This window comes from Pseudomonas sp. GM102 (assembly GCF_000282555.1).
Classification (GTDB): domain Bacteria; phylum Pseudomonadota; class Gammaproteobacteria; order Pseudomonadales; family Pseudomonadaceae; genus Aquipseudomonas.
The window spans coordinates 1-56,956 of the sequence record NZ_AKJB01000002.1 but is presented as its reverse complement, the minus strand read 5'-3'; the positions used below and the strand labels follow the sequence as shown (position 1 = coordinate 56,956).

The 56,956-nt window shown below is 59.8% G+C and carries 54 protein-coding genes; 30 read left to right on the top strand and 24 right to left on the bottom strand.

Translation table 11 applies throughout. The features are described from left to right. Positions 1-22 precede the first annotated feature (22 nt). Positions 23-577 carry a tetratricopeptide repeat protein gene (locus PMI18_RS28460; protein WP_007894427.1) on the top strand — a complete coding sequence of 185 codons (555 nt, stop codon included), beginning with the start codon at positions 23-25 and terminating at the stop codon, positions 575-577. 112 nt (positions 578-689) lie between these two features. On the opposite strand, the gene PMI18_RS28465 is transcribed toward PMI18_RS28460, so the two are convergent. Further along, positions 690-1,019: a DUF1820 family protein gene (locus tag PMI18_RS28465; protein WP_007894425.1), complete on the bottom strand. Its 330-nt coding sequence runs from the start codon at positions 1,017-1,019 to the stop codon at positions 690-692. A 134-nt stretch (positions 1,020-1,153) separates the two neighbouring features. Here PMI18_RS28465 and miaB point away from each other — a divergent pair, with 134 nt between their 5' ends. The 5 genes from miaB (at position 1,154) to lnt (ending at position 6,546) form a co-directional block, all read left to right on the top strand. Further along, positions 1,154-2,479, top strand: coding sequence for a tRNA (N6-isopentenyl adenosine(37)-C2)-methylthiotransferase MiaB (miaB, locus tag PMI18_RS28470; RefSeq protein ID WP_033035603.1), 1,326 nt, complete (start codon positions 1,154-1,156; stop codon positions 2,477-2,479). A 186-nt stretch (positions 2,480-2,665) separates the two neighbouring features. Further along, positions 2,666-3,682, top strand: a complete 1,017-nt coding sequence (locus PMI18_RS28475; protein ID WP_007894421.1) for a PhoH family protein — start codon at positions 2,666-2,668, stop codon at positions 3,680-3,682. Then, positions 3,675-4,169: an rRNA maturation RNase YbeY gene (gene ybeY / locus PMI18_RS28480; RefSeq protein ID WP_007894420.1), complete on the top strand. Its 495-nt coding sequence runs from the start codon at positions 3,675-3,677 to the stop codon at positions 4,167-4,169. Before PMI18_RS28475 ends, ybeY begins: the two co-directional genes overlap by 8 nt. A 5-nt stretch (positions 4,170-4,174) precedes the next feature. Then, positions 4,175-5,014, top strand: coding sequence for an HlyC/CorC family transporter (locus PMI18_RS28485; protein ID WP_007894419.1), 840 nt, complete (start codon positions 4,175-4,177; stop codon positions 5,012-5,014). An 8-nt stretch (positions 5,015-5,022) separates the two neighbouring features. After that, positions 5,023-6,546, top strand: a complete 1,524-nt coding sequence (gene lnt, locus PMI18_RS28490; protein WP_007894416.1) for an apolipoprotein N-acyltransferase — start codon at positions 5,023-5,025, stop codon at positions 6,544-6,546. Between the two features lie 118 nt (positions 6,547-6,664). Here the strand turns inward: lnt and PMI18_RS28495 are convergent, their stop codons facing one another. Both PMI18_RS28495 and PMI18_RS28500 read right to left on the bottom strand, forming a co-directional pair. Continuing rightward, entirely contained in the window at positions 6,665-7,444 is a 780-nt protein-coding gene (locus PMI18_RS28495) for a YdcF family protein (RefSeq protein ID WP_007894414.1), read from the bottom strand. Between the two features lie 106 nt (positions 7,445-7,550). Next, complete coding sequence (locus PMI18_RS28500) at positions 7,551-7,871, bottom strand: hypothetical protein (RefSeq protein ID WP_007894412.1); 321 nt, start codon at positions 7,869-7,871, stop codon at positions 7,551-7,553. A gap of 280 nt (positions 7,872-8,151) precedes the next feature. Between PMI18_RS28500 and leuS the strand changes: the two genes are divergently transcribed. From leuS to arfA, 4 genes are all read left to right on the top strand, one after another. Continuing rightward, a complete protein-coding gene (gene leuS / locus PMI18_RS28505; protein WP_007894410.1) occupies positions 8,152-10,758 on the top strand; it encodes a leucine--tRNA ligase in 2,607 nt (868 codons plus the stop codon). An 89-nt stretch (positions 10,759-10,847) separates the two neighbouring features. After that, positions 10,848-11,453, top strand: a complete 606-nt coding sequence (locus PMI18_RS28510) for an LPS-assembly lipoprotein LptE (RefSeq protein WP_007894409.1) — start codon at positions 10,848-10,850, stop codon at positions 11,451-11,453. Between the two features lie 39 nt (positions 11,454-11,492). Further along, positions 11,493-12,530 (top strand): DNA polymerase III subunit delta, encoded by a 1,038-nt coding sequence (holA, locus tag PMI18_RS28515; RefSeq protein ID WP_007894408.1) that lies wholly within the window; start codon positions 11,493-11,495, stop codon positions 12,528-12,530. 189 nt (positions 12,531-12,719) lie between these two features. Then, positions 12,720-12,884: an alternative ribosome rescue factor ArfA gene (gene arfA, locus PMI18_RS28520; protein ID WP_003176285.1), complete on the top strand. Its 165-nt coding sequence runs from the start codon at positions 12,720-12,722 to the stop codon at positions 12,882-12,884. A gap of 8 nt (positions 12,885-12,892) precedes the next feature. Here arfA and PMI18_RS30990 read toward each other — a convergent pair whose 3' ends face one another. After that, a complete protein-coding gene (locus PMI18_RS30990) occupies positions 12,893-13,831 on the bottom strand; it encodes a hypothetical protein (protein ID WP_007894402.1) in 939 nt (312 codons plus the stop codon). A gap of 261 nt (positions 13,832-14,092) precedes the next feature. Between PMI18_RS30990 and PMI18_RS28530 the strand changes: the two genes are divergently transcribed. Beyond that, positions 14,093-15,415 (top strand): lytic murein transglycosylase, encoded by a 1,323-nt coding sequence (locus PMI18_RS28530; RefSeq protein WP_007894400.1) that lies wholly within the window; start codon positions 14,093-14,095, stop codon positions 15,413-15,415. Positions 15,416-15,517: 102 nt separating this feature from the next. Here the strand turns inward: PMI18_RS28530 and PMI18_RS28535 are convergent, their stop codons facing one another. The 13 genes from PMI18_RS28535 to PMI18_RS28595 form a co-directional block, all read right to left on the bottom strand. Beyond that, positions 15,518-16,468, bottom strand: coding sequence for a S66 peptidase family protein (locus tag PMI18_RS28535; RefSeq protein ID WP_007894399.1), 951 nt, complete (start codon positions 16,466-16,468; stop codon positions 15,518-15,520). 177 nt (positions 16,469-16,645) lie between these two features. Beyond that, positions 16,646-17,668 (bottom strand): lipoyl synthase, encoded by a 1,023-nt coding sequence (gene lipA / locus PMI18_RS28540; protein WP_007894397.1) that lies wholly within the window; start codon positions 17,666-17,668, stop codon positions 16,646-16,648. Position 17,669: 1 nt separating this feature from the next. Beyond that, on the bottom strand, positions 17,670-18,317 hold the full coding sequence (gene lipB / locus PMI18_RS28545; RefSeq protein WP_007894394.1) for a lipoyl(octanoyl) transferase LipB: 648 nt from the start codon (positions 18,315-18,317) through the stop codon (positions 17,670-17,672). After that, positions 18,317-18,592, bottom strand: coding sequence for a DUF493 domain-containing protein (locus PMI18_RS28550; RefSeq protein WP_007894389.1), 276 nt, complete (start codon positions 18,590-18,592; stop codon positions 18,317-18,319). The genes lipB and PMI18_RS28550 overlap by 1 nt, the downstream gene beginning before the upstream one ends. An 80-nt stretch (positions 18,593-18,672) precedes the next feature. Beyond that, a complete protein-coding gene (locus PMI18_RS28555; RefSeq protein WP_007894387.1) occupies positions 18,673-19,830 on the bottom strand; it encodes a D-alanyl-D-alanine carboxypeptidase family protein in 1,158 nt (385 codons plus the stop codon). 181 nt (positions 19,831-20,011) lie between these two features. After that, positions 20,012-21,022: a septal ring lytic transglycosylase RlpA family protein gene (locus PMI18_RS28560; RefSeq protein WP_007894385.1), complete on the bottom strand. Its 1,011-nt coding sequence runs from the start codon at positions 21,020-21,022 to the stop codon at positions 20,012-20,014. Then, positions 21,022-22,032 (bottom strand): lytic murein transglycosylase B, encoded by a 1,011-nt coding sequence (gene mltB, locus PMI18_RS28565; protein ID WP_007894384.1) that lies wholly within the window; start codon positions 22,030-22,032, stop codon positions 21,022-21,024. Before mltB ends, PMI18_RS28560 begins: the two co-directional genes overlap by 1 nt. Before the next feature lie 17 nt (positions 22,033-22,049). Continuing rightward, on the bottom strand, positions 22,050-23,153 hold the full coding sequence (rodA, locus tag PMI18_RS28570) for a rod shape-determining protein RodA (RefSeq protein WP_050548126.1): 1,104 nt from the start codon (positions 23,151-23,153) through the stop codon (positions 22,050-22,052). 31 nt (positions 23,154-23,184) lie between these two features. Then, entirely contained in the window at positions 23,185-25,080 is a 1,896-nt protein-coding gene (gene mrdA / locus PMI18_RS28575; protein ID WP_007894374.1) for a penicillin-binding protein 2, read from the bottom strand. A gap of 10 nt (positions 25,081-25,090) precedes the next feature. Then, on the bottom strand, positions 25,091-25,558 hold the full coding sequence (rlmH, locus tag PMI18_RS28580; RefSeq protein ID WP_003185785.1) for a 23S rRNA (pseudouridine(1915)-N(3))-methyltransferase RlmH: 468 nt from the start codon (positions 25,556-25,558) through the stop codon (positions 25,091-25,093). Between the two features lie 9 nt (positions 25,559-25,567). Beyond that, a complete protein-coding gene (gene rsfS / locus PMI18_RS28585; RefSeq protein WP_007894356.1) occupies positions 25,568-26,062 on the bottom strand; it encodes a ribosome silencing factor in 495 nt (164 codons plus the stop codon). Positions 26,063-26,134: 72 nt separating this feature from the next. Then, positions 26,135-26,824: a nicotinate-nucleotide adenylyltransferase gene (nadD, locus tag PMI18_RS28590; protein ID WP_007894355.1), complete on the bottom strand. Its 690-nt coding sequence runs from the start codon at positions 26,822-26,824 to the stop codon at positions 26,135-26,137. A gap of 1 nt (position 26,825) precedes the next feature. Further along, on the bottom strand, positions 26,826-28,097 hold the full coding sequence (locus tag PMI18_RS28595; RefSeq protein WP_007894354.1) for a glutamate-5-semialdehyde dehydrogenase: 1,272 nt from the start codon (positions 28,095-28,097) through the stop codon (positions 26,826-26,828). A gap of 189 nt (positions 28,098-28,286) precedes the next feature. On the opposite strand from PMI18_RS28595, the gene PMI18_RS28600 reads away from it, so the two are divergent. After that, the gene (locus tag PMI18_RS28600; protein WP_007894353.1) at positions 28,287-28,985 is read left to right on the top strand and encodes a DNA-3-methyladenine glycosylase; all 699 of its coding nucleotides are present in this window, start codon (positions 28,287-28,289) and stop codon (positions 28,983-28,985) included. 191 nt (positions 28,986-29,176) lie between these two features. After that, on the top strand, positions 29,177-30,493 hold the full coding sequence (locus PMI18_RS28605) for a bifunctional DedA family/phosphatase PAP2 family protein (protein ID WP_007894352.1): 1,317 nt from the start codon (positions 29,177-29,179) through the stop codon (positions 30,491-30,493). 102 nt (positions 30,494-30,595) lie between these two features. Here PMI18_RS28605 and PMI18_RS28610 read toward each other — a convergent pair whose 3' ends face one another. From PMI18_RS28610 to PMI18_RS28620, 3 genes are read right to left on the bottom strand one after another with little or no spacing between them, the layout of a single operon-like run. Next, on the bottom strand, positions 30,596-31,186 hold the full coding sequence (locus tag PMI18_RS28610; protein WP_007894351.1) for an LON peptidase substrate-binding domain-containing protein: 591 nt from the start codon (positions 31,184-31,186) through the stop codon (positions 30,596-30,598). Positions 31,187-31,196: 10 nt separating this feature from the next. Further along, positions 31,197-31,913, bottom strand: coding sequence for an LrgB family protein (locus PMI18_RS28615; protein ID WP_007894349.1), 717 nt, complete (start codon positions 31,911-31,913; stop codon positions 31,197-31,199). Next, positions 31,910-32,272: a CidA/LrgA family protein gene (locus PMI18_RS28620; protein WP_007894348.1), complete on the bottom strand. Its 363-nt coding sequence runs from the start codon at positions 32,270-32,272 to the stop codon at positions 31,910-31,912. Before PMI18_RS28620 ends, PMI18_RS28615 begins: the two co-directional genes overlap by 4 nt. 193 nt (positions 32,273-32,465) lie before the next feature. Here PMI18_RS28620 and PMI18_RS28625 point away from each other — a divergent pair, with 193 nt between their 5' ends. The 3 genes from PMI18_RS28625 (at position 32,466) to PMI18_RS28635 (ending at position 35,420) form a co-directional block, all read left to right on the top strand. After that, positions 32,466-32,921: a MaoC family dehydratase gene (locus tag PMI18_RS28625; protein ID WP_007894347.1), complete on the top strand. Its 456-nt coding sequence runs from the start codon at positions 32,466-32,468 to the stop codon at positions 32,919-32,921. Positions 32,922-33,035: 114 nt separating this feature from the next. Next, positions 33,036-34,751: a C13 family peptidase gene (locus PMI18_RS28630; RefSeq protein WP_007894346.1), complete on the top strand. Its 1,716-nt coding sequence runs from the start codon at positions 33,036-33,038 to the stop codon at positions 34,749-34,751. A gap of 27 nt (positions 34,752-34,778) precedes the next feature. After that, entirely contained in the window at positions 34,779-35,420 is a 642-nt protein-coding gene (locus tag PMI18_RS28635) for an oxidoreductase (protein ID WP_007894345.1), read from the top strand. Between the two features lie 138 nt (positions 35,421-35,558). Here PMI18_RS28635 and PMI18_RS28640 read toward each other — a convergent pair whose 3' ends face one another. The 4 genes from PMI18_RS28640 to PMI18_RS28655 form a co-directional block, all read right to left on the bottom strand. Next, complete coding sequence (locus tag PMI18_RS28640) at positions 35,559-35,843, bottom strand: YceK/YidQ family lipoprotein (protein WP_007894344.1); 285 nt, start codon at positions 35,841-35,843, stop codon at positions 35,559-35,561. Next, positions 35,836-36,468 carry a flavin prenyltransferase UbiX gene (gene ubiX, locus PMI18_RS28645; RefSeq protein WP_007894343.1) on the bottom strand — a complete coding sequence of 211 codons (633 nt, stop codon included), beginning with the start codon at positions 36,466-36,468 and terminating at the stop codon, positions 35,836-35,838. Before ubiX ends, PMI18_RS28640 begins: the two co-directional genes overlap by 8 nt. Then, the gene (mpl, locus tag PMI18_RS28650) at positions 36,465-37,814 is read right to left on the bottom strand and encodes a UDP-N-acetylmuramate:L-alanyl-gamma-D-glutamyl-meso-diaminopimelate ligase (RefSeq protein ID WP_007894342.1); all 1,350 of its coding nucleotides are present in this window, start codon (positions 37,812-37,814) and stop codon (positions 36,465-36,467) included. The genes ubiX and mpl overlap by 4 nt, the downstream gene beginning before the upstream one ends. A gap of 173 nt (positions 37,815-37,987) precedes the next feature. Then, entirely contained in the window at positions 37,988-39,901 is a 1,914-nt protein-coding gene (locus PMI18_RS28655; RefSeq protein WP_007894340.1) for a sigma-54-dependent Fis family transcriptional regulator, read from the bottom strand. A 391-nt stretch (positions 39,902-40,292) separates the two neighbouring features. Between PMI18_RS28655 and exaC the strand changes: the two genes are divergently transcribed. From exaC to PMI18_RS28725, 14 genes are all read left to right on the top strand, one after another. Further along, entirely contained in the window at positions 40,293-41,813 is a 1,521-nt protein-coding gene (exaC, locus tag PMI18_RS28660; protein ID WP_007894337.1) for an acetaldehyde dehydrogenase ExaC, read from the top strand. A gap of 194 nt (positions 41,814-42,007) precedes the next feature. Beyond that, positions 42,008-43,378 carry an ethanolamine permease gene (eat, locus tag PMI18_RS28665; RefSeq protein WP_007894336.1) on the top strand — a complete coding sequence of 457 codons (1,371 nt, stop codon included), beginning with the start codon at positions 42,008-42,010 and terminating at the stop codon, positions 43,376-43,378. 162 nt (positions 43,379-43,540) lie between these two features. Then, positions 43,541-44,935, top strand: a complete 1,395-nt coding sequence (locus tag PMI18_RS28670) for an ethanolamine ammonia-lyase subunit EutB (RefSeq protein WP_007894334.1) — start codon at positions 43,541-43,543, stop codon at positions 44,933-44,935. A gap of 8 nt (positions 44,936-44,943) precedes the next feature. Then, positions 44,944-45,768, top strand: a complete 825-nt coding sequence (eutC, locus tag PMI18_RS28675; protein WP_162131363.1) for an ethanolamine ammonia-lyase subunit EutC — start codon at positions 44,944-44,946, stop codon at positions 45,766-45,768. Positions 45,769-45,880: 112 nt separating this feature from the next. Further along, positions 45,881-46,342, top strand: a complete 462-nt coding sequence (locus tag PMI18_RS28680) for a GNAT family N-acetyltransferase (protein ID WP_007894326.1) — start codon at positions 45,881-45,883, stop codon at positions 46,340-46,342. Between the two features lie 337 nt (positions 46,343-46,679). Beyond that, positions 46,680-47,336, top strand: coding sequence for a DedA family protein (locus PMI18_RS28685; RefSeq protein ID WP_007894325.1), 657 nt, complete (start codon positions 46,680-46,682; stop codon positions 47,334-47,336). 6 nt (positions 47,337-47,342) lie between these two features. Further along, positions 47,343-48,155, top strand: a complete 813-nt coding sequence (locus PMI18_RS28690; protein WP_007894324.1) for a zinc-dependent peptidase — start codon at positions 47,343-47,345, stop codon at positions 48,153-48,155. Between the two features lie 113 nt (positions 48,156-48,268). Continuing rightward, positions 48,269-48,796 (top strand): inorganic diphosphatase, encoded by a 528-nt coding sequence (gene ppa / locus PMI18_RS28695; protein WP_007894323.1) that lies wholly within the window; start codon positions 48,269-48,271, stop codon positions 48,794-48,796. A gap of 237 nt (positions 48,797-49,033) precedes the next feature. After that, positions 49,034-49,780: a S24 family peptidase gene (locus PMI18_RS28700; RefSeq protein ID WP_007894319.1), complete on the top strand. Its 747-nt coding sequence runs from the start codon at positions 49,034-49,036 to the stop codon at positions 49,778-49,780. Between the two features lie 590 nt (positions 49,781-50,370). Next, complete coding sequence (locus tag PMI18_RS28705; protein ID WP_007894318.1) at positions 50,371-51,516, top strand: Fic family protein; 1,146 nt, start codon at positions 50,371-50,373, stop codon at positions 51,514-51,516. 274 nt (positions 51,517-51,790) lie between these two features. Continuing rightward, a complete protein-coding gene (locus PMI18_RS28710) occupies positions 51,791-52,033 on the top strand; it encodes an exodeoxyribonuclease VII small subunit (RefSeq protein ID WP_007894317.1) in 243 nt (80 codons plus the stop codon). Then, on the top strand, positions 52,030-52,917 hold the full coding sequence (ispA, locus tag PMI18_RS28715) for a (2E,6E)-farnesyl diphosphate synthase (protein WP_007894306.1): 888 nt from the start codon (positions 52,030-52,032) through the stop codon (positions 52,915-52,917). The genes PMI18_RS28710 and ispA overlap by 4 nt, the downstream gene beginning before the upstream one ends. A gap of 91 nt (positions 52,918-53,008) precedes the next feature. Then, positions 53,009-54,907, top strand: a complete 1,899-nt coding sequence (dxs, locus tag PMI18_RS28720) for a 1-deoxy-D-xylulose-5-phosphate synthase (RefSeq protein ID WP_007894305.1) — start codon at positions 53,009-53,011, stop codon at positions 54,905-54,907. A 127-nt stretch (positions 54,908-55,034) separates the two neighbouring features. Next, a complete protein-coding gene (locus PMI18_RS28725; protein ID WP_007894303.1) occupies positions 55,035-56,918 on the top strand; it encodes a TonB-dependent receptor domain-containing protein in 1,884 nt (627 codons plus the stop codon). The last annotated feature ends 38 nt before the right edge of the window (positions 56,919-56,956 follow it).

Genomic DNA, 56,956 nt, shown 5'->3' with positions numbered 1-56,956 from the left:
CCTCAGAGGTAAGTCGATTCCCATGAACCGCACCGGCCGCACCCTTGCATTGGGCTGCCTGTTGCTCCTTCAGCCCCTGCTCGCGCTCGCACAAGCAGGCGGCAACTCGTTGTTGATCCCGGCGATGGGTCGCTGCACCCTCAATACTCAGCCGCAAGACCTGACGCAAGCGCTCGCCGCCTGTCAGAAAGCGTCGGATGAAGGGGATGCGCAAGCGCAATACGAGTTGGGTGAGTTCTACTACGACGGCAAAAACGCGCCACGCGACCTCAATAAAGCCCTGAGCTACTTCGAAAAGGCCTCGCTGCAAGGCCACGCCCAGGCGCAATTCAAACTTGGCACCATGTTCTTCCATGGCGAAGGCGTACCGGCCAATAATGTTCAGGCATATATCGTGCTGAAAATGGCCGCGGTCAACGGTGCCGAAGAGGCGCTGGACACCGCCGACGAAGTCGCCGAAAAAATGCCCCGCGAAGATCTGGAAGTCGCTACCCAGGTGCTGGGGCAAATTTTCCGTAAATACCTGATGGAATTGCAGAGCGCCGATGGGCGTACGCCGTTTTCGCCACTGCCTTGAATTCTGCGTTGGTCTTTCTGGCCTCTTCGCGGGCAAGCCTCGCTCCTACAAGGGCAGCGCTGGCCTGTAGGAGCGAGGCTTGCCCGCGAAGGGGGCGACCCGGTCTCGAAAACTACTTCTCAGGCATCGGCATCGGAAACGGCATGACATTGCCGACCGCGCCACGGGCTTCGCTGATTTTCGGGGTGCCCAGGCGCTCGACCTCGTCGATGCGCACGATCGAATGCATCGGCACAAAACTGCGCACAACGCCTTCGAACTGAGCCTTGAGCTTCTCTTCGCTCGGATCGACGACCACTTGCGTGCGCTCGCCAAAGACGAACTCTTCCACTTCCAGGAAGCCCCACAGATCACTTTGATAGATCTGCTTGGCATACATTTCGTACACCTGGCCCTGATTGAGGAAAATCACCTTGTAGATTGGAGCTTCACGTTTGGTCATGGCGGGCGGGTAACACATCGGGGATAAAAATGAGGGCGCGAACTATAGCATAGCCGCCGGACGCGCAACGGTAGGAACCTTGGTGCATGTTCCCTATAATGCGCGGTTCTTTGAATCACGTGATGACTCTATCCATGGCCAAGAAGCTTTACATCGAAACCCACGGTTGCCAGATGAACGAGTACGACAGCTCGCGCATGGTCGATCTGCTGGGTGAACATCAGGCCCTGGAAGTTACCGCTCGCGCTGAAGACGCCGACGTGATCCTGCTCAACACCTGCTCGATCCGCGAACGTGCCCAGGACCGGGTGTATTCCCAACTGGGTCGCTGGCGCGAATTGAAACTGGCTAACCCGGAAATGGTCATCGCCGTCGGCGGCTGCGTGGCCAGCCAGGAAGGCGCGGCCATTCGTGACCGCGCTCCGTACGTGGACGTGGTATTCGGCCCACAGACCCTGCACCGCCTGCCGGAAATGATCGACGCCGCGCGCGCTACCAAGCTGCCGCAAGTCGACGTCTCGTTCCCGGAAATCGAAAAGTTCGACCATTTGCCCGAGCCCCGCATCGACGGGCCGAGCGCTTACGTGTCGGTGATGGAAGGCTGCAGCAAGTACTGCACGTTCTGTGTAGTGCCTTATACCCGCGGTGAAGAAGTCAGCCGACCGTTCGACGACGTGATTGCCGAGATCATTCACCTGGCCGAAAACGGCGTGCGCGAAGTGACCTTGCTGGGACAGAACGTCAACGGTTATCGCGGTACCACTCACGATGGTCGCCTGGCCGATCTGGCGGAATTGATCCGCGTAGTGGCCGCTGTCGATGGCATTGACCGGATCCGCTACACCACCTCGCACCCACTGGAGTTCTCCGACAGCCTGATCCAGGCCCACGCCGACGTGCCGGAACTGGTGAAACACCTGCATTTGCCGGTGCAATCGGGTTCCGACCGGATTCTCGCGGCGATGAAGCGCAACCACACCGCGCTGGAGTACAAATCCAAACTGCGCAAGTTGCGGGCCGCCGTGCCGGGAATCTGCATCAGTTCTGACTTTATCGTCGGCTTCCCGGGCGAGACCGAGAAAGACTTCGAACAAACCATGAAGCTGATCGAAGACGTCGGTTTCGACTTTTCCTACTCGTTCGTCTATAGCCAGCGCCCGGGCACGCCAGCCGCCGATCTGGCCGACGAAACGCCGGAAGAACTGAAAAAAGAACGTTTGAACGCCCTGCAACATCGTCTCAACCAGCAAGGTTTCGAGATCAGCCGACAAATGGTGGGCTCCATTCAGCGGATTCTGGTAACCGATTATTCGAAAAAAGACCCCGGTGAACTGCAAGGCCGGACCGAGAATAATCGTATCGTCAACTTCCGCTGCGACAATCCGACCCTGATCGGCCAGTTCGCCGACGTGCACATCGATGCCGCGCAACCGCACTCGCTGCGGGGCTCACTGTTGTAGGAGCGAGGCTTGCCCGCGAAGGCCGCACCGCGGTCTGTCTGACGGACCGCGTTATCGTTCTTCGCGGGCAAGCCTCGCTCCTACAAGGACGGTGTTCAACATTGGTCCGTATAAGAGCTTTCGTACCCAGGCGACTGGCGCTATCCTTTATTCATCATAATTGCCCCAGGGCGGCTAAATACGACCTTGAACGCACCCATAGAACCACATCGTTTCATCCTCGAGCCTTTTGAAGCTCGCCGCTTCGCCAATCTGTGCGGGCAATTCGACGAGCATCTGCGCTTGATTGAACAGCGCCTCGCGATCGAGATCCGCAACCGCGGAAACCAGTTCGAACTGATCGGCGAGCCCAAGCACACCACCTCCGCGGAAAACCTGCTGCGCCGCTTGTACCGGGAAACCAAAGGTACCGAGCTGTCGCCGGACATGGTTCACCTGTTCCTGCAGGAATCGGCCGTCGAGGAACTGGACAACCACTCCCCCGCCGAACCGTCCGTCGCCTTGCGCACCAAGAAAGGCATGATTCGCCCTCGCGGCTTGAATCAGGTGCGCTATGTGAAGGAAATCCTCGGTAATGACATCAACTTCGGCATCGGCCCGGCCGGTACCGGCAAGACCTATCTGGCCGTTGCCTGCGCGGTAGACGCGCTGGAACGCGAGCAGATTCGCCGTATTCTGCTGGTCCGTCCGGCGGTTGAAGCGGGCGAAAAGCTCGGCTTCCTGCCGGGTGACCTGTCGCAAAAGATCGATCCGTACCTGCGCCCGCTCTACGACGCGCTCTACGAAATGCTCGGCTTCGAATACGTGGCCAAGCTGATCGAGCGTCAAGTGATCGAAGTCGCGCCGCTGGCTTACATGCGCGGTCGTACGCTGAACAACAGTTTCATCATCCTCGACGAAAGCCAGAACACCACCGTCGAGCAGATGAAGATGTTCCTGACCCGGATCGGTTTCGGCTCCACTGCCGTCATCACCGGTGACATCACCCAGGTCGACCTGCCGAAAGGCACCAAGTCCGGGCTGCACCATGTGATCGAAGTATTGAAAGACGTACCGGGTATCAGTTTTACCCATTTCATGCCCAAGGACGTGGTGCGCCATCCGCTGGTGCAGCGCATCGTCGAAGCCTACGAGCGCTTCGAAAATCGCGCGGCCGACGAACCGGCGAAGCTCCCTTCCAAGGACACTCGCCCCGATGCTTGAGCTTGATCTGCAACTGGCTACCGAAGCGTCTGCCCCGAGTGAAGCCCAATTCCGTCAATGGTGCGAACTGGCCCTGCGCCAGCGTACTGCCGACTCCGAAATGACCATCCGTTTGGTCGACGAAGAGGAAGCCCGCGAATTGAACTTCACCTGGCGGCAGAAAGACTACGCCACCAACGTTTTGTCATTCCCGGCCGATGTCCCCGATGAGTTTCTCGACATTCCCTTGCTCGGCGATCTGGTGATCTGCGTAGCAGTGGTGGAGCGCGAAGCGGCGGAACAAGGCAAGGAATTAAAGGCCCACTGGGCGCATCTGGTCATTCACGGCTGCTTGCATCTGCTTGGTTACGACCATATAGATGATGACGAAGCCGAAGAAATGGAAGCACTGGAACGAACGTTGCTTGCAGAGTTGGGTCATCCAGACCCTTATGCGGACGACGAAACAGACACATCCCCAATCGTAACAACAAAGGATTCAGAGTAATCGCTATGAGCGAAGATCGATCGAGCAACGGGCAGAAGTCATGGCTGGGTAAGCTCACCCAGGCTTTTGCCCACGAGCCGAAAAACCGCCAGGAGCTGCTGGAGCTGCTGCGCGATGCCCATCAAAACAAGTTGCTGGACAGCGAAGCGCTGGCCATCGTCGAAGGCGCCATCCAGGTTGCAGACCTGCAAGTACGGGACATCATGGTCCCGCGCTCGCAGATGATCAGCATCAAGGCGACCCAGACACCCCGCGAGTTCCTGCCCGCCGTGGTCGACTCGGCCCACTCCCGCTACCCGGTGATCGGCGAAAGCCACGATGACGTGATGGGCGTGTTGCTGGCCAAGGACTTGCTGCCGTTGATCCTCAAGGAAAACGGCGACAGCTTCAACATCAAGGACCTGCTGCGCCCGGCCACGTTCGTGCCCGAGTCCAAGCGCCTGAATGTGCTGCTGCGTGAGTTCCGCGCCAACCATAACCACATGGCCATCGTCATTGACGAATACGGCGGCGTGGCCGGTCTGGTGACCATCGAAGACGTGCTGGAACAGATTGTCGGCGACATCGAAGACGAGCACGACGTCGAAGAAGACAGCTACATCAAGCCGCTGCCCAGCGGTGACTTCCTGATCAAGGCCCTGACGCCGATCGATAACTTCAACGAGTTCTTCGACAGCGAATTCTCCGACGATGAATTCGACACCGTCGGTGGCTTGGTGATGAGCGCGTTCGGGCACTTGCCAAAACGCAACGAAATCACTGAAATCGGCGCCTATCGCTTCCGCATCCTGAACGCCGACAGCCGTCGGATTCACTTGCTGCGTCTGACACCTATTGCCCGTTAAGGATTGACATGCTCCGCGTAACCCGCCCCGGCTGGCCCGGTAACCTGCTGGCCGTGGCGGCCGGTGCACTCACCACTCTGGCCCTGGCGCCGTTCGATATCTGGCCGCTGGCCTTGCTGGCGGTCGGTTTCTTTTACGCCGGTTTGCGCGAACTGAGCCCCCGTCAGGCCCTGGGCCGTGGCTGGTGTTTCGGTTTCGGCCTGTTTGCCGCAGGCACCAGTTGGATCTACTACAGCATTCACAACTTCGGCGGCGCTTCGGTGCTGTTGGCCGGGTTGTTGATGCTTGCCTTTACTGCGGCGATCGCCTGGTTCTTCGCTTTGCCCGCCTGGATTTGGGCGCGCTGGCTGCGCCGTAACGAAGCGCCACTGGCCGATGCCTTGGCATTTGCGGCGTTGTGGGTGGGTCAGGAAGCCTTTCGCGGCTGGTTCCTTACCGGCTTCCCATGGCTCTATTCCGGCTATAGCCAGCTCGATGGCCCACTGGCCGGGCTCGCGCCGGTCGGCGGAATGTGGCTGATTTCCTTCACCCTGGCCCTGACGGCTGCGCTGATCTACAACGCTATGCGACTGGTGCGCACTGGCCGTAAAGGCTTCATCGCTGTCGGCGTGTTGCTGCTGGCTGGCCCATGGGTGGCCGGCATGGCGCTCAAGGAACATGCCTGGACCAGCCCGGCGGGCGCACCACTGAGCGTTGCTGCGCTTCAGGGCAACATCGAACAAAGCATGAAGTGGGATCCGTCGCAGCTCAATGCGCAGCTGGCGCTGTACCGCGATATGAGTTTCAGTTCCAAACGCGTCGACCTGCTGATCTGGCCGGAAACCGCAGTCCCGGTGCTCAAGGAGTCCGCCGAGGGCTACCTGAGCATGATGGGAAGCTTCGCCGCCGAGCGTAAATCCGCGCTGATCACCGGCGTGCCGATTCGCCAGGAACTCCATCACGAGAAGCGCTATTTCAACGGCATTACCGTCGTCGGTGAAGGCGATGGCACTTACCTGAAGCAAAAACTGGTGCCGTTCGGCGAATACGTTCCATTGCAGGAAGTCTTGCGCGGCCTGATCGCTTTCTTCGACCTGCCGATGTCCGACTTTGCCCGAGGGCCGGCCGATCAAGCGCTGCTGCAAGCCAAGGGCTATCAGATTGCGCCGTTCATCTGCTACGAAGTGGTCTACCCGGAATTCGCCGCCGGCCTCGCCGCCCGCAGCGATTTGCTGCTGACCATCAGCAACGACACCTGGTTCGGCACCTCGATCGGCCCGCTGCAACATTTGCAGATGGCACAGATGCGCGCACTTGAAGCTGGCCGCTGGATGATCCGCGCCACCAACAACGGCGTGACCGGACTGATCAACCCGTTTGGCCAGATCACTGCGCAGATCCCGCAGTTCGAACAAGGCATTCTGTATGGCGAAGTGGTGCCGATGCACAACCTGACGCCCTACCTGGAATGGCGTTCGTGGCCGTTGATCATCAGTTGCGTGTTGTTGTTTGGATGGGCATTAGTGGCCAACCGGATGGCGAAAACCGTTTAAAGCTTCGCGGGCAAGCCCGCTTGACACATTTGATCTCAAGTGCTCACACATGCTGTGTTCACCGCAGATTTACTGTGGGAGCGCGCTTGCTCGCGAAGACGGCTTCACAGGCACAATATCAATCAGGGTCGACATCGCCTCGATAAAACAACGAATACCCAATCTGCCCCACCGCCTCATTCATCAACTGCCCGCTCTGCCAGATCGATTTGAATTCCGGCATCCAGCCGCCCAGCGGCCGGGCATTGTCCACGCCTAAAAACCCCACTGGCGCGGGCACTACCTCAAATCCCGCCTGCTGGAAACTCCAGACCGCTCGCGGCATGTGCCAGGCCTGAGTCACGACCACCACCCGCTTGATCCCCTCCGGCAACAATACCTGGGCGCTGAATTGCGCATTTTCCCAGGTCGTGCGGCTGCGCCCTTCCTGCCAGCGCACCGTCACACCAAAATCATCGAGCAATGAGTCCGCCATCAGCTTCGCTTCGGTCGGTGGCGAGCCGTAATGCAGGCCACCACTGGTCAGAATCGGCAAGCCCGATGCCTTGGCCAGGCGCGCGGCATAGCGCTCGCGCTCCAAGCCTACACCGGTCGGTTGGTCACCCCCCCACGCCGGGTCGCCACGCTCACGCCCTGAACCCAGCACCACGATCGCGTCCGCCCGTCGGCCCAAGGTTGCCCATTCCTCGCGCGCCAGCGGCGGATCGCGTTCCAGGGCCTTGGCACTCCACTCCACCATCACTGGCAGGCTCATCAACCAGAAGCTGCCTACGCCGAGGACGAAACACAACCCCGCCAGTTTCGGCCTTGAGCGGCGCCACCACCAGGCAAGCACCAGCAGCAGCAATAAAATGCCGGGCGGCAGTAGAAGTTGTTTAATGAAATAACGAAAAGGCATCGGGCATCTCCATAGATGCCCGAAGCCTAGGTGGATTGACGCAATGTGACAACAAATGCGGAAGGACTTGGCTTCAAAAAAGCATATCCAACGGCTTCAATTGCTCTTACTTGAATTGCAAAGACCGGACCTTTACCGCGCCTTTGCCGGGTGCCTTATCCTTGAGCCAGATGATATTGGCCGAACGTGGTGCCTCGAGTTGCTTCATTGCTGCTGACAAGCATCCATGCGTCTCACGTTCACTACGGTCCAGATAGGCCTTGACCAGTTCAAACTCTGCGGGGCTCAAACCACGCAGTTCCAGCTCCAGGGGACGCTCATCGCGAAGCCGACCGGCGGTTTTGGCCACATCCAGGGCCATTGCGAGACGGTCTATCAGTCTTTCGTACAGCTCCGGTTTTGTAGCTTTTTGCCGTGACTCAACCATCCATCACCTCATTGAAGATAAGACTCACTCCCCTTTTAGAGCTTAGCCTCGCTGAAAAAACCGGCTGAATGCCGCGACCAACGGCCCTCGGGGCGGGTATTGGCCGCGTCCTTGCGTGTAATCAGGGTTTCCCTCGGTAGAGTGCGGTCATGTATGCTACGGCGCTTCCTGTAACTCCACTTCCAGCTCGCCTGGGCACCGAAACGTCGATTTGACGCTCTCACCGTCCAGCGTTGCATTGAAGAGGATTAGGCCACCCCTATTCAGTTCAAAAGTAGCCATGCACGAACAATATCAGCCCCGTGAAATCGAAGCCGCCGCCCAGTCGTTCTGGGACGAGCAAAAGTCCTTTGAAGTCAGTGAACAGCCAGGCAAGGAGACGTTCTACTGCCTGTCGATGTTCCCTTACCCCAGCGGCAAGCTACACATGGGGCACGTGCGCAACTACACCATCGGCGACGTGATCTCCCGCTACCAGCGCATGCAAGGCAAGAACGTCCTGCAACCCATGGGTTGGGACGCCTTCGGCATGCCGGCGGAAAACGCCGCGATGAAGAACAACGTAGCGCCCGCCAAGTGGACCTACGAAAACATCGCCTACATGAAAAGCCAGCTGCGCAGCCTGGGCCTGGCAGTGGACTGGTCGCGCGAAGTGACCACCTGCAAGCCGGATTACTACCGCTGGGAACAATGGCTGTTCACTCGCCTGTTCGAAAAAGGCGTGATTTACAAAAAAAGCGGCACCGTGAACTGGGACCCGGTCGACCAGACCGTTCTGGCCAACGAACAGGTGATCGACGGTCGCGGCTGGCGTTCCGGCGCGCTGATCGAAAAGCGCGAAATCCCGATGTACTACTTCAAGATCACCGCTTACGCGGATGAGCTGCTGGAGAGCCTCGACGAACTGACGGGTTGGCCTGAACAGGTCAAGACCATGCAGCGCAACTGGATCGGCAAGTCCCGCGGCATGGAAGTGCAGTTCCCGTACAACGTCGCTTCCATCGGTGAAACCGGCGCGTTGAAAGTCTTCACCACCCGTCCGGATACCCTGATGGGCGCAACCTACGTTGCCGTGGCCGCCGAACACCATCTGGCGACCCTGGCCGCGCAGAACAACCCAGAGCTGCAAGCGTTCATCGCTGAATGCAAGGGCGGCAGCGTCGCCGAAGCCGACGTCGCCACTCAAGAGAAAAAAGGCCTGCCGACCTCGCTGTTCGTCGAGCATCCGCTGACCGGTGAGAAACTCCCGGTGTGGGTCGCCAACTATGTACTGATGCACTACGGCGACGGCGCGGTAATGGCCGTTCCGGCGCACGATGAGCGTGATTTCGAGTTCGCCACCAAGTACAACCTGCCAATCAAATCCGTGGTGCGCACAAGTGTAGGTGACACCAACCCGGCCCCTTGGCAGGATGCGTACGGCGAGCACGGCACACTGATCAACTCTGGCGAATTCGACGGCCTCGACTTTGCAGGCGCCTTCGACGCCATTGAAGTCGCACTGATCAAGAAAAACCTCGGCGCCTCGCGTACCCAGTTCCGCCTGCGCGACTGGGGCATCAGCCGTCAGCGCTACTGGGGCTGCCCGATCCCGATCATCCACTGCGACACCTGCGGTGATGTGCCGGTCCCGGAAGATCAGTTGCCAGTCGTGCTGCCGGAAGACGTCGTACCGGACGGTGCTGGTTCGCCATTGGCGCGCATGCCTGAGTTCTACGAGTGCAGTTGCCCGAAATGCGGCGCACCGGCCAAGCGTGAAACCGACACCATGGACACCTTCGTCGAGTCCTCGTGGTACTACGCCCGTTACGCCTCGCCGCACTATGAAGGCGGCCTGGTGGAAAAATCGGCAGCCGACCATTGGTTGCCGGTTGATCAGTACATCGGCGGTATCGAACACGCGATTCTTCACCTGCTCTACGCGCGCTTCTTCCACAAGTTGATGCGCGACGAAGGCCTGGTGAGTTCCAACGAGCCGTTCAAGAACCTGCTGACCCAGGGCATGGTGATTGCCGAGACTTACTATCGTCGCGAAGCCAACGGTGCTTACACCTGGTTCAATCCGGCGGACGTCGAACTCGAACGCGACAGCAAAGCCAAAGTAATTAGCGCCAAGCTGATCGCAGACGGCCTGCCGGTGGAAATCGGTGGCACCGAGAAGATGGCCAAGTCGAAGAACAACGGCGTCGACCCACAGTCGATGATTGACCAGTTCGGCGCAGATACCTGCCGCCTGTTCATGATGTTCGCCTCACCACCCGACATGAGCGCGGAATGGTCCGACTCTGGCGTAGAAGGTTCGCACCGCTTCCTCAAGCGCGTCTGGCGCCTGGCTCAAGCGCACGTCACTCAAGGCCTGCCGGGCAAACTGGACGTCGCCAGTCTGAACGACGAGCAGAAAGCCATTCGCCGTTCGATCCACCAGGCCATCAAGCAGGCCAGCCACGACGTCGGCCAGAACCACAAATTCAACACCGCCATCGCCCAAGTGATGACGCTGATGAACGTGCTGGAAAAAGCCGCGCTAGACACCGAGCAGGATCGCGCACTGATTCACGAAGGTCTGGAAACCGTAGTCCTGCTGCTGGCACCAATCACCCCGCACATCAGCCACGAACTGTGGCATCGACTGGGCCATGCTGACCCGGTAATCGATGCCGGTTGGCCAGTGCTGGACGAAAGCGCCCTGGTACAGGACAGCTTGCAGCTTGTCATTCAAGTCAACGGCAAGCTGCGCGGCCACATCGAAATGCCGGCCAGCGCCAGCCGCGAAGAAGTCGAAGCGGCTGCACGGGCCAACGAAAACGTCCTGCGCTTCGTCGATGGCCTGACTATTCGCAAAGTGATCGTAGTGCCCGGGAAACTGGTCAATATCGTCGCCAGCTAAATTGGATCAGGCGCCAGGTCATGCCTGGCGCCGAGTAAAACCTTTCGGGCCGCTTGACCGGCCCACATGGTTTCAAGGGGAGCAACAAGATGATCAAACGCAATTTGCTGGTGATGGGCCTTGCGGTCCTGCTGAGCGCCTGTGGTTTCCAACTGCGCGGCACCGGCACCACTGAACTGGCGATCAAGGAACTCGACCTGAGCGCCCGCAACGCCTACGGCGAAACCGTGACGCAACTGCGTCAGGTGCTGGAAAGCAGCGGCGTCAAGGTCTACAGCGGCGCGCCTTACAAGCTGTTTCTGGCCGATGAGCAGGAAAGCCAGCGCATCCTCAGTTACGCAGGCGCCGGTCGTACTGGCGAGTACCAGATGACCACGGTGCTGAGCTACGACATCCGGGGTCAGGGCAACCTGCAACTGCTGAGCGACAAGCTCGAAGTACAGAAAGTCTTCATCCATGACGGCAACAATCTGGTGGGTTCTGACCAGGAAGCCAACGATGCCCGCAAGGAAATGCGTCGTGAACTGGTTCAACGCATGATGCTGCGCCTGCAACAGCTGACCCCAACGCAGCTGGAACAACTGCAACAGACCGCTGACGCCAGGGCCAAGGCTGACGCCGACGCATTGGAAGCAGCGCAAAAGGCTGAAGCGCAGACGCCGCGTCAGTCGCCTGTCGAACTGCCGCAGCAATAAGCCTTACGGGGCGCTCAGGCGCCCCGTTCGCCTCTTCTTATGAAACTCGCCCCCGCCCAACTCGGTAAACACCTGCAAGGCGCCCTCGCGCCGGTCTACGTCATCAGTGGCGATGACCCACTGCTGTGTCAGGAAGCCGCCGACGCCATTCGCGCGGCTGCCCGCCAACAAGGTTTCGATGAACGCCAGGTCTTCGCCGCCGACGCCAGTTTCGACTGGGGTACGCTGCTGCAGGCCGGCGCCAGCATGTCGCTGTTCGCCGAAAAACGTCTTCTGGAACTGCGTCTGCCCTCCGGTAAACCCGGAGACAAAGGCGCCGCGGCATTCATTGAGTATTGCTCGCGCCCGGCCGAAGACACGGTGCTGCTGATCAGCCTGCCCAAGCTTGACGGCAGCGCGCAGAAAACCAAGTGGGGCAAGGCGCTGATTGAAGGTCCGCAAACCCAGTTCGTGCAGATCTGGCCCGTGGACACCAATCAGTTGCCGAGCTGGATCCGCCAACGACTGTCCCAGGCCGGGCTTTCAGCCAGTCAGGACGCTGTCGAACTGATCGCCGCTCGGGTCGAAGGCAACTTGCTGGCTGCCGCTCAGGAAATCGAAAAGCTCAAGCTGATGGCCGAGGGTGGCCAGATCACCGTCGAAACCGTTCAAGCGGCAGTGGCCGACAGTGCGCGTTTTGACGTCTTCGGCCTGACCGATGCGATTCTTAATGGCGAGGCTGCTCACGCGCTGCGCATGCTCGAAGGGTTGCGCGGCGAAGGTGTCGAACCGCCGGTGATTCTCTGGGCGCTGGCCCGGGAACTGCGTCTGCTGGCCAACCTGTCGCTGCAATACAGCCAGGGCGTGCCGCTGGACAAAGCCTTCAGCCAGGCCCGACCGCCAATCTGGGACAAACGCAAACCGTTGATGAGCAAAGCGCTGCAACGCTATTCGGCACAACGCTGGGCCCAGTTGCTGCTCGAAGCCCAGCGCATCGATGCGCAAATCAAAGGCCAGGCGGCGGGTTCGCCGTGGATGAGTTTGAGTCGGTTGACGTTGTTGATGGCCGGGCAGAGATTGTCGTTGCCCGCTGAGTAATGTTTTCGACCCATAACGGCCCTTCGCGGGCAAGCCTCGCTCCTACAGAGATCGTGTGTGATTCCTGTAGGAGCGAGGCTTGCCCGCGAAGGCGTCCGAAAGGTCCTACACAATGTAGGGACTAGACAGAATCCCTACTTCGGCAGATCATTCCCCCCCGCAAAACCCACTTACTTGCGAGAGATCATCATGAGCAAAAAGCCATCCAAACATGGCCCCAACAAGGCCAAATCCATCATCGCCCAGCCACTGTTCCGCAGCCGTCAGGAACGAGCCGGCAAGGGCAAAGGCAGCTACCGCCGCGAAGCCTTCCAGTCTAATAGCTGGGAGGCTTCTTACTTTCTGGCGGCCTGAAATGAACGTCAGTTGACCGCTTGATCAGCCTCCTGGTAAGCGAATGTGGTGTTTTCTTCAAGCGTTCCAGGCATGGTGACTTTGATGATCGGGATCGCAACCCCAGTCAACACCTTGAATCGACGCTGATCGACCTGAACGTCCTTCAATCCGGTTTTGCCATCCCGTACGTAATAAAAAAACGCTTCAATCGGTAATGTCTTCGCCAGCCCCGCCTGCCACGTCTTAAGCTTTACGTCGTTTGGGATATTAAAGGTTGTAGGCGAAATCGCACGCCCCCCAATCATCCCTTGATAAAAGTTCGGCCCGGAGAGATTGTTAGCCGCATCTCTTACGTCAAAACTGCATACCGCGCGATAGTGGTGCCCCGTAGACGCATATTTACGATAGTTCGCAGCCCATTGCTCACCGGTGCGAATATTTTGCGAATTGCAGGCAACGCTACTTGGATAGCCTGGAACTTCACCACAACCATTATTGGTGCGCGCATCTGACGTACCATCCACCGGAAAGAAACACAGCACTTCAATATTTGCCTTGCCCGCGGGTGTGCTCAGTATCGGAAAAAAGATAAGACCCTTGTTATAAGTAAAGGCCAGGCGCTTCATTTTGTAGTCGGATCTGACATAAGAAAAAGATGTGCCTCCAGTCCTGATCGCAGTCGGACTTGGATCCCACACATCAAATCCCGCAGCGAGTGCTGTGCCTCGTAATAAAATGCCTGAACATAAAAAAGCCGGCATCGAATCCTTTCCACAATTAATTCGGGTGTCTCGATAGCGCCGAGTCAACTCCGCAGCCACTTGCGGCCCCGTCGAACTGGCATCGATAGATTCTTTAGCACTTGCAACAACGCCTCCATCCTGTGGCGAGGCCGTACTCGCAGGAGGATGGGACGAACAGCCAGCCAACAACCCGAGAACCAATATCAGCAGCACGCTTTTCATTTCAACGCCCTCATTAGCACGTGGTCAATATGAGCGGAGCCAACAAGCTTCAAGCCCACCCAGTCAGTCGATCACACCCATTGGATACGCTCGGCCATCGTCCGGATAGCTGTCATATATGACAGTTGATTCCAATAGAACAATGGAGCTACTTTGGCAAGCCGGCTGGTCAGCGTCCTTCAAATTCCATCCCGGTATAGCCCGATTCATCCGACAGGCATGTTAAGGTCTGCACCTGATTCGTATCCTCTGGACCTGTGCATGCCCCTTTGTCTTTCCCGTCGTTGGCCCCTTCGCCAACTGATAGCTGCCTCCAGCCTCGTTCTGCTTGTCGCCTGCGCGGAAAAACCCACCGCCGCCGACGCCCAACCGCTTCAGACCCGCACCGTTGCGACGGCCCCTGCGATCATTCCGCCGGTGGTTCCAACCGGTGAAAATCTCGACATCCAGCCTACCCAGACCTTTGCCGAATGGCAGGCGGGTTTCCGTAAAGACGCCCTCGCCGCCGGCATTCGCGCCGACCTGTTCGATCGTGCTTTTGCCAATGTCAGCGTGGACGACAGCGTGATCCGTGCCGATCGCAGCCAACCGGAATTTACTCGCCCGGTGTGGGAGTACCTCGATGGCGCGCTGTCGCCGCTACGGGTGCGCAAAGGTCAGGCGCTTGTCGGCGAACACGCCGACATCCTGCAAAACATCGAACAGCGCTACGGCGTCGACCGTCAGGCTCTGGTCGCGGTGTGGGGCATGGAAAGTAACTTTGGTCAGTTCCAGGGCAGCAAGTCGGTGATCAACTCCCTGGCGACCCTGGCTTATGAAGGTCGACGTCCGGGCTTTGCTCACGCGCAACTGATCGCGGCCTTGCAAATCCTGCAACAAGGCGATATCGCCCCCGAGAAAATGCTCGGCTCCTGGGCAGGCGCCATGGGCCAGACCCAGTTCATTCCGACCACCTACAACACCCACGCCGTAGACTTCGACGGTGATGGCCGCCGCGACATCTGGAACAGCTCTGCTGATGCATTGGCCTCGACCGCGCACTACCTGCAAAGCTCCGGCTGGCAGAAAGGTCAGCCCTGGGGCTTCGAAGTACAACTGGCGAACGGCTTCAATTACGTCCTGGCCGATGGCGCGATTCGCAAGAGCGTGGCCGAGTGGCGACAACTGGGGGTAACCCTGCCCAATGGCGGCCAGGTTCCGGCAGGCTCCGAACACCTGTCGGCCGCCCTGTTGTTGCCGGCAGGCTATCGCGGCCCGGCGTTCCTGGTCCTCGATAACTTCCGCGCGATTCTCAAGTACAACAACTCTTCGTCCTACGCCTTGGCCGTGAGTCTGCTGTCCGAGCGCTTCAATGGTGGCGGTTTGATCAGCGGTCTATGGCCAAAAGATGACTTGCCGCTGAGCCGTACCGAGCGAATCGAGCTGCAAAACCTGCTGAGCGCCCAGAACTACGACGCAGGGACCGCCGACGGGATTATCGGCGCCAATACCCGCAAAGCGATCCGCAATGCGCAGCAATCGTTTGGCTGGCCGGCGGATGGTTATCCGACGCACAAGTTGCTGGAAGGGTTGCGCAGCCGCTAGAAGCTTCGCGGGCAAGCCTCGCTCCTACAGGGTTTATGACGACCCAACAATTCCGTAGGAGCGAGGCTTGCCCGCGAAGACTGACTATCAGGCGCTAACGAACTACCGCTTGATCACCACATCCTGCTCCAACACCAACGCCTTGTCCCCCGCATCCAGCCTGACTAGCGCCCCCATCGGCAGCGTCAGATTCGGATCACAATGCCCGCTACGCCATCCGGCCAGCACGGGGATGCGCAACGGCGCAAAGGTCTGCTTGAGCAACTTTTCCAGCGCAATCGCATCAACCCCTGCCACATCCCCCACCAGAACCCCACGCAGCTTGTGCAGCGTGCCGGCCAGACGCAAATGCGTCAGCAGCCGGTCGATACGATACAGCGGCTCGTTGATGTCTTCGATGAACAAGATGACGCCCTCGGCATCAATCTCGTAAGGCGTGCCCATAGTCGCGGCGATCATCGACAGATTGCCCCCCAGCAAACGCCCGTGAGCGATGCCGGGCTCGATTGTGGTCAACGGCCAGGCCACCGGGTGAGAAAGCACACTGCCCGCCTTCACCTGCCCGCGCAGCATGTTGAAAAACGAGAACTCGGTGGGTTGCTGCTTGTCACCCAGCAGGTCAGCGTTGAGCATCGGGCCATGGAAGGTCACGAACCCGGCATAACGACTGATGGCCGAGTGCAGTGCAGTGACGTCGCTGTAGCCGATAAACGGCTTGGCGTTGTTGCGCAGTAATTCGAAATCGATGCGATCGAGCAAACGCGGCGTACCGTAACCGCCGCGCAGACAGATGATGGCATCGACCTCGCTGTCGGCGAATGCGCCATGCAAGTCATTGAGCCGCACATCATCACTGCCGGCCAGATAACCCTCTTGCTCATAAACGCCGGGAAACACGCGCAGCGAATAGCCGCGAGCGCGCATCCAGCCGATGGCTTTATCGGTGTCCAGCGCTGCGGGCCCGGCGGGCGCGATCACGCCGATCAGCCCTGTAGGCGGCAAGGCCGGAACGGGAGCATGTGGACAAAGGGTGTGGGTCGGTCGAGCAGTCATCCATGATTCTCCCTGTGTGAACGTTTGAGCACACAGTAGTCAGGAACGGGAATAAACAGAAGAGGGTCAGTCGCCCCACGGTTTGCAGGAAAAGACTGAAATGGGTGTGGGCACCGCAAAAAAACGCCCGCAAGGCCTGGAAAGCCTTGCGGGCCCGTTCTTTTTCCTAAAGCAGGATCAGGACGACATCAGCTCGGCCTTGACCAGTTTCGCCTGCTCGTCGGCGTGGTACGACGAACGTACCAGCGGACCGGAAGCAACGTTCTTGAAGCCCATCTTGTAACCTTCCTCGGCGAACCAGGCGAAGGTGTCCGGGTGCACGAAGCGCTGGACCGGCAAGTGGCTGCGGGACGGCTGCAGGTACTGGCCCAGGGTCAGCATGTCGATGTCGTGTTCGCGCATGCGCTTCATGACTTCGATGACTTCTTCATCGGTTTCGCCCAGGCCCAGCATCAAACCGGACTTGGTCGGAATGTGCGGCATCATCTGCTTGAAGCGTTGCAGCAGGGTCAGCGACCACTGGTAATCCGAACCCGGACGCGCGGCCTTGTACAGGCGAGGCACGGTTTCCAGGTTGTGGTTGAACACATCAGGCGGCTCGGCGGCGGTGATTTCCAGCGCGACGTCCATGCGGCCACGGTAGTCCGGGACCAGGGTCTCGAGCTGCACGTTCGGCGACAGTTTGCGGATTTCGCGGATGCAATCGGCAAAATGCTGGGCACCGCCGTCACGCAGGTCGTCGCGGTCTACCGAGGTGATTACGACGTACTTGAGTTTCAGGTCGGCGATGGCGATGGCCAGGCTTTGCGGCTCGTTGACGTCCAGTGGCTTCGGACGACCATGACCAACGTCGCAGAACGGGCAGCGACGGGTGCAGATGTCACCCATGATCATGAAGGTCGCGGTGCCACCGGAGAAGCACTCGCCCAGGTTCGGGCAGGACGCCTCTTCGCACACGCTGTGCAGCTTGTGTTTACGCAGCAGAGCCTTGATGCGGTCGACCTCCGGGGAAACCGGGATGCGCACGCGAATCCAGTCGGGTTTCTTCGGCAGTTCAGTGGTCGGGATGATCTTCACCGGGATGCGTGCAACCTTCTCGGCGCCGCGCAGCTTGACGCCGGCTTCAACCTTGGCACGCGGGGCCGGACGCTCGGTGACATCGAGCGTCGGGATCATGGTTTGCACTGCATCAGTAGTCATATCAGTCGATTCCGCCCGTTAGGGTCGTCTGCTCAGCATAGTCGAGGTGTTTGACGAGCTGCGCGCGCAGCCGGGCACTTACCTCGGCAAATTCAATCGATCCTGCGTGATCGCGCAGCTGGGTCATTGCCAGCCCGGCGTAGCCGCAGGGATTAATCCGTCGAAACGGTTCCAGGTTCATATCCACGTTCAAGGCCAGGCCATGAAAGGAGCAACCGTGGCGGATCCGCAGACCCAGAGAAGCGATTTTCGCGCCATCGACATAGACACCCGGTGCATCCGGCTTGGCCACCGCGGTCACGCCGTAGCTGGCCAGCAGCTCGATCAGGCATTGTTCCATACGGCTGACCAGATCACGCACGCCGAACCCCAGCTTGCGCACGTCCAGCAACAGGTAGGCCACCAATTGGCCGGGACCGTGGTAAGTCACCTGACCACCGCGATCGACCTTCACCACCGGAATGTCCCCTGGCAGCAGCAAGTGTTCAGCCTTGCCGGCCTGGCCCTGGGTGAACACCGGCGGATGTTCCACCAGCCAGACTTCGTCGGCGGCATCACTGCCGCGTTCGTTGGTGAAGCGCTGCATGGCATGCCAGACCGGCTCGTAAGCCATCTGACCGAGTTCGCGAAAGCCCAGCGTGCCAGGCATCACAACACCATGTGCACGAAACCGGTAGCCCGCAACTCGCTGTTGATGTCGTACAGCTGTTCCTGGCCGGTGGCGATGATGTGCAACTGGATGGTCGTGTACTTGCCGTTGGTACTCTGCCGTTCGGCAAAGGTGTTGTGGTCAACGGTCGCGTGTTTCTCAAGGATCGCAATGATCTTGTCCTTGAAACCCACGCCGGTGTCGCCGATTACCTTGATCGGGTAATCCGCGCAGGGGAATTCGATTTTTGGCGCCTTTACTTCAGTTTCTGTCATGGCGTAACGGCCTCGTAAGCCGTGGCAACGGACATGGCCCCGCTCCGGATTGGAACGGGGCCATGCAGGTCCACACTAATTCAGTTGAACAAGCCGTAGAAGAATAGACGGATGCTATCCCACATGCGGCGGAAGATACCACCCTCGTCAACCGCGTCCAGAGCGATCAGGTCGGCGCTATGCACCACTTTGTCGTCCAGTTTCACTTCGACTTTACCGATCACATCGCCCTTGGCGATTGGCGCGACCAGTTGCGGGGTCATGGTCATGCTGGCGGCGAGCTTTTTCAGCTGGCCTTTTGGCAGGGTCATGGTCAGGTCTTGAGCCAGGCCGGCCTTGACTTGATTGGTGGTGCCTTTCCAGACAGGTGCCTGGGCCAGCTCGGCGCCTTTCTGATAGAAGGTCTGGGTTTCGAAGAAGCGGAAACCGTAAGTCAGCAGCTTCTGGGTTTCAGACGCGCGAGCCACTTCGCTGTTGGTGCCGAACACCACTGCGATCAGGCGCATGCCATCACGTACAGCCGAAGACACCATGCAGTAGCCGGCTTCGTCGGTGTGACCGGTTTTCAGACCGTCGACGGTCTTGTCACGCCACAGCAGCAGGTTGCGGTTAGGCTGCTTGATGCCGTTCCAGAAGAACTCTTTCTGCGAGTAGATCGCATAGTGAGCCGGGTCTTCGTGGATGATCGCGCGTGCGAGCACGGCCATATCGTGAGCCGACGAGTAGTGCTCAGGGTTTGGCAGACCGGTCGGGTTCATGAAATGGCTGTTGGTCATGCCCAGGTCGGCCACGGTTTTGTTCATCATGTCGGCGAACGCGTCTTCGCTGCCGGCGATGTGCTCGGAGAGCGCAACACTGGCGTCGTTACCCGACTGAATTATGATGCCGTGCAGCAAGTCGCTGACAGTAACCTGCGAGCCAACCTTGATGAACATCCGCGAACCGCCGGTACGCCAGGCATTTTCGCTGACGGTCACCGGATCATTTTCACCGATCTGGCCACGACGGATTTCCAGGGTCGCGATGTACGCGGTCATCAGCTTGGTCAGGCTGGCCGGCGGCAGACGCTGGTCACCGTTGTTCTCTACCAGCACGTTGCCGCTGCTGGCGTCCATGAGTACGTAGGCTTTGGCGGCCAGTTGCGGTGGCGACGGCATCATCTCGACCGCGAATGCGGCAGGCGAGAGGAGCAGCGGGACTAGCAGGCACAGGCGTTTGGCAAAGGTGGTGATGTTCATCCGTCTCTCGAAATCGCTAATGGAAACTGCCCTAGGGCAAAACTAATCAGACAGCTCTCTAAAAAGCTGTCGCGTGTTCAGTTGCTCACTCTGTAACCCTTGCCGGGCTTTTGTTCTTCACGAGCCAACAACCCGGTTCGCCCCCCAAACTGCAAGCGAACCGTCAATCAAGTACTACGTATTACTCGGCGCTGACCAGGCTCGGCGAACCGAGATTGGCCAGCCGCACGCTGTTCTGCACCTGCTGGATTTCACCCGGCGAGCCGATCGGCCCCAGGCGCACCCGATGCAGTGTCTGTTGGTTACGCACGATCGAGCTGATGAACACCGGAGCGCTCACCATCCCGCTGAGCTTCGATCTCAGGAGTTCTGCAGCGTCCGGGTTGGCGAACGCGCCCACCTGCAGATACTGGCCAGAGGCTGGTACAGAAGCGTTTTTTTTTGCATCGATCTGCACGGGCACTACGGCCGCGGCGTGTTGCTGCGGCGGCGGCGTCCATTGCTCGACGGTGCCGGCCGATGCCGTCATCACCGGGGCGCTATTTTGTGCGACTTTCGGCTCGTTAAGCATCAAGGGCGCCGGGCGACCTTTGGCGGCCCACCATTGCTGCGGGTCGATGCCTTCGACCTTGACCCGCGCCGTACCGGTTTCGGCATAGCCGAGCTTCTTGGCCGCGGCATAGGACAAGTCGATGATCCGGTCCGAGTAGAACGGCCCACGGTCGTTGACCCGCAGGATGACCGTCTTGTTGTTGTCCAGGTTAGTCACCCGAACGTAACTGGGCAGTGGCAGGGTCTTGTGCGCTGCGCTCATGCCGTACAGGTCATACACTTCGCCGTTGGCGGTGTTCTGGCCATGGAATTTGGTGCCGTACCAGGACGCAGTGCCCGAGGCCACGTAGGTCCTGGATTCTTGCATCGGGAAATATGTCTTGCCCAGCACCGTGTACGGGTTGGCTTTATAAGGACCGCTGTGCAGGGTCGGCGTGGCATCTGGAATGCGCGTTACGTCGACGTCCCACCAGGGTGCGCCATCCTTGTGAGCCCGGTTGATATCCAGGCCTGGTGCCGAACGAACGGCGGTCGGAGACTTCTGAGCCGGCGCGCGGCTGGTCGAACAACTGGCGACCAGGACCGTCAACGCGGCGAACGCCATGAGCTTCAGGGGTTTATTCATAGGCAATGCCCGCATTACTTGACGCCCCGTGCTTGGACCAGCTGTTCAGACAGTTGATGTACGGCCATGGCGTACATCACGCTGCGGTTATAACGCGTGATTGCGTAAAAATTCGTCAGGCCCATCCAGTATTCGGGGCCATTGTCACCTTCCAGGCGGAAAGCCGTGACCGGCATATCATCGCGCAGCGCATCATGACTCGACCAGCCCAGCGCCCGCAACTCCCCGACGGTTTTCGTCGGTTCAATGCCAGCGGTCAAACCCTCGTCTACCTGATCGCCACGCACATCGGCGCGGCTGACCACAGGTTCGCCGGCGACCCAGCCGTGACGCTTGAAATAACTGGCGACGCTGCCGATGGCATCAACCGGGTTGGTCCAGATATTAATGTGGCCGTCACCGTCGAAATCCACCGCATAGGCACGAAAACTGCTCGGCATGAATTGCGGCAAGCCCATGGCCCCGGCATAGGAGCCTTTGAGGGTCAACGGGTCGACCTGCTCCTCGCGGGCCAGCAGCAGGAATTCACGCAATTCCTTGCGGAAGAATTCGGCACGGGGAGGATAGTCGAAACCCAGGGTCGACAAGGCATCGATTACCCGGAAATTGCCGGTATTGCGACCGAAAAAGGTCTCGACGCCGATGATCGAGACGATCACCTGCGCCGGCACGCCGTATTCCTGCTCGGCACGGGCCAGGGCCGCTTCGTGCTGACGCCAGAAGTCCACACCACGGGCGATGCGCGCATCGGTGATGAACATCGGACGATATTCTTTCCACTGTTTAACCCGTTCGGCGGGTTTGGAGATCGCGTCCAGAATCGACTGTTTGCGCTCGGCTTCGCGGAACACGCCCATCAGCTGTTCACCGGCAAAGCCATAGTCGCGGGTCATTTCACCGACGAACTCGGCCACCTGGGGTGAGCCTTCGTAATCGCCGGCCCACGCTTGCTGCGCGGTACCAAGGATGCTTACCAAGCCGACCCATGGTGCGTATCGAGTCGCCCAGCCACGCATTACTTGCATTGAAATCTTCACCTTATTCAAACCTGTGCGATCCACTTACGATGGGTATGGATCGACATCAAAACCCCAAACGCTGACAGAAGCGTCACCAGCGAAGTTCCTCCGTAGCTAATGAACGGCAACGGCACCCCTACAACCGGCAACAGGCCACTGACCATACCGATGTTGACGAAAACGTAAACAAAAAACGTCATGGTCAGGCTGCCCGCGAGCAATTTGCCGAACAATGTCTGAGCCTGGGCGGTAATCACCAACCCGCGACCGATCAACAGCAGGTAAATCAGCAACAGTGCGCAGATGCCCACCAGGCCGAACTCTTCGCCCATCACCGCAATAATGAAGTCGGTGTGGCTTTCCGGCAGGAAGTCCAGGTGCGACTGAGTGCCAAGCAACCAGCCTTTGCCAAACACGCCGCCGGAACCGATGGCCGCTTTCGACTGAATGATGTTCCAGCCCGTGCCCAGCGGATCACTCTCGGGGTCGAGGAAGGTCAGGATTCGCTGCTTCTGGTAGTCGTGCATGATGAAGTACCACATGCCGACCGCCACCGGTACCGCCGCGGCAATCACGCTGAGAATCCAGCGCCAGCGCAGGCCGCCCATGAACAGAACGAACGCACCACCGGCAAGGATAAGCAGCGAAGTGCCAAGGTCGGGCTGACGCACAATCAGAATGAACGGCAACCCGATCAGAAACAGACTGACGCCCACATGCTTGAGTTGTGGCGGCAAGGAGCGCTTGGCCAGGTACCAGGCGATGGTTGCCGGCATCAGGATCTTCATGAATTCCGAGGGCTGGAAGCGGATCACCCCGGGAATGTTGATCCAGCGCGTAGCACCCATGGCGTTGTGGCCCATGACATCCACCACCACCAGCAACAGCACGCCGATCACATAACCGACCGGCACCCAACGGGCCATGAAGCGCGGCTCGAACTGGGCGATGACGATCATCGACACCAGGCCGATGCCGAAGGAAGTGGCTTGCTTGGCCAGCAGATCCCAGCTTTTGCCGCTGGCCGAATACAGCACGAACAGGCTGCCGGCCGCGAGGGTCAGAAGCAGGATCAGCAATGGGCCGTCGATGTGCATGCGTTGCAACAGCGTCGCACGGCGACGCATCACATCCTCGCTGGAGAGGATGCGATCGAAATTACTCTTCACGGGCCGTAGCCTCCGCACTGATAGGGCTGGCGTATTCGGCTTTCAGTCGACCGTCCTGGTCCAGGAGCCAGGCGTCCATGACTTGACGCACCACTGGCGCGGCGACGCCGGAACCGGACTCGCCGTTCTCGACCATCACCGACACCACGATTTGCGGGTTGTCGGCCGGCGCGAAGCCGACGAACAAGGCGTGGTCGCGGTGACGCTCCTGAACCTTGGAGCGGTCGTACTTTTCGCCCTGCTTGATCGCGACCACCTGGGCCGTACCACTTTTGCCGGCAATCCGGTATTGAGCACCGATGGAGGCCTTGCGCGCCGTACCGCGGGCACCGTGCATCACCTGCTGCATGCCGTGGTTGACCTTGGTCCAGTCCGACGGGTCGCGCAGAATGATGTCCGGCATCGGATTTTCGTCCACCGGCTTCGCACCTTCGAGGGTCTTGGCCAAATGCGGACGATTCCACACACCCTTGTTGGCCACCAGCGCCGTGGCCTGCGCCAACTGCAACGGAGTGGACTGCATGTAGCCCTGACCGATCCCGAGAATCAGCGTTTCGCCCGGGTACCAGGCCTGACGACGGGTCGCGCGCTTCCATTCCCGGGTAGGCATCAACCCCGGCGACTCTTCGAACATGTCGAGGGAGACCTTCTGACCAATGCCGAATTTGCTCATGTAAGCCGACAACCGATCAATCCCCAGCTTGTGGGCCAGGTCATAGAAGTAGGTGTCATTGGAGCGCATGATCGCCGTGTCCAGATCCACGTAGCCGTCGCCGGTACGGTTCCAGTTACGGTATTTGTGATCGTAGTTGGGCAACTGGTAATAACCGGGATCGTAGACCCGGGTCGACGCCGTAACCACGCCCGCATCCAGACCGGCAATCGCCACCGCCGGTTTAATCGTCGAGCCCGGCGGATACAGACCGCGCAACACACGGTTGAACAGTGGCCGGTCGATGGAATCGCGCAACTCGGAATAGGCTTTGAAGCTGATGCCGGTGACGAACAGGTTCGGGTCGAAACTCGGCTGACTGACCATCGCCAGCACTTCACCGGTTTTCGGGTCCAGCGCCACCACCGCGCCACGGCGACCGCCCAGTGCGGCTTCGGCGGCTTCCTGCAATTTGATGTCCAGGCTCAGGACAATGTCTTTGCCGGGAATCGGATCGGTACGCTTGAGCACACGCAATACGCGGCCTCGTGCGTTGGTTTCGACTTCCTCGTAACCCACCTGGCCATGCAGCTCGGGCTCATAGAACCGCTCGATGCCGGTCTTGCCGATGTGGTGGGTGCCGCTGTAATTGACCGGATCGAGCGACTTCAGCTCTTTCTCGTTGATCCGCCCCATGTAACCCACCGAGTGCGCAAAGTGCGCGCCCTGCGGGTAATGCCGTACCAGCTGCGCGACCACTTCCACACCAGGCAGGCGGAACTGGTTCACCGCGATGCGGGCGATCTGCTCTTCGGTCAGCTCGAACAGGATTGGCACCGGCTCAAACGGTCGGCGCCCCTGACGCATGCGCTTCTCGAAGATCACCCGGTCCTCGGGCGCCAGCTCCAGCACTTCAACGATCACGTCGAGCACTTGCTGCCAGTTACCAGAGCGTTCGCGGGTCATGCTCAGGCTGAAGCTCGGCCGGTTGTCGGCCACCACCACGCCATTGCGGTCGAAGATCAACCCGCGAGTCGGCGGAATCGGCTGTACATGGACGCGGTTGTTTTCCGAGAGGGTCGAGTGGTACTCGTACTGGATCACCTGAAGGAAATACAGCCGCGCGATCAGCACGCCAATCAGCGCCACCACTGCAATTGCCCCGAACACGACGCGGCCACGCACCAGACGGGCGTCTTTTTCGTGGTCCTTGATACGGATCGGCTGGGGCATGAGGGCAGAACTACTTGTGGTAAGGGTGGCCGGACAACACTGTCCAGGCACGATACAGCTGTTCGCCGATCAGAATCCGCACCAGCGGGTGCGGCAACGTCAACGGTGACAACGACCAGCGTTGATCCGCCCGGGCACAGACTTCCGGCGCCAGCCCTTCGGGGCCGCCGACCATGAAATTCACCGTGCGCGAGTCCAGCCGCCAGCGATCGAGTTCGACCGCCAGTTGCTCGGTGCTCCAGGGCTTGCCGTGGACTTCGAGGGTGACAATGCGCTCATTCGGCCCGACCTTGGCCAGCATGGCTTCGCCTTCCTGACGGATAAAGCGCGCCACGTCGGCGTTCTTGCCGCGAGTGTTGAGCGGAATTTCCACCAGTTCCAGCGCCAGCTCGGACGGAAGACGCTTGGCATATTCATGCCAGCCTTCTTCCACCCATTTGGGCATGCGTGAACCGACGGCGATCAGTCGCAGTCGCACAGCGTTCCCTTATTGCTGGTCTTTGTTGAGCTTGATGAAATGCTCGTGGGTGTTTTCCGGGCTGTGGTGAGCCGCGTTCAGAGCACGGCTCTGTTCTGCACCAGACCACAGACGCTCCAGGTCGTAAAACTGACGAGCCGAAGCAGTCATCATGTGCACGATGACGTCATCCATGTCCAGCAACACCCAGTCGCTGTCACCCTTGCCTTCTTCACCCAGCGGCTTGACGCCCTGAGCCTTGACGGCCTCGCGGACCTTGTCCAGCATCGCGCCGATCTGGCGGTTGGAAGTACCGGTCGCGATGATCATGAAGTCCGTGATGCTCTGCTTTTCACGAACGTCGATCACCTGAATGTCCTGGGCCTTGACGTCTTCCAGGGCCGCTACGGCAACCTTGACCAGCTCTTCACCGCGCAGCTCCGGTCCGGTGGGGGCCTCTACTGGCAGCGGGGCGCTCTTGAACGTGCCTTTGCGCTTTACTTTGCTTACGTCTTTGTCAGTCATATAAAACTCGTTTTGCTCGTATGTTCGGGCGCTTCGATACACGCATTCACGTGCCTTGAAGCGCACCCTTCTTCAGTTCGACGCACGGTAAAGTCCGTGCGCATCGATGTAGGCCAGGACCGCGTCGGGCACCAGGAAACGTACCGACTTACCGCTGGCCAGCAGTTGACGGATCTGGGTGGCGGATACCGCGAGCGGCGTCTGCCAGACGAATGCAATCTGTCCGCTCGGCCCTTTGAGGGCCAGCGGGTCGCTCACCGAGCGTGCCGCCAACAGATTGCGCAAGGCATCCGGCGGTTCGCTGTCGGCATCCGGGCGTTGCAGCACCAGGATGTGGCAATGCTGGAGCAACTCTTCCCAGCGGTGCCAAGTGGGCAGGCCGCAAAATGCGTCCCAGCCCAAAAGTAGAAAAACCTGGTCTGGGGCGGCCAATTCGGCGCGCATCAGTTCCAGGGTATCGATAGTGTAGGACGGTTTGTCCCGCTGCAATTCGCGGGCGTCCACCACCAACGGTGGCACACCGGCCACCGCGCACTTGACCATCGCCAGACGGTCCTTCGCCGACACCTGCGGCGTGCCGCGATGAGGCGGCCTGGCACTGGGTGTCAGACGCAACTCGTCGAGCGCCAGCGATTCGGCGACTTCCAATGCACCGCGCAAATGGCCGATGTGCACCGGGTCGAAGGTCCCGCCCAGCACGCCAATGCGTCGAGGCTGGGGCTCGCTGGCGGTCACTTGGACTGACGGGTCGAAGTCGCCCAAGTCAGACCGACTCCTGGCCGCGCAACTGACCGTCACCGACCACGATGTACTTCTCGCAGGTCAGCCCTTCAAGGCCCACCGGGCCGCGGGCGTGCAGCTTATCAGTAGAAATGCCAATCTCGGCACCCAATCCGTATTCGAAGCCATCGGCGAAGCACGTCGGCGTGTTGATCATTACCGAAGACGAATCGACTTCAGCCACGAAACGCCGGGTGTCGGCCAGGTTTTCGCTGACGATCGAATCGGTGTGATGGGAGCCGTACTTGTTAATGTGCTCGATGGCCTGATCCAGACCGTCGACCACGCGAATCGAAAGGATCGGCGCCAGGTATTCGGTGTGCCAGTCTTCATCAGTGGCCGCAACAGCCTCGATGATTGCCCGGGTGCGTTCGCAACCACGCAGTTCGACGCCTTTTTCGCGGAACTGGGCAGCCATCGACGGCAGAAACTCATTGGCGACTGCCTGATCCACCAGCAGGGTTTCCATGGCGCCACAGATACCGTAACGGTAAGTCTTGGCATTGAACGCAATGCGCTGGGCTTTCGGCAGATCGGCGTGGGCGCTGACGTAGACGTGACAAATGCCGTCCAGGTGCTTGATCACGGGCACGCGGGCATCGCGACTGACCCGTTCGATGAGGCCACGGCCGCCGCGGGGCACGATAACGTCGACGTATTCCGGCATGGTGATCAATGCGCCGACAGCAGCACGGTCGGTGGTTTCGACCACTTGCACTACGGCGGCCGGCAGACCGGCCTCGGCCAGGCCGCGCTGGATGCAGGCGGCAATGGCACGGTTGGAATGAATCGCCTCGGAGCCGCCACGCAGGATGGTCGCGTTGCCTGACTTAAGGCACAGGCTGGCGGCATCGATGGTCACGTTCGGCCGTGATTCGTAGATGATCCCGATCACGCCCAATGGCACGCGCATCTTGCCGACCTGGATACCAGACGGGCGATAACTCATGTCGCGGATCGCACCCACCGGGTCCGGCAGTGCCGCGACCTGACGCAAACCGACGATCATGCCGTCGATGCGCTCCGGGGTCAGTGCCAGGCGTTCCAGCAGAGCAGGCTCCAGACCGTTGGCGCGGCCGGCGGCCAAATCCAGTTCATTGGCAGCCGTCAGTTCGGCGCGTGCAGCGTCCAGTGCATTGGCCGCCGCCTGCAAGGCGCGGTTTTTCTGCGCGGTGCTGGCACGGCCGATCACGCGGGAAGCTTCGCGGGCGGCGCGACCCAAACGGGTCATGTAGTCAAGAACGGACTCAGTCATGGTCTGCAATGGTCTTTGCTAAGGTCTTGGTAAAGAGTAAAGCGGCAGATTATAGCTGTCGCGTCCCGGGACTAACAGCGGTGACGGGCGGATGGTCGAAATGGAGGGCAATTTGCCGACGTTCAGCCGTGATTAAGTTGCATATTGTTATCATCACGACTCAATCAGCCCTGATAAACGCTGTTCATCATGACCAACCTGCCTGTTTCTGCATCCACTACGCGCCAGCCCACGGGGCTGCCGGATGCATTTTTTGACCGCGACGCCCAAACGCTGGCCCGGGATTTACTGGGCAAAATCATCCGCCATAAGGTCGGCGACCTGTGGCTCAGTGCCCGGATCATCGAAACCGAAGCCTATTACTGCGAAGAAAAAGGCAGCCACGCCTCCCTTGGCTACACAGAAAAGCGTAAGGCTTTGTTTCTGGATGGCGGCCACATCTATATGTATTACGCCCGCGGCGGCGATTCGTTGAACTTCAGCGCTCAGGGCCCCGGCAACGCAGTGTTGATCAAATCCGCCTATCCATGGGTCGACGAACTGAGCGGGCCGGCGAGCCTGGCGCAAATGCTATTGAACAATCCCGATGCCCGGGGCCGCCCTCGCCCCTCGCAAAAGCTGTGTGCCGGGCAGACGCTGCTTTGCAAGGCACTGGGGCTGAAGGTGCCAGTCTGGGACGCCAAACGCTTCGACCATGAAGTGCTGCTGGTGGAAGATGTCGGGCCAGCGCCCGGCCACATCATCCAGACCACACGCCTGGGCATTCCCCACGGGCGCGACGAACATTTGATGTACCGTTTCGTCGATGCGGCTTATGCGCCTTATTGCACGCGCAACCCATTGCGCCGGGGACAAGTCGAAGGGCGCGATTATTTTTTGTTGTCCTGACAGCTGCTGAATCTTGATGCAAAGGAGATCCTTGTGGGAGCGGGCTTGCCCGCGATAGGGCCATACCGGTCGACATCAATGCTGACTGTCCCGGCGCCATCGCGGGCAAGCCCGCTCCCACAGGGTTTTATGGTGTTGTTTAAATTGTGTTCGCCCACCAAGGGCCAATTGAATCAGATGGAGTTGTTTTTATGGGCCCATGGCTCGATAGCGTGACCGGTTGGCTGACGGTCAATCCGCAGTGGTTGGCCGCGGCAGTGTTCATAGTGGCTTGCATTGAATGCCTGGCGATTGCCGGACTGATCGTGCCCGGCACAGTTTTGCTGTTTGCCGTGGCGGTGCTGGCCGGCAGTGGCGCATTGTCATTGGGTGAAACGCTGCTACTGGGTTTCCTCGGCGGCGTGCTGGGCGATATCGTTTCGTACTTTTTAGGACGACATTTCCACCAGAACATCCGTCGCCTGCCGGGATTGCGCCATCATCCGGAATGGATGGCCGGGGCCGAGGCGTATTTCCAGCGTTATGGCATCGCCAGCCTGTTGGTCGGCCGCTTTATCGGCCCCTTGCGGCCGATGCTACCGATGGTTGCCGGGATGTGCGACATGCCCTTCCCGCGCTTCGCCGTCGTCAGCCTGTTGGCTGCCGCGGGCTGGAGCCTCGCCTATCTCCTGCCGGGCTGGGCCACCGGGGCGGCAATCCGCCTGCCATTGCCGGAAGGTTTCTGGCTTGAAGCCGGGATTGTCGCCGGCAGCATTGCGGTGATGGTCGGTCTGAGCGCAAACAGCAGCCTGCGCCGCCATCGCCGGGCGACCATCTGGATCAGCAGCATGAGCCTGTCGATCCTGATCGGTCTGTTCATTGGCTATCCGCACCTGACCGCCCTCGACCAAGGATTGATGACCCTGATACAGGAACACCGCAGCCCGGCGCTCGATGAAGTGGCGGTGGTGTTCACGTTGATTGGCGAATTCCGCAACATGTTTATGCTCAGCGCGCTGCTGACCGTCTTGCTGTTGCTGACACGACAATGGCGACACGCGCTCTTCGCCGGCTGCACCCTGCTGTTCACCGCTCTGGGCAACACCGCGACCAAGCACTTTTTTGCCCGCGTGCGCCCGGAAGTGCTGAGTGATCCACTGACCAGCTACAGCATGCCCAGCGGCCATGCCTCGGGCTCTTTCGCATTGTTCTTGACGCTCGCGGTGCTGGCCGGGCGCGGACAACCGCCGCGCATGCGCCTGACCTGGTTATTGGTGGGCTGCTTGCCGGCGCTGATGATTGCCTTGTCACGGGTGTACCTGGGTGCGCACTGGCCGACCGATGTACTGGCCGGCGCGATGTTGGCGGCGTGCGTGTGTGCGGCGAGCCTGTGGCTGAGTCAGCGTCAGTCAACGCTCAACGCCATGCCACCGAAAATCTGGTGGCTGGTACTGCCGTCGTTGGTGGCGTTGTTCGGTTTCTTTGTATTGAGGCATATGCCGCATGCGATGTTGAGATACGCGTACTGAAAAGATCAAAAGATCAAAAGATCGCAGCCTTCGGCAGCTCCTACAGGGTGTACGCCAATTTAATGTAGGAGCTGCCGAAGGCTGCGATCTTTTTAGCGCACGTCAGGTAAACAACTCACCCTGCAACTCATCCAGTAACGCCTGAATCGCATCCAGGCGCTGCTGCGGATCATCAAGTTGCAGCAGGTCTATCTTGTCCACCTCGGCAAACGGCAACAGATACGCCAACTGGTTGGCCAGCGACTGTTGCCCCGTCGCTTCGGTGCCCATGCTCAGCGCTTCGACCATCGGGTGTTCCGCCAAAGCCTTGAGCAGCGCGACCAGGTCGGCGTCCTCATCCTGTAGCGGTTGCTCGGGCTCGTCTTCCAGCCACTCGACGTCGGCAACGATCAACTGGTCGCGCTGCACCTCGGTGCGCACCACATGAAAACGCCGCCCGCCCTTCACCCGAATGCCCAGCAGGCCATTGTCCTGCTGGTGGAAGTCGGTGATCAGCGCCTCGCACCCCACCCGTGCGTAGCCTTCGGGGGCGATGCCGACTTCTTCGCCGTCGAGGATGCACACCACGCCGAAGCCGCCGCCCTGTTTCATGCAGCGACCGATCATGTCCAGGTAGCGCGCCTCGAAGATCTGCAAGTCGAGGATGCAATCCGGAAACAACACCGTGTTCAGCGGAAAAAGCGGCAGACTCATAGACATTTCCTTACACCACCATCGACACCGCCAACGGCAGGAACACCGCCGTGGCCACGCCCATCAGACTCATCGCCAGTGCCGCAAAGGCACCGCACTCTTCACTTTCCTGCAAGGCCACCGAAGTGCCGACGGCGTGGGCGGTCATGCCCAGGGCCATGCCGCGGGCCTCCGGGCTGTGGACACCGAGGCGGGTCAAAAGACTCGGCCCGAAGATCGCCCCAATCACTCCGGTAATCAACACGAACACCGCCGCCAACGCCGCGACGCCACCAATCTGCTCCGCCACCAGCATGGCAATCGGCGAGGTGACCGATTTGGGCGCCATGGTCATCAGGATCATGTGTTCGGCACCGAACCACCAGCCCAGCAACACCCCCATGCCCGTGGCGACTACACCACCTATCACCAGCGTAGTAAATATCGGCCAGAACAACTGCCGGATCCGTCGCAGGTTGAGGTACAGCGGTACCGCCAGCGCAACAGTGGCCGGCCCGAGCAAGATGCTGAGGATCTCGGTGCTCTTGCGGTATTCGGCGTAGCTCAGGCCGCAACCCACCAGGACAACGATGACCAGCAACATGGAGACCAGAACTGGTTGCAGAAAAATCCAGCGGGTTTTCTCGTATGCCGCCAGCACCAATTGATACGCGCCCAACGTAATGCCGATACCGAACAATGGATGATGAATCACCGACGCCCAGGCGCCGTGCCAATCGAAAATCATTGGTCGTCCTCATGATGAGCGTGAGGCTTGACCAGGCGCTGCATCAATACGCCGGCGAAGGCCATCGATAGCAGCAGCGACAACACCAACGCACCGGTGATCGCCCAGAAATCCGCGGCAATGTCGGCGGCGTAAACCATCACGCCCACGGCCGGTGGCACCAGCAGCAACGGCAGGTAACGCAACAGGCTGCTGGCAGCGAGGTTCAGGGGTTCACCGACTTGACCGCGGATAATCAGATATCCCAGCAACAGCAACAGGCCAATGATCGGCCCCGGCAGTACCGGCAAAAACAGATGATTGAGGGCGGTGCCAAGCAATTGAAACAGCACCAGCCAAGTCAGGCCACGTAACAACATCCACACCTCCCGCGCGCGTTCCCCACAAAGAAGGGGCCCGGCATTATAAGCACGCCAACGCTATGAATCGGCATTCGCCAAAAGCATGGACAGTTGACCGGAGCAATTTGCCATGTTGATCTAAAGTGGTTCGCAGGGAGGTCAAATCCCCCCACCCGAAAACTATAAAACCGATGACCCAAGGAGAGTCTCAATGCCCTATGTTCCAGTTGCAGAGCTCAAAGATTATGTCGGCAAGGAACTCGGACGTTCCGAATGGCTCACCATCGACCAGGAACGCATCAACCTGTTCGCAGAAGCCACAGGTGATTATCAGTTCATCCATGTCGACCCGGTCAAAGCCGCGCAAACACCTTTTGGCAGCACCATCGCCCATGGTTTCCTGTCGTTGTCGCTGATCCCCAAACTGATGGAAGACATCCTCATCCTGCCCGAAGGCGCAAAGATGGTAGTCAACTATGGTCTGGACAGCGTGCGTTTCATCCAGCCTGTGAAGGTCAATTCCAGGGTTCGACTCAAGGTTGACATGAACGACGTCATCGAGAAGAAACCCGGCCAATGGTTGCTCAAGGCAACCGCCACGCTTGAAATCGAAGGGTCGGACAAACCGGCATATATCGCCGAGCCACTGTCCCTCTGCTTCGTGTAAAGCATCCCGGATGCGAAGCAGCTCACGCTGTTTCGCGCCGTGTCTGTGCCGTGTCTCTATAAATGCGACACATAGCTGCGGCATACTCGGTCGCCTAATTGCCCGGATCCCGCTATGCGCCCACTTGCACTCCTTGCTCTGACCCTGCTGCTCACCGCTTGCGGCGATGGCGAATCGCTGTTGCCCCCCGATGCCCGCCTGCCGGACGGCGGACGCTATCGCGGTGATCTGGTCAATGGTTTGCTGCAAGGTGAAGGCCGCATCGATTACCCGAACGGCAGTTGGTACGCCGGCCAGTTCGACAAAGGCCAATGGCATGGCCAGGGCGAATGGCATGGCAGCAATGGCGAGGTCTATCGCGGGCAATTCCAGCAAGGGCTATTCGACGGCCAAGGCACGCTGACCACCACTGGCAGCAGCTACACCGGCGGTTTCAAGGCGGGCAGACGCGACGGTGAAGGCACCCTCAAAGAAAACGCCATGACTTACCGCGGCGAATTCAAGGCCGATCAATATTCAGGGCTCGGTCGTCTGGAACTCGCAGACGGCAGCCAGTACCAGGGTCAATTCGCCCACGGCAAACCCAACGGCGAAGGCCAGCGCAGCGATGCCAGCGGCAATCAGTTCACCGGGCACTTCGTTAACGGCCAGCTGGAAGGCAATGGCACCTTTAACAGCGCCGATGGCGATATCTATGTCGGCGGTTTCAAGAACAATCAACTGCACGGCAAGGGCCGCTACGAGAACGCCGATGGCGATGTCTGGCTCGGTCAGTTCAAGGAAGGCGTGCTCAGCGGCAAGGGCGAGCTGATTGGTGCCGATGGCAGTCACTACATCGGTCACTTCAGCGATTGGCGTTTCACCGGTCAGGGTCGCTTGAACCTGGCCGATGGCAGTTTCTATGTTGGCCAGTTCGATGGCGACAACTATCAGGGCCGAGGTACTTTGGTGCTGACCGATGGCACGGTGCAGAGCGGCACCTGGGTCAATAGTCAGCGCGTGCGCGACGCCGACGGCAAGCTGCTGCCCGACCCTCTCGAACTCGGCTTGTTGGCCCAGGGGCGCTTGCTCGACGATGCACTGGCCAACGTCCCGGCCTCGACCCCGGCGGTCGAACTGTACACCTTGACCCTGGGCGGCGACGGCAAGCAGAGCGTGTTCCTGCGCGAGTCCGACTACGTCGCCAACATGCTCGCCAGCCGTTTCGGCGCCTTCGGCCAGATCCGCCTGGTCAACCATCGCGACCACCTGGGCGACCGGCCGATGGCCACTCGGGAAAACCTGCGCCGCGCCGCCCAGACCCTGGCCGAACGCAGCGGCCCGGAAGACTTGCTGTTCATTTACCTGACCAGCCACGGCTCCAGTGAACACGAACTGGTGCTCGACCAGCCCCGCATGGAACTGGCCGACCTGCCGGCCGATGAGCTCGCCGCCGTCCTCGCCCCCCTGAAGAAGCGTGACAAGATCATCGTGATTTCATCCTGCTATTCCGGTGGTTTCATCCCCGCTCTCAAGGACGAACGCACCCTGATCATGACCGCTTCGCGCGCCGATCGAGTGTCCTTTGGATGTTCGGAGGAAGCCAACTTCACTTATTTCGGCGACGCGCTGTTCGCCCAGGCGCTGAACCAGACCGACGATCTGGAGCAAGCCTTCAAACTGGCCAGCGCCACCGTGGCCGAGCGTGAACTGGCCGACAGCTTCGAAGCTTCCGAGCCACAGATCTGGGCGCCGAAAACCGTTCTCAGTCATTGGCAGTTGTTGCGTAAACAACAGGCACGAAAGGCACTGCAAAGTGTCTCTATCAGCAAGGATGAAAAGAGCAACTAAGCTGAATAGTATCAAGGGGGAATGACTATGTACTTGACGCCTCAGCATGTATTGCTTGCCGGAGCTACCGGGTTAACCGGTGAACATTTGCTTGACCGTCTACTCAACGAGCCAACGATTACACGGGTATTAGCCCCCTCACGCCGGCCACTGGCCGAGCATCCTCACCTGGAAAACCCGGTTGGCGACCCGGCGGTGTTTTTGCCCCAATTGAACGGTCGCGTCGACATTGCCTACTGCTGCCTCGGCACCACGATCAAGCAGGCCGGCTCCGAGCAAGCGTTTCGCGCGGTGGACCTGGACATGGTCGTGGCCTTCGCCAAACGTGCGCGGGAAATGGGCGCACGGCACTTGATCGTGATCAGCGCCTTGGGTGCCGATCGCAGATCCTCGATTTTCTACAACCGGGTCAAAGGCGAGATGGAACACGCATTGCGCGCTCAGAATTGGCCGCAGCTGACCATTTGCCGGCCTTCGCTGTTGCTGGGCGATCGCGTCGAGCCGCGACTGGGCGAGCGGGTTGCCGGCCCATTGTCGAAATTGATTCCGGGCAAATACCACGGCATCGAAGCCTGCCAACTGGCCCGCGCCATGTGGCGCCTGGCGCTGGAAGAGCAGGATGGCGTGCGGATTGTCGAGTCGGATGAGTTGCGCAAATTGGGCAAGTAATTCAGCGGACCTGTGGCGAGGGGGCTTGCCCCCGTTCGGCTGCGAAGCAGCCGCAAATCCAGGCGATTCAGTGCAGCTGAAGAAACGGAGGGCCGCTGCGCGACCCAACGGGGGCAAGCCCCCTCGCCACAGGGCTTTTTACAATCCGCCAGTCGCTTGAAAACTCACGCCAATCACCGTCAACAACGACAGCGGCAACAGCAGTGTGTCGAGCAATGCACTGGCCGGCAGGTCAACAGCCGGATAACTCGGCGCTTCGGCGCCAAATCTGTCCATGGCGCAGCAGCCGCCATTCAGCGCATACAAATCCAGACGCGTCCCCGAATACACCACCGGCGCTCCAGGCTTGGCCGCATCAAGGGTGCGCGCGGTGGCGCAGCCCGCCAATTGCAAAGCCAGCAGGATAATCAGCAGCTTATTCATCACTGCTCAAATGGTGTTCGCCCCAACGCGGCAGCATGTCTTGCGGGATATTCAAACAGTTGAGAATTCGCGCCACGACAAAGTCGATCAAGTCATCAATGGTCTGCGGCTGGTGATAGAAGCCCGGTGACGCCGGCAGAATAGTCACGCCCATGTTGGACAGCTTGAGCATGTTCTCCAGATGAATGCTCGAATACGGCGCCTCGCGCGGTACCAGAATCAGCTGGCGGCGCTCCTTCAAGGTCACGTCGGCCGCCCGTTCGATCAAGTTATTGCAGGCCCCGGTCGCGATAGCCGACAAGGTTCCGGTGGAACACGGCACCACCACCATCGCCGCTGGCGAGCCAGAGCCCGAAGCCACCGGCGACATCCAGTCTTCCTTGCCATATACCCGAATCTGCCCGGCGGCGGCGCCGGTGTATTCAGTGAGGAAGGCTTGCATCATCTGCGGTTTCGACGGCAGCGAGACATCGGTCTCGGTGGCCATCACCAGTTGCGCGGCCTTGGAAATCAGGAAGTGCACCTCGCGGTCTTCACGCACCAGGCAGTCGAGCAGGCGCAAGCCGTACTGGGCGCCCGAAGCGCCGGTCATCGCCAGCGTGATGCGTTCCGGACCGTTGTTCATTGCAGCGCCTCGGCCAATTTGCCGTGCAGGCCGCCGAAGCCGCCGTTGCTCATGATCACCACGTGAGTGCCGGGCTGAGCCTGGCTCTTCACGCGCTCGATGATGCCTTCCAGCGAATCGCTGACGATCGACGGCACGGTGCACAACGCCGCAGTGGCGCCCAGGTCCCAACCGAGGTTGGCTGGCGAATACCAGATCACCTGATCGGCATCGACCACACTTTCCGGCAAGCCATCGCGGTGAGCGCCGAGCTTCATGGAGTTGGAGCGCGGCTCGATGATCGCGATCAGCGGCGCATCGCCAATACGTTTGCGCAGACCGTCGAGGGTGGTGGCGATGGCGGTCGGGTGGTGAGCGAAATCGTCGTAAATGGTGATGCCACGGACTTCCGCGACTTTTTCCATCCGGCGCTTCACGCTTTTGAACGCGCTCAGTGCCGCTATACCCATCGACGGTACTACGCCGACGTGACGCGCAGCGGCCAAGGTGGCCAAGGCGTTGGCGACGTTGTGTTGACCGGTCATGTCCCACTCGACCACGCCTTGAACGGCGCCTTCGAACATTACTTCGAATTTCGAACCGTCTTCACTGAGCAGTTTGACTTGCCACTGACCGCCGGCACCGGTGGTTTGCACCGGGGTCCAGCAGCCCATTTCGATGACGCGCAGCAAGGCCGGCTCGGTGGTCGGATGAATCACCAGGCCTTCACTCGGGATGGTCCGAACCAAATGGTGGAACTGCCGCTCGATGGCCGGCAGATCGGGGAAGATATCAGCGTGATCGAACTCAAGATTATTCAGGATCGCCGTGCGCGGACGGTAGTGAACGAATTTCGAGCGCTTGTCGAAGAACGCGCTGTCGTATTCGTCGGCTTCGATCACGAAGAACGGCGTGCCGCCCAAACGCGCCGACACCGAGAAATTCTGCGGCACGCCGCCGATCAGGAACCCCGGGCTCATGCCCGCGTGCTCCAGGACCCAGGCAAGCATGCTGCTGGTGGTGGTTTTGCCGTGAGTGCCGGCAACCGCCAGCACCCAGCGGCCTTGCAACACGTGATCGGCAAGCCATTGCGGGCCGGAGACGTACGGCAGGCCCTTGTTCAGCACGTATTCGACGGCCGGGTTGCCGCGGGACATGGCATTGCCGATCACCACCAGGTCCGGGGCCGGATCGAGCTGCGCCGGGTCGTAACCTTGGGTCAACTCAATGCCCTGGGCTTGCAGCTGAGTGCTCATTGGCGGATAGACGTTGGCATCGGAGCCCGTCACGTGATGGCCCAGCTCTTTGGCCAGAACCGCCATCGAACCCATGAAAGTGCCGCAAATACCAAGAATATGAATGTGCATAGTCGACCTCGTAAAACATGGCCGCAGGTTAGCGTAGGGAGGGAAAAATCGCACTCAGAGTTTGAAATCACCGCAGAACCTGTAGGAGCGAGGCTCGCCCGCGAAGGCGTCCTCGACTACGCCAAAAGCTTCGCGGGCAAGCCTCGCTCCTACAGGGGCAGGATCCGGTGTATCTAGCGGGCAATACCGTGTTTGCGCAGCTTTCTGTAGAGGGTATTGCGGCTGACACCCAGCTGTTCAGCGGTATGCGTCATATGCCAGCGCTGCTGTTCCAGCACCGTCAGCAACGTCAACCGCTCGGCATCGTCCAGCGGATACTCGGACGGCTCCTCGACCGCCGACGCCGTCACCGGCCGGGCCTGACGGATCATCGCCGGCAGATCCTCCAACCCGATCCGGCCGCCATCACACAATGCCGCCAGGGTCCGCAGCACATTGCGTAACTGCCGCACGTTCCCCGGCCAGGCAAAATCCAGCAAGGCCTGCCGCGCCGGAGCATCAATCAGCACCGTCTCCCCGCCCGCTTCCTCGGCCAGCAAAAAGTCGAGCAACTGTGATTTGTCAGCGCGCTCACGCAGCGCCGGCAACGCAACCTCCAGCCCATTGAGCCGGTAATACAAATCCTCGCGGAAACTGCCGTCCTGCACCCGTTCAAGCAGATTGCGGTGCGTGGCGCTGATGATCCGTACATTGACCGATTCCGGCTCACCGCCAATCGGCACCACCTGACGGTCTTCCAGCACCCTTAATAGACGGGTCTGCATGCTCAGCGGCATGTCACCGATTTCATCGAGGAACAACGTCCCGCCATCGGCCTGCTGCAACTTGCCGCGCATGCCTTCTTTGCGGGCACCGGTGAAGCTGCCGCCGCGATAGCCGAACAGTTCGCTCTCGATCAGGCTTTCGGGGATCGCCGCGCAATTGAGGGCGACGAACGATTTTGCTGCCCGTTGACTGGCCTGATGCACGGCTTTGGCGAAGGCCTCCTTACCTGAGCCGGTTTCGCCATTGATGAGCAAGGGCACGTCCCGTTCAAACACGCGCAAGGCCTTGCGGAAATCCTCCTGCAGCGCGGCATCGCCCAGGCAAATGCCTGACAAGCGCGGGCGCTCGGCAACCATCGGGCTTTGCACCACCGGCACCGGAATACTGCGCGGCTGCCCGCGCAATACGGCAAACAACCGCCGCCCGTCACGGGTGCGCAATGGCCAACTGGCGCTGGCATTGGCGCTCGCACGGCCGAGCAATTCATCCAGCGAGCAGTCGAAAAATGCCTCCACCGGTTTACCCAACAGCCCACCACGAATATGCCCCAGCAAATTCAGCGCACTCTGGTTCACTGCACAAATCCGCCCTTCCCCGTCAAACGCCAGCAACCCTTCGCTGAACAACCCGACAGATTCGGCCTGCAGGTGAAAACGCAGCAACCATTGATTGTCGAAGTAACGCAGGAAATAGCAGCTCTCGATCATCTTCGCCGACAGATTGACCAGGGCCATAGTGTGGAACTGGCTCTGACGCGAAACCTCGTGACGCGCCGAAGACACGTCGAGCACCGCCAGCAGCTCGCCGTGAGGATCGAACACCGGGCTTGCCGAGCAGGTCAGGCCGGTATGTCGGCCACGAAAATGTTCGTCCTGGTGGATGGTCAGGGACTGACGCTCCACCAGGCAGGTGCCGATGCCGTTGGTACCTTCGCAGGCTTCGCTCCAGTCAGCGCCGAGCCAAAGGCCGGCGCGCTCGAAAATCTTCCGTTCGGTAGGCGCAGTGACACAGTTGAGGATCACCCCGCGAGCATCGGTCAGCAACACCGCGTGGCCGGCGCCGGAAAGTTGCTGGTGGAGGCTGGTCATTTCGTTGCCGGCGATCTGCAGCACTTGCTGCAAACGTTCGCGGCTTTCCAGCACGCGGCCATGTTCGAGCACCGTCGGCGCCATGGTCAGGGCCGGGTCGAGGTGATAGTCCTCAAGACAACGTAGCCAGGAACGGGCAATGGATGGATCGCTGCCGGGACCGTGCAGGTGGGATTTGCCTTGGGTCACGGTCAGCACTTGCTGGGCATGGCGACTCAAATGGTTGTCGTGCATTTCTTATTATTCTCCCCGAGCGGTTTACATCCCCGTGTAGGAGCGAGGCTTGCCCGCGAAGAACGATAACGCGGTGCATCAGGCAAACCGAATCATGGCCTTCGCGGGCAAGCCTCGCTCCTACAAGGAGGGAGGTTCGAGCATCCTCCAGCCTGGCCAGCATTGCAATGCTGGCAAGACCCGCCAGTCACAGCCTGCGCCACAAACGGTACAAAGTGTCACACGGGCTGTACCGCAAGCGTCACAAACACTGCCCACCCGTCCGACAAAAAACACGCAAGGCCTTGATTTACCTGACCTGCAAGGCGCTGGCCCGACCTTTGCTCTACGCTTAATGCAGCGCTTTAGCGCGTCCTCCCTTATAAGCACAAAAGCCAAGGAGAAACCCATCATGCGTTACGCTCACCCCGGTACTGAAGGCGCTATCGTTTCGTTCAAGAGCAAATACGGTAACTACATCGGCGGCGAGTTCGTCGCGCCTGTCAAAGGTCAGTACTTCACCAATACGTCGCCGGTCAACGGCCAACCGATTGCCGAATTCCCGCGTTCCACAGCCGAAGACATCGAAAAGGCCCTGGACGCTGCCCATGCCGCCGCCGATGCCTGGGGCGCCACGTCCGCCCAGGCGCGCTCGCTGGTGCTGCTGAAAATCGCCGACCGCATCGAACAGAACCTGGAACTGCTGGCGATCACCGAATCCTGGGACAACGGCAAGGCCGTGCGCGAAACCCTCAATGCCGACATCCCGCTGGCCGCCGACCACTTCCGCTACTTCGCCGGTTGCATCCGCGCCCAGGAAGGCAGCGCCGCCGAGATTGACGGCAACACCGTGGCCTATCACATCCATGAACCGCTGGGCGTGGTCGGGCAGATCATCCCGTGGAACTTCCCGATCCTGATGGCTGCCTGGAAACTCGCCCCGGCCCTCGCCGCCGGTAACTGCATCGTGCTCAAGCCTGCCGAGCAAACCCCGCTGGGCATTACCGTGCTGATGGAACTGATCGGCGACCTGCTGCCGCCCGGCGTGCTCAACGTGGTGCAAGGCTTCGGCAAAGAAGCCGGGGAAGCCCTGGCCACCAGCAAGCGCATCGCCAAGATCGCCTTCACCGGCTCGACTCCAGTCGGCTCGCACATCATGAAATGCGCCGCCGAAAACATCATTCCGTCCACCGTGGAGCTGGGTGGCAAGTCGCCGAACATCTTCTTCGAAGACATCATGAAGGCCGAGCCAAGCTTCATCGAAAAAGCCGCCGAAGGCCTGGTGCTGGCATTCTTCAACCAGGGCGAAGTCTGCACCTGCCCGTCCCGCGCCCTGGTACAGGAGTCGATCTACGACGAGTTCATGAAAGTGGTCATGAACAAAGTCCTGCAAATCAAACGGGGCGACCCGCTGGACACCGACACCATGGTCGGCGCCCAGGCGTCCGAGCAGCAATTCGACAAAATCCTTTCGTACCTGGAAATCGCCAAGGGCGAAGGCGCCGAACTGCTGACCGGTGGCAAGGTGGAAAAACTCGAGGGCAGCCTGGCGACCGGGTATTACATCCAGCCGACCCTGCTCAAGGGCACCAACAAAATGCGCGTGTTCCAGGAAGAAATCTTTGGCCCGGTGGTGAGCATCACCACCTTCAAAGACGAAGCCGAAGCCCTGGCCATTGCCAACGACACCGAGTTCGGCCTGGGCGCCGGCCTCTGGACCCGCGACATCAACCGCGCCTACCGCATGGGCCGCGCCATCAAGGCCGGTCGTGTGTGGACCAACTGCTACCACCTGTACCCGGCGCACGCCGCGTTCGGGGGCTACAAGAAGTCTGGCGTCGGTCGTGAAACCCACAAGATGATGCTCGACCACTATCAGCAGACCAAAAACCTGCTGGTGAGCTACGACATCAATCCGTTGGGCTTCTTCTAAAAACCGGGGGCGATGCAGGCAGTTCTGCATCGCCCTTCGAACCGCTTTCGCGAGCAAGCCCGCGATGGCGCCCTTAAGCGCACCGTAAATCATCGCCCTGCCTGTCTGGCATGGGCTTTGCGTGCCCGCATCACACGAAAACGCCATACCCGAAAGTCCAACAGATCAAACAATAAAAAAGACAGAGAGGACTTATGACTTCTACTACACAGCTCAAACCCACACTCGGCACCCTGCATCTATGGGGCATTGCCGTCGGCCTGGTGATTTCCGGCGAGTACTTCGGCTGGAGTTACGGCTGGGGCACCGCAGGGACCCTGGGTTTTCTCGTCACCGCCCTGATGGTGGCGACGATGTACACCTGCTTTATCTTCAGTTTCACCGAATTGACCACCGCCATTCCCCACGCTGGCGGGCCGTTTGCCTACAGCCGACGGGCCTTCGGCGAAAAAGGCGGACTGATCGCCGGCATTGCGACCCTGATCGAATTCGTCTTTGCGCCACCGGCAATTGCCATGGCCATCGGCGCCTACCTCAACGTGCAATACCCGGAACTGGACCCGAAGATCGCCGCTGTTGGCGCCTATTTCGTGTTCATGGGCTTGAATATCCTCGGCGTGAGCATCGCAGCCACGTTCGAATTGGTGGTCACCGTGCTGGCGGTCGCCGAATTGCTGGTGTTCATGGGCGTGGTCGCCCCGGGCTTCAGCTTCAGCAATTTTGTGCTCAATGGCTGGTCAGGTTCCAACGAATTCACCATAGCCTCGATTCCCGGCATCTTTGCGGCAATACCTTTCGCGATCTGGTTCTTCCTCGCCATTGAAGGCGCCGCCATGGCCGCCGAGGAAGCCAAGGACCCGAAACGCACGATTCCCAGGGCTTACGTCAGTGGCATTCTGACCCTGGTGTTCCTGGCCATCGGCGTCATGGTGATGGCGGGCGGTGTCGGCGACTGGCGCCAACTGTCGAACATCAACGATCCGCTGCCTCAGGCGATGAAAGCGGTGGTCGGTAATGATTCGACCTGGATGCACATGCTGGTCTGGATCGGCCTGTTCGGCCTGGTGGCGAGTTTCCACGGGATCATTCTTGGCTATTCGCGGCAGTTCTTTGCCTTGGCTCGCGCAGGCTACCTGCCCAAAGGGCTGGCCAAACTCTCGCGCTTCCAGACGCCGCACCGGGCGATTCTGGCGGGCGGCGTGATCGGCATCGCGGCAATCTACAGCGATGGCCTGGTCAACCTGCAGGGCATGACGCTGACGGCGGCAATGATCACCATGTCGGTATTCGGCGCCATCGTGATGTACATCATCAGTATGCTGAGCCTGTTCAAATTGCGTAAAACCGAGCCGAACCTGGAACGTACCTTCCGCGCACCGGGCTACCCTATCGTGCCGGGGATCGCGCTGTTTCTGGCCGTGGTGTGCCTGGTGGCGATGGCGTGGTTCAACACCTTGATCGGGTGTGTGTTCCTCGGGTTCATGGCGGCCGGTTACCTGTATTTCCAACTGACGGCCAAGCAGCGTTCCGACGCACCGGCGGATGCGATGCTCGAAGGTATCTAATTGCACCGGCGCCGGGCGCACGCCCTATTTGGGAGCGCCCCATTCCTGTAGGAGCGAGGCTTGCCCGCGAAGGGCTTGATGCGGTCTGACTGATACACCGCGTTATCGTTTTTCGCGGGCAAGCCTCGCTCCTACAGGTCATCAATTAACCAGGAGGACACCATGGCCGTATTTGCCCATACCGTCGGCGCCCAGACCTACCGCTTCGACAGTCTCAAAGACGTCATGGCCAAAGCCAGCCCGGCGCGCTCCGGGGACTTTCTGGCCGGCGTTGCCGCCCTCAATGATGGCGAGCGCGTGGCCGCGCAGATGGCCTTGGCTGACATCCCGCTGACTCATTTCCTACAGGAAGTATTGATTCCTTACGAGACCGATGAAGTCACCCGGCTGATCATCGACACCCACGACAAGCAGGCTTTTAAAGCGGTCAGCCACCTCACTGTCGGTGGCTTTCGCGATTGGCTGCTCAGCGACGCCGCCGACGAACAGAGTCTGCGTGCCCTCGCCCCGGGCCTGACCCCGGAAATGGCCGCCGCCGTATCGAAGATCATGCGCGTGCAGGACCTGGTGCTGGTGGCGCAGAAAATCCGCGTGGTCACGAAATTCCGCGGCACTCTGGGCCTGCGCGGCCGGCTCTCGACACGCCTGCAACCCAATCACCCCACCGACGAACCGGCCGGCATCGCCGCGAGCATTCTCGATGGCCTGCTGTACGGCAACGGTGACGCGATGATCGGCATCAACCCGGCCACCGACAGCATCGCTTCGATCTGCGCCATGCTGGAAATGCTCGATGCAATCATCCAGCGCTACGAAATTCCTACACAGGCCTGCGTATTGACCCACGTCACCACCTCCATCGAGGCGATGAACCGCGGCGTTCCGCTGGACCTGGTGTTCCAGTCGATCGCCGGCACTGAAGCGGCCAACGCCAGTTTCGGCATCAACCTCAATGTTTTGCAGGAAGGCTATGACGCGGGCTTGAGCCTGAATCGCGGCACGTTGGGCCAGAATCTGATGTATTTCGAGACCGGCCAGGGCAGCGCGTTGTCGGCCAACGCCCATCACGGCATCGATCAACAGACCTGCGAAACCCGCGCCTATGCCGTGGCACGCCATTTCAAACCGTTTCTGGTGAACACCGTCGTAGGCTTCATCGGCCCGGAATACCTCTACAACGGCAAACAGATCATCCGCGCCGGCCTCGAAGACCACTTCTGCGGCAAGCTGCTGGGCGTGCCCATGGGTTGCGACATCTGTTACACCAATCACGCCGAGGCAGATCAGGATGACATGGACACCTTGCTGACCCTGCTGGGCGTGGCCGGGATCAACTTCATCATGGGCATCCCAGGCTCTGACGATATCATGCTCAATTACCAGACCACATCGTTCCACGACGCCCTCTACGCCCGGAAAACCTTGGGCCTGAAACCGGCACCGGAGTTTGAACAGTGGCTGGCGAACATGGGCATCTTCACCCAGGCAGACGGCAAAATTCACTTCGGCGACAACCTGCCGCCGGCCTTCCGTCAGGCCATGGCGCAACTGGGATGAGTATTGAGATGGATAAACCACCTGTCGATCCGCAAAACCCATTGCTGGAACTGCGGCGCCTGACCCCGGCACGTATAGCCCTCGGTCGTACAGGCACCAGTATGCCGACAAGCGCACAGCTGGATTTTCAGTACGCCCATGCACAGGCCCGGGATGCGGTGCACCTGCCGTTCGACCACAGGGGGCTCAGTTCACAACTGGCCGAGCGTGGACGTGAGAGTTTGCTGCTGCACAGCGCCGCCACGGACCGGAACAGCTATCTGCAGCGCCCCGATCTGGGGCGCAAGTTGAGTGATCAGTCGGCGCAGACCCTGCGCGACTATGCGCTGAGCCATCCTGGCGGGGTGGATCTGGCCGTCGTGGTGGCCGATGGACTTTCGGCATTGGCCGTTCATCGCCACACCTTACCGTTTCTGGCGCGCATGGAAGAACAGACAGCCGCTGAGGGCTGGTCCCTGTCGCCGGTGATTCTGGTGGAACAGGGCCGAGTCGCGGTGGCCGACGAGATTGGTGAGCTGCTGGGCGCAAAAATGGTGGTCATATTGATCGGCGAACGCCCCGGCTTGAGCTCGCCAGACAGCCTGGGGTTGTATTTCACCTATAATCCCAAAGTCGGACTGACAGATGCCTATCGCAATTGCATCTCGAATGTCCGGCTCGAAGGCTTGAGTTACGGCATGGCGGCACACCGCTTGCTGTATTTGATGCGCGAAGCCTGTCGGCGGCAGTTATCGGGGGTCAGTCTGAAGGACGAAGCCCAGATTCAGACGCTGGAGTCGGACATTGGTGCGGACATGAAAGGTAATTTCCTACTGAGCCCGTCGGATACCTGAACCGTTTCCGCATTGCGTTTCTATTCAGGTTTCAGGCAGGATCGATGCACGGCCGCCAGGGTTTCCCGTCGCCGTCACCACGTAAGACAGCCACTTGAAGACGAGACCTACCATGCGGATTATTCAAGCGACCCTCGAACACCTCGACCTGCTGACCCCGTTGTTCGTCAAATATCGTGAGTTTTACGGTTCCCTGCCGTATCCGGACTCATCCCGGGCGTTCCTCGAGAAACGCCTGCGGCGCAAGGAATCGGTGATCTACCTGGCCCTGGCCGATGACGACAACAACAAACTGATGGGTTTTTGTCAGTTGTACCCGAGCTTTTCGTCTCTTTCGCTTAAACGCGTGTGGATCCTTAACGACATCTACGTCGCCGAAGACGCCCGCCGCCAGTTGGTGGCCGACAACTTGATCCGCACCGCGAAAAAAATGGCCAAGGAAACCAATGCCGTGCGCATGCGCGTTTCCACCAGCAGCAACAACGAAGTCGCGCAGAAAACCTACGAATCCATCGGGTTCAAGGAAGACACCGAGTTCAGGAACTACGTGCTGCCAATCAGTGACGGGATTTAAGCACCTTGGTGGCGAGGCGGACTCCTGTGGTGAGGGGGCTTGCCCCCGTTCGGCTGCGCAGCAGTCGCAAATTGCTGAATGCGGTATGCCTGAAGAACCGCAGCGTCTGGTTTAGGGGTCGCTTCGCAACCCAACGGGGGCAAGCCCCCTCGCTACAAGGCTTGTCCTGTGGTCCATCAATCGACATCCCCCGCTACAAACTCGACGCGTTTTTCACTTGTCACCCCGTATAATGCCCATTCTTCCGGCTCGTAAGAAAAATCACACTTAGCTGTAGTCTTACGCGAAGCCATCCGCACAGGCCTGCAGAGTCGGGCCATCACCACAGGTGCTTTCCATGGATTTCAACCCGATCGACCTTATCCTGCATCTCGATGTTTACCTCGACCTGCTGGTAACTAACTACGGGGCATGGATTTACGCCATTCTGTTTCTGGTGATCTTCTGCGAAACCGGTCTGGTGGTGATGCCATTCCTGCCGGGCGATTCCCTGCTGTTCATCGCCGGCGCCGTAGCGGCCGGTGGCAGCATGGACCCGGTGCTGCTCGGCGGCCTGCTGATGCTGGCGGCGATTCTCGGCGACAGCACCAACTACGTGATCGGCCGCACCGCCGGCGAAAAACTGTTCAGCAACCCGAACTCGAAAATATTCCGCCGCGACTATCTGCAACAAACCCACGACTTCTACGACAAGCACGGCGGCAAAACCGTGACCCTGGCGCGCTTCCTGCCAATCATCCGTACCTTTGCCCCGTTCGTCGCCGGTGTCGGCAAAATGCCTTACCCGCGTTTCTTTGCCTTCAGTGTTCTCGGAACCATCCTCTGGGTGGGCGGCCTGGTCACCCTCGGCTACTTCTTCGGCAACGTACCGTTCATCAAGAAAAACCTGTCGCTGCTGGTAGTGGGCATCATCCTGCTGTCGCTGCTACCGATGATCATCAGTGTGATCCGCAGCCGCCTCGGGAATGCCGCGTCCAAAGCCGAACCCCGCTGACTCACGATGTGGTCCCTTAGCGCCTGGCGGCGCCAGCGCACCCTTGCCAGGCATCCGATTGCCGACGACATGTGGCAACGGGTGCGCCATCACCTGAGCTTTCTCGACGGTATCAGCGCGGCCGAAGACCGCTGGCTGCGCGAAGCCTGCGTATTGTTTCTGCAAGACAAACACCTGACCGCCCTACCCGGCGTCGAACTCCATCAGGAGCAACGCCTGCTACTCGCCGCCCAGGCCCAATTGCCGCTGCTGCATCTGGACAATCTGAACTGGTATCAGGGCTTTCACGAAATCATCCTCTACCCCGACGATTTCCTCAGCCCCCAGCGCCATCGCGATGCCAGCGGCGTCGAACACGAATGGGACGGCGAACACAGCGGCGAAGCCTGGCAGCAAGGCCCGATCATCCTCGCCTGGCCCGGCGTGATGGCCAGCGGTGGCTGGGAAGGCTACAACCTGGTGATCCACGAACTCGCGCACAAACTCGACATGCTCAACGGCGACGCCAATGGCCTGCCCCCCCTGCATGCCGACATGCGCGTCAGCGACTGGGCCAGGGTCATGCAAGAGGCCTATGACGACCTCGACCGGCAACTGGACCGTAACCCGGACGCTGAAACCGCCATCGACCCGTACGCGGCGGAAAACCCCGCCGAGTTTTTCGCCGTCACCAGCGAGTATTTCTTCAGCGCCCCGGATTTGCTGCACGAGGCTTATCCACAGGTTTATGAGCAGCTGAAGCTGTTTTACCGCCAGGACCCGTTGGCCCGGTTGCAGCAACTTCTGGCCGAGAACCCGGTCTACCAGGCACACGACTAAGGTCTACACGACCTCTGGCACATAGCAACGGTGGCGGAATATGCCTATAATCGCCGCCACTTTTTGGTCAATCCGGCCAAGTGTTTTTGGTCAACTAACGGGGGCACCGCCCAATGAGCTACAGCAAGATTCCGGCTGGCAAAGACCTGCCGAACGACATCTACGTCGCGATCGAGATCCCGGCCAACCACGCGCCGATCAAATACGAAATCGACAAAGACAGCGATTGCCTGTTCGTTGACCGTTTCATGGCCACCCCGATGTTCTACCCGGCCAACTACGGTTACATCCCAAACACCTTGGCTGACGACGGTGATCCCCTCGACGTGCTGGTCGTGACCCCTTACCCGGTTGCCCCAGGTTCGGTGATCCGCGCGCGTCCAGTCGGCATCCTGAACATGACCGACGACGGCGGCGGCGATGCCAAAGTGATTGCGGTTCCACACGACAAGCTGTCCCAGCTGTACGTCGACGTGAAGGAATACACCGACCTGCCTGCGCTGCTGATTCAGCAGATCGAGCACTTCTTCGCGAACTACAAAGATCTCGAAAAAGGCAAATGGGTGAAAATCGAAGGCTGGGCCGGCGCAGATGCCGCCCGCGATGCGATCACCAAGTCGGTTGCTGCCTATAAAGGCTGAGAAGCCGCGGTAAGCTTCTAGCTGCGACGTTTGAAGAAGAACCCCGGTTGACCCGGGGTTTTTTGTGGGCGCTCCGCTCAGACACTGACCTTTAACGGTACGTGGAACGCTTCTTGGCTTCGGTTTTTGCTTGTTTAATTTCCACTAAAAGCGCCTTACATCCAGTCTTAAATTTCCCTCGAAATTTGAACGGATCGTTTATTCAAACCCCCATCCTGCGCCAGTAGACTCGTGTTTATGAAAAAGAACACTAGCGGCCCGCGATTTAAAGCGCTCCTTGAAGCAGCGAAAATCACAACCACAGGATTTGCCGCTTTCTTCGACACGGAAGCGCAAAATATCCACAACTGGTACACCCGAGGTGTGCCCGCCTACCGCATGGAAGAGGTCGCTAGACTACTGTCTGTAAACAGCGACTGGCTGAAAACCGGCGAAGGCCCGAAAGAGTCCTCACGCCTGCGCGTGCTCGACGAGTCCGGCAACACCTTCGACGCCCAGGCCATCCGCGGCATCTATACGGTGATCGAGTCCATCGACGTCGAATTGCCCTTCTATATAGAAACAGCCACCGCCCCGGGCTCCAACAAAACTCACGTCGTCAAAGACCCCAGCCAATCCATCCGCCTGCCTCGCAGCCACCTGGACTCTCTGGAAATCAACCACGCCAATGCTATCTGTACCCACATGATCGGTAACAGCATGGGCGAAAAGATTGAAGATGGTTCGACGCTTGCGATCGACCGTGGGCTGACTCAGGTTATTGATGGGGAAATTTATGCGATCGAGCATGACGGGATGTTGCGGATCAAATACCTGCACCGGATGCCGGGGAATGCATTGCGATTGCGCAGCTATAACAAAGCCGAGTATCCCGACGAGATCTTCAGTGCCGAGCAGATCGACAAGCAAAACATCAGGGTATTGGGGTGGGTATTCTGGTGGTCGACGCTCAATAAACGCCGGCCTTCCGTGCCCTTCCTATAAGCACGCAACCCTGTGATCCACTGTGGCGAGGGGGCTTGCCCCCGTTCGACTGCGCAGCAGTCGCAAACCATTCACTATGGCGGACAGTATGGTTACCGGGTTTACGACTGCTTCGCAGCCGAACGCAGCCTTCGGCTGCTGCTACACCTCTCCGCAATCGCCCTACCCCACACGCCAAGCTGGGAATTCCTCAAAAAAATCAGTATGCTGCGCCCCACATTTGCGCATCGACCCTTCTTCAGGCTCAGATCGCACCGACAAGGCAGATGACTTTCTCGCCAAGTCCCACAGCCGGACGCAAGATCCGGGTGTACGTTTTGAAGGCTGGCGCGATTTACCAAAAATAAACCAAGCCAGTCCCCGAGAAGCCGGCCACAAGCCGGCTTTTTAATGTCTGAAAAATACAGCCCGCATATGCTTTAACCAATTGACCTGGCCAACCCACATGCTGTGCGATTCGATCGCAGCCGCATGTGAGCGACATGCTGTCCGATAACTGGACGGTGAGCCGAATAGGCGTCATATTCGGCTCACCATATGAGCCGAATAGCATTTTTAATCGGCTCACTCACCCCAAGAGTACCGACTCCATGGCACCTCACTGGATCTGGCAGCAGCCTGATTGGCCTAACTTTCAATGGCAAGCCGAGCGTTTGGCGCCACTGTTGCGCGACTGCGTTCAGGCGCAGGGTCGGTTGATGGGGATGGCCAGTTCGGTAGGCGGTTCGTTGAGCGCGCAAAACGAACTGGATGCGTTGTTGCAGAACATCGTGACCTCGTCCGCTATCGAGGGTGAACAGCTGAATGTTGGCTCCGTACGCTCTTCTCTGGCGCGACGGTTGGGGTTGGACCTGGTCAATGGCGATAAGGTGAGCCAGCGCAGTGAGGGCCTTGCGCAATTGATGCTCGACGCCACCCGGCATTTCGCTGAACCACTGACATTGGTGCGATTGCTGGATTGGCATGAATGGCTGTTTCCTGAGCAAGACACGGATCTCGCCGCCCGATCGATCCATGTCGCAGCCTTGCGCGGCGACGAGCCGATGCAAGTGGTGTCCGAGCGACTCGACAGGCCAACCGTTCACTTCGAAGCGCCGCCTCGCCTTGGTCTTGAACGACAACTCGAAACCTTCCTGACCTGGTTTGAAGCCAGCCGAAACCAGGTCGGACTCGACCCTTTGCTGCGGGCCGGCGTCGCACATTTCTGGTTCGTGACGTTGCATCCTTTCGACGATGGCAATGGTCGCCTGACGCGAACGATCACCGATCTAGCCCTGGCTCAGGGTGAGGCTCAGGCCATCCGTTTCTACGCCATGTCGGCGAGCATTCTGGATGATCGTTCTGGCTATTACCGAGTGCTGGAAACCAGTCAGAAAGCTACGCTGGATATCACCGAATGGCTGGAGTGGTTTCTTCAGACTTTGCTGCGTAGCTTGCAGCAGGCCATGACGCGGATTGAGTCGGTACTGGGCAAGGCGCGTTTCTGGCAGGCACATCGGGAATCCGGATTGTCGACCGAGCAGACCAAAGTATTGAATCGCTTGCTCGATGGTGGGGAACGAGGTTTCGATAATGGCATCAGCGCCGCTCATTATCAGGCAGTGGCAAAGGTTTCCAAAGCCACCGCAACCCGTCATCTGGCCGAACTGCTGGAGAAGGGCTGCTTGAAACGCCTGCCCGGCGGCGGGCGCAGTACTCGATATCAAATCAGCTATCCCGATGACTCAATACATTAATCATGATCGATATCGCACTGTGGCGAGGGGGCTTGTCGGAACGCCGCATCGCCCCGTTCGGCTGCGTAGCAGTCGCAAATTGCTGAATGCGGTATGCCTGAAGAAACACGCCGCCTGGTTCAGGGGTCGCTTCGCAACCCAACGGGGGCAAGCCCCCTCGCCACAGGGTGTGTTTTCACCCGGAAACCGCAGCGTCATAGACCCCTCTTATTTGCCCATGACCCCTATGTCTGCTAGTGTCGCGCCGGTTTAACGTCAACCGGAAATAGCCGCCATGGCCCGCAAAAAAGCTGCACTGGATTTCGAACAATCCCTCGCTGACCTGCAAACGCTGGTGGAGCGTCTGGAGAACGGCGAATTGTCGCTGGAAGATTCGCTGACCGCTTTCGAGCAGGGCATCGGGCTGACCCGCGATTGCCAGGCGGCGCTGGCTCAGGCCGAGCAGAAGGTTCAAGTGCTGCTCGAGCGTGATGGTGAGCTGGCCGAGGAACCCTTCGACGCGGATCAGCCAGAATGATTGCGGCGTATTCGGCGACCAGCCAGGCTCGCGTCAACGCGGCACTGGAAACCCTGTTCAACCCGCCGAGCCCCGAGCTCGCACGCCTCTACGAAGCCATGCGCTACAGCGTGATGAACGGCGGCAAACGTGTACGCCCGTTGCTGGTTTATGCCGCGTGTGAAGCACTGGGCGGCAAGGCCGAGCAAGCCAACGGCGCAGCCTGTGCAGTTGAGCTGATCCACGCCTATTCGCTGGTGCACGATGATTTGCCGGCCATGGACGACGACGATCTGCGTCGCGGCCAGCCGACGACGCATAAGAAATTCGATGAAGCCTGTGCAATCCTCGCTGGCGACGGTTTGCAGAGCCTGGCCTTCAGCGCCCTGCTCGACCCGCGCCTGAGCAGTTGCGACGCCGAAACCCGTCTGCAGATGGTCAGCGCCCTGGCGTTGGCGGCAGGCCCGGCGGGCATGGTCGGTGGGCAAGCCATCGACCTCGGCTCGGTGGGCCTGAAGCTCGATCAAAAAGCCCTTGAATACATGCACCGGCACAAGACCGGCGCGTTGATCGAAGTCAGCGTCAAGCTCGGTGCCCTGGCCAGCGGTCATGCCGCGAAGGACGAACTGAAGTCCCTGCAGAGTTATGCACAGGCCATTGGCCTGGCATTTCAGGTCCAGGACGACATTCTCGACGTTGAAAGTGACACCGAAACCCTCGGCAAACGCCAAGGCGCCGATATCGCTCGGGACAAGCCGACCTACCCGGCACTGCTCGGTCTCGACGCGGCCAAGGCCTACGCCCTGGAACTACGCGATCAGGCCCTGCACGCGCTGCGACCGTTTGACGCGGCGGCTGAGCCATTGCGCGATCTGGCCCGGTACATCGTCGATCGCCGCAGCTGACGGCGTATCCGCCAAAAAAAACCAACGCGTGGGCAGGGGGCGATGCATCAGGTAAACTGCCGCATCTTTTATACCTATAACGATTCGCCTGATGCCCACGACGTTTCATGAGATTCCCCGCAAGCGCCCGACCACGCCCCTGCTCGACCGTGCCAACACGCCGGACGGCCTGCGCCGGTTAGGCGAAGCCGAGCTGGAAACCCTGGCCGATGAGTTGCGCCTGGAATTGCTCTACACGGTCGGTCAGACCGGTGGGCATTTCGGTGCCGGCCTGGGCGTGATCGAGCTGACCATCGCGTTGCATTACGTCTTCGACACCCCGGACGACCGGTTGGTGTGGGACGTGGGTCATCAGGCCTACCCGCATAAAATCCTCACCGGCCGTCGCGAGCGCATGGGCACCCTGCGCCAGAAGGACGGCGTTGCCGCCTTCCCGCGTCGTTCCGAGAGCGAGTACGACACCTTTGGCGTCGGCCACTCCAGCACCTCGATCAGCGCAGCGCTGGGCATGGCGATTGCCGCCCGCCTGCAACACAGTGATCGCAAGGCGATCGCGGTGATCGGCGACGGCGCACTGACCGCCGGCATGGCCTTCGAGGCGCTGAACCACGCGCCGGAAGTGAATGCCAACATGCTGGTGATCCTCAACGACAACGACATGTCGATCTCGCGCAACGTCGGCGGGCTGTCGAACTATCTGGCGAAAATCCTTTCCAGCCGCACTTACGCGAGCATGCGCGAAGGCAGCAAAAAGGTTCTGTCGCGCCTGCCCGGCGCCTGGGAAATCGCCCGTCGTACCGAAGAATACGCCAAAGGCATGCTGGTCCCCGGCACGCTGTTCGAAGAGCTGGGCTGGAATTACATCGGCCCGATCGATGGCCACGACCTGCCGACCCTGATCGCCACCCTGCGCAACATGCGCGATCTGAAAGGCCCGCAATTCCTGCACGTGGTCACCAAAAAAGGCAAAGGCTTCGCTCCGGCGGAAGTTGACCCGATCGGTTACCACGCCATCACCAAACTCGAACCTGTGGATGCTCCGGCCGCCGCGCCGAAGAAAGCCGGCGGGCCGAAGTACTCCGGTGTATTCGGTGAATGGCTGTGCGACATGGCCGCGGTCGATCCGCGCTTGGTCGGGATTACCCCGGCGATGAAGGAAGGCTCCGACCTGGTGGCCTTCAGCGAACGTTTTCCCAAGCGCTATTTCGACGTGGCGATTGCTGAACAACACGCCGTGACCCTCGCCGCCGGTATGGCCTGCGAAGGCGCAAAACCGGTGGTGGCGATTTATTCGACCTTCCTGCAACGCGCTTACGACCAGCTTGTGCATGATGTGGCGGTGCAAAACCTCGACGTGCTGTTCGCTATCGACCGCGCAGGCCTGGTGGGCGAAGACGGTCCGACGCACGCGGGCAGCTTTGACCTGTCTTTCCTGCGCTGCATCCCCGGCATGCTGCTGATGACCCCGAGCGACGAAAACGAACTGCGCAAAATGCTCAGCACCGGCCATCTGTACAACGGCCCGGCGGCAGTGCGTTATCCGCGCGGCACCGGCCCGAATGCGCCGATCACCAAGGATCTCGAACCGATTGAAATCGGCAAGGGTGTCGTCCGCCGTCAGGGCGGCAAAGTCGCCCTGCTGGTGTTTGGCGTACAACTGGCCGAGGCACTGAAAGTCGCCGAGAAGCTGGATGCAACCGTAATCGACATGCGTTTCGTCAAACCGCTCGACGAAGCACTGGTCCGCGAAATCGCCGGCAGCCATGAATTGTTGGTGACCGTCGAAGAGAACGCCATCATGGGCGGTGCTGGTGGCGCGGTCAGCGAGTTCCTCGCCCGCGAAAACATCCTCAAGTCGGTGCTGCACCTGGGCTTGCCGGACATCTACGTCGAGCACGCCAAGCCTGCGCAAATGCTGGCCGAATGCGGACTGGATGAGGCAGGGATCGAAGAAGCGGTGCGTCAGCGCCTGCAACTGTTGGTCTTGTAACCCCTCCCCTGTAGGAGCGAGGCTTGCCCGCGAAGGCGATTCAACAGGCAACATAGATGTTGGACGTTACGGTCTCTTCGCGGGCAAGCCTCGCTCCTACAAGTACCGTGTTTGCTACGGATTGCCGATGAAACGCCCCCATCTTGCCCTGGCGCTGGCCCTCCTGCCGGCCGGCCAACTCTTGGCCGACACCTTCGAACGCGACCAGGCCCTGAAACTGCCGGACGTGCTGATCAGCGCCAACCGTCAGGTCGAAGCGCGCAACGACAGCAGCGCCGCCAACACCGTGTTCACCCGCGACGACATCGACCGTCTGCAGCCGAGCAGTGTCACTGACCTGCTGCGCCGCGTACCGGGCGTGCAGGTCGGGCAAACCGGCGGGCGTGGCAGTCTGCCGGGGGTCTACATTCGCGGTACCAAGTCGGCGCAAAGTCTGGTGCTGGTCGACGGCCAGCGCATCGGCAACTCGACCTCCGGCGACAGCAACCTGCAGCACATCAACATCGAACAGGTCGAGCGCGTGGAAGTGCTGCGGGGTTCGCGCTCGGTGATTTACGGCAGCGATGCGATTGGCGGGGTGATCCAGATCTTCACTCGCCGTGGCGACGAACAAGGCCTGCAACCACGTATGCACGTGGGGGTTGGCAGCAATCAGACCTGGGAGCGCAGCCTCGGACTGTCCGGCGGCGACGCGCAGACCCGCTTCAATCTCGGTGCCAGCCTCGATGAAACGGCAGGCATCAATCGCACTCACCAGTCTTATCCCAGTGATGGTGATCACGATGAATACCGCAATAAGTCGGTCAGCTTAAGCCTGAGTCACGCCCTCACCGACGACATCGAAGTCGGCGCCAATCTGCTGGATAACCGGGGCAAAAGTGCGTTCGACAACCCGTTCGGTCGCTTCGACATGAACACTTTCGAATCGGTCCAGCAACAGCCCTACAGCGAGTTCGCTGTGAGCAGCGTCAGCAGTTACGTCGATGCGCGCATCAACGACGCGTGGAAAACCCGCGTCGAGCTCGGCCACAGCGAAAACCGTGAGAAGACACTCGACAAGCTCAGCGACGAGCGCAGCGTGTTCAACACCTACCGCGATTCGGTGAATTGGCAAAACGACCTGACCCTGGATGAACGCAACAGCCTGATCCTCGGCGGCGACTGGTACGAAGACCGAATCAACAGCAGCACAGCGTTCGACGAAGACAGCCGCTGGAACCGTGCAGCGTTTATCCAGCATCGCTATCAAGCCGACAGCTTTTCTACCGAACTGGGCCTGCGTCGCGACCAGAACGAGCAGTTCGGCAGCCAGAACAGCTGGAGCGGCACCTTCACCCTGCCGCTGAACCCGGACAACGATGTCTTGTTGACCTACAGCGAAGGCTTCCGCGCGCCGACCTTCAACGACCTGTACTACCCGGATTTCAGCAATCCGGATTTGAAACCCGAAACCTCGAAAAGTTATGAGCTGCAATGGCGCAGTCAGCTGACGCAGAACAGTCGCCTGGAAGCTTCGCTGTACCGCACCGATCTGCAAGACGCGATTATTTTCGGCAGCAACAACCGCCCGGCGAACGTCGCTTCGGCGCGGATCAACGGTTTCGAAGCGGCCTTGAAACAAGAGCTGTTCGGCTGGCAGAGCAACCTCGGCGTGGCGATCATCGACCCACGGGATCGCGACAGCGGCCACACCCTCGCCCGTCGTGCACGGCGGACTTTGAGCCTGGACCTGGATCGGCAGTTCGACCGGCTCGGCCTCGGTGCCAGTTGGCAAGCGGTGAGCAGCAGTTATGACGACGAGAACAACCAGCAGCCGTTGGGCGGGTATGCCTTGTTGGGGTTGCGCAGCAGTTGGGCGCTGAATCGCGAGATCAAGCTGGAATTGAAGGTCGATAACCTGCTGGACAAGGGTTACAGCCGGGCGTTGTACAGCCATGACGGCAGTCAATATGGGTATCGCGAGGAAGGTCGGGCGTGGATGTTCGGGGTGACCTGGACGCCGGATATTTGAAGCCATCACCCGATCACTGTGGCGAGGGAGTCCCCGCA

What these genes read in the sequence shown, in the direction of transcription:
- PMI18_RS28460 (WP_007894427.1), top strand. Translation starts at nt 23, where the DNA reads ATGAACCGCACCGGCCGCACCCTTGCATTGGGCTGCCTGTTGCTCCTT.
- PMI18_RS28465 (WP_007894425.1), bottom strand. Translation starts at nt 1,019, where the DNA reads ATGACCAAACGTGAAGCTCCAATCTACAAGGTGATTTTCCTCAATCAG.
- miaB (WP_033035603.1), top strand. Translation starts at nt 1,154, where the DNA reads ATGGCCAAGAAGCTTTACATCGAAACCCACGGTTGCCAGATGAACGAG.
- ybeY (WP_007894420.1), top strand. Translation starts at nt 3,675, where the DNA reads ATGCTTGAGCTTGATCTGCAACTGGCTACCGAAGCGTCTGCCCCGAGT.
- PMI18_RS28485 (WP_007894419.1), top strand. Translation starts at nt 4,175, where the DNA reads ATGAGCGAAGATCGATCGAGCAACGGGCAGAAGTCATGGCTGGGTAAG.
- lnt (WP_007894416.1), top strand. Translation starts at nt 5,023, where the DNA reads ATGCTCCGCGTAACCCGCCCCGGCTGGCCCGGTAACCTGCTGGCCGTG.
- PMI18_RS28495 (WP_007894414.1), bottom strand. Translation starts at nt 7,444, where the DNA reads ATGCCTTTTCGTTATTTCATTAAACAACTTCTACTGCCGCCCGGCATT.
- PMI18_RS28500 (WP_007894412.1), bottom strand. Translation starts at nt 7,871, where the DNA reads ATGGTTGAGTCACGGCAAAAAGCTACAAAACCGGAGCTGTACGAAAGA.
- leuS (WP_007894410.1), top strand. Translation starts at nt 8,152, where the DNA reads ATGCACGAACAATATCAGCCCCGTGAAATCGAAGCCGCCGCCCAGTCG.
- PMI18_RS28510 (WP_007894409.1), top strand. Translation starts at nt 10,848, where the DNA reads ATGATCAAACGCAATTTGCTGGTGATGGGCCTTGCGGTCCTGCTGAGC.
- holA (WP_007894408.1), top strand. Translation starts at nt 11,493, where the DNA reads ATGAAACTCGCCCCCGCCCAACTCGGTAAACACCTGCAAGGCGCCCTC.
- arfA (WP_003176285.1), top strand. Translation starts at nt 12,720, where the DNA reads ATGAGCAAAAAGCCATCCAAACATGGCCCCAACAAGGCCAAATCCATC.
- PMI18_RS30990 (WP_007894402.1), bottom strand. Translation starts at nt 13,831, where the DNA reads ATGAAAAGCGTGCTGCTGATATTGGTTCTCGGGTTGTTGGCTGGCTGT.
- PMI18_RS28530 (WP_007894400.1), top strand. Translation starts at nt 14,093, where the DNA reads ATGCCCCTTTGTCTTTCCCGTCGTTGGCCCCTTCGCCAACTGATAGCT.
- PMI18_RS28535 (WP_007894399.1), bottom strand. Translation starts at nt 16,468, where the DNA reads ATGACTGCTCGACCGACCCACACCCTTTGTCCACATGCTCCCGTTCCG.
- lipA (WP_007894397.1), bottom strand. Translation starts at nt 17,668, where the DNA reads ATGACTACTGATGCAGTGCAAACCATGATCCCGACGCTCGATGTCACC.
- lipB (WP_007894394.1), bottom strand. Translation starts at nt 18,317, where the DNA reads ATGCCTGGCACGCTGGGCTTTCGCGAACTCGGTCAGATGGCTTACGAG.
- PMI18_RS28550 (WP_007894389.1), bottom strand. Translation starts at nt 18,592, where the DNA reads ATGACAGAAACTGAAGTAAAGGCGCCAAAAATCGAATTCCCCTGCGCG.
- PMI18_RS28555 (WP_007894387.1), bottom strand. Translation starts at nt 19,830, where the DNA reads ATGAACATCACCACCTTTGCCAAACGCCTGTGCCTGCTAGTCCCGCTG.
- PMI18_RS28560 (WP_007894385.1), bottom strand. Translation starts at nt 21,022, where the DNA reads ATGCGGGCATTGCCTATGAATAAACCCCTGAAGCTCATGGCGTTCGCC.
- mltB (WP_007894384.1), bottom strand. Translation starts at nt 22,032, where the DNA reads ATGCAAGTAATGCGTGGCTGGGCGACTCGATACGCACCATGGGTCGGC.
- rodA (WP_050548126.1), bottom strand. Translation starts at nt 23,153, where the DNA reads ATGCGTCGCCGTGCGACGCTGTTGCAACGCATGCACATCGACGGCCCA.
- mrdA (WP_007894374.1), bottom strand. Translation starts at nt 25,080, where the DNA reads ATGCCCCAGCCGATCCGTATCAAGGACCACGAAAAAGACGCCCGTCTG.
- rsfS (WP_007894356.1), bottom strand. Translation starts at nt 26,062, where the DNA reads ATGACTGACAAAGACGTAAGCAAAGTAAAGCGCAAAGGCACGTTCAAG.
- PMI18_RS28595 (WP_007894354.1), bottom strand. Translation starts at nt 28,097, where the DNA reads ATGACTGAGTCCGTTCTTGACTACATGACCCGTTTGGGTCGCGCCGCC.
- PMI18_RS28600 (WP_007894353.1), top strand. Translation starts at nt 28,287, where the DNA reads ATGACCAACCTGCCTGTTTCTGCATCCACTACGCGCCAGCCCACGGGG.
- PMI18_RS28605 (WP_007894352.1), top strand. Translation starts at nt 29,177, where the DNA reads ATGGGCCCATGGCTCGATAGCGTGACCGGTTGGCTGACGGTCAATCCG.
- PMI18_RS28610 (WP_007894351.1), bottom strand. Translation starts at nt 31,186, where the DNA reads ATGAGTCTGCCGCTTTTTCCGCTGAACACGGTGTTGTTTCCGGATTGC.
- PMI18_RS28615 (WP_007894349.1), bottom strand. Translation starts at nt 31,913, where the DNA reads ATGATTTTCGATTGGCACGGCGCCTGGGCGTCGGTGATTCATCATCCA.
- PMI18_RS28620 (WP_007894348.1), bottom strand. Translation starts at nt 32,272, where the DNA reads ATGTTGTTACGTGGCCTGACTTGGCTGGTGCTGTTTCAATTGCTTGGC.
- PMI18_RS28625 (WP_007894347.1), top strand. Translation starts at nt 32,466, where the DNA reads ATGCCCTATGTTCCAGTTGCAGAGCTCAAAGATTATGTCGGCAAGGAA.
- PMI18_RS28630 (WP_007894346.1), top strand. Translation starts at nt 33,036, where the DNA reads ATGCGCCCACTTGCACTCCTTGCTCTGACCCTGCTGCTCACCGCTTGC.
- PMI18_RS28635 (WP_007894345.1), top strand. Translation starts at nt 34,779, where the DNA reads ATGTACTTGACGCCTCAGCATGTATTGCTTGCCGGAGCTACCGGGTTA.
- PMI18_RS28640 (WP_007894344.1), bottom strand. Translation starts at nt 35,843, where the DNA reads ATGAATAAGCTGCTGATTATCCTGCTGGCTTTGCAATTGGCGGGCTGC.
- ubiX (WP_007894343.1), bottom strand. Translation starts at nt 36,468, where the DNA reads ATGAACAACGGTCCGGAACGCATCACGCTGGCGATGACCGGCGCTTCG.
- mpl (WP_007894342.1), bottom strand. Translation starts at nt 37,814, where the DNA reads ATGCACATTCATATTCTTGGTATTTGCGGCACTTTCATGGGTTCGATG.
- PMI18_RS28655 (WP_007894340.1), bottom strand. Translation starts at nt 39,901, where the DNA reads ATGCACGACAACCATTTGAGTCGCCATGCCCAGCAAGTGCTGACCGTG.
- exaC (WP_007894337.1), top strand. Translation starts at nt 40,293, where the DNA reads ATGCGTTACGCTCACCCCGGTACTGAAGGCGCTATCGTTTCGTTCAAG.
- eat (WP_007894336.1), top strand. Translation starts at nt 42,008, where the DNA reads ATGACTTCTACTACACAGCTCAAACCCACACTCGGCACCCTGCATCTA.
- PMI18_RS28670 (WP_007894334.1), top strand. Translation starts at nt 43,541, where the DNA reads ATGGCCGTATTTGCCCATACCGTCGGCGCCCAGACCTACCGCTTCGAC.
- eutC (WP_162131363.1), top strand. Translation starts at nt 44,944, where the DNA reads ATGGATAAACCACCTGTCGATCCGCAAAACCCATTGCTGGAACTGCGG.
- PMI18_RS28680 (WP_007894326.1), top strand. Translation starts at nt 45,881, where the DNA reads ATGCGGATTATTCAAGCGACCCTCGAACACCTCGACCTGCTGACCCCG.
- PMI18_RS28685 (WP_007894325.1), top strand. Translation starts at nt 46,680, where the DNA reads ATGGATTTCAACCCGATCGACCTTATCCTGCATCTCGATGTTTACCTC.
- PMI18_RS28690 (WP_007894324.1), top strand. Translation starts at nt 47,343, where the DNA reads ATGTGGTCCCTTAGCGCCTGGCGGCGCCAGCGCACCCTTGCCAGGCAT.
- ppa (WP_007894323.1), top strand. Translation starts at nt 48,269, where the DNA reads ATGAGCTACAGCAAGATTCCGGCTGGCAAAGACCTGCCGAACGACATC.
- PMI18_RS28700 (WP_007894319.1), top strand. Translation starts at nt 49,034, where the DNA reads ATGAAAAAGAACACTAGCGGCCCGCGATTTAAAGCGCTCCTTGAAGCA.
- PMI18_RS28705 (WP_007894318.1), top strand. Translation starts at nt 50,371, where the DNA reads ATGGCACCTCACTGGATCTGGCAGCAGCCTGATTGGCCTAACTTTCAA.
- PMI18_RS28710 (WP_007894317.1), top strand. Translation starts at nt 51,791, where the DNA reads ATGGCCCGCAAAAAAGCTGCACTGGATTTCGAACAATCCCTCGCTGAC.
- ispA (WP_007894306.1), top strand. Translation starts at nt 52,030, where the DNA reads ATGATTGCGGCGTATTCGGCGACCAGCCAGGCTCGCGTCAACGCGGCA.
- dxs (WP_007894305.1), top strand. Translation starts at nt 53,009, where the DNA reads ATGCCCACGACGTTTCATGAGATTCCCCGCAAGCGCCCGACCACGCCC.
- PMI18_RS28725 (WP_007894303.1), top strand. Translation starts at nt 55,035, where the DNA reads ATGAAACGCCCCCATCTTGCCCTGGCGCTGGCCCTCCTGCCGGCCGGC.